59 protein-coding genes and 1 tRNA gene (2 of these 60 running past the window's edge) are annotated in these 55413 nt (G+C 72.4%); 35 read left to right on the top strand and 25 right to left on the bottom strand.

The window, feature by feature from the left end; all coding sequences use genetic code 11:
- The 3 genes in view from IEY98_RS21320 to xrtP are tightly spaced (at most 24 nt apart) and all read right to left on the bottom strand, a layout consistent with a single transcriptional unit that may run on beyond the window.
- Window positions 1-1517, bottom strand: partial view of an ATP-dependent DNA helicase gene (locus IEY98_RS21320; RefSeq protein WP_189212325.1) — the 5' portion only. 499 nt of this gene lie to the left of the window's left edge; 1517 of the gene's 2016 nt are visible here — the first part of the coding sequence; its start codon is at window positions 1515-1517; its stop codon lies beyond the left edge, outside the window.
- Window positions 1518-1541: 24 nt separating this feature from the next.
- Window positions 1542-2912, bottom strand: a complete 1371-nt coding sequence (locus IEY98_RS21315) for an XrtP-associated glycosyltransferase (RefSeq protein WP_505606718.1) — start codon at window positions 2910-2912, stop codon at window positions 1542-1544.
- On the bottom strand, window positions 2909-3439 hold the full coding sequence (xrtP, locus tag IEY98_RS21310) for an exosortase P (protein WP_229787138.1): 531 nt from the start codon (window positions 3437-3439) through the stop codon (window positions 2909-2911). Before xrtP ends, IEY98_RS21315 begins: the two co-directional genes overlap by 4 nt.
- Before the next feature lie 244 nt (window positions 3440-3683).
- Here xrtP and IEY98_RS21305 point away from each other — a divergent pair, with 244 nt between their 5' ends.
- From IEY98_RS21305 to wecB, 3 genes are read left to right on the top strand one after another with little or no spacing between them, the layout of a single operon-like run.
- Window positions 3684-4418: a choice-of-anchor protein CoaP gene (locus tag IEY98_RS21305; protein ID WP_189212323.1), complete on the top strand. Its 735-nt coding sequence runs from the start codon at window positions 3684-3686 to the stop codon at window positions 4416-4418.
- A gap of 10 nt (window positions 4419-4428) precedes the next feature.
- A complete protein-coding gene (locus IEY98_RS21300) occupies window positions 4429-4578 on the top strand; it encodes an LAXTG motif-containing small protein (RefSeq protein ID WP_189212322.1) in 150 nt (49 codons plus the stop codon).
- A gap of 25 nt (window positions 4579-4603) precedes the next feature.
- The gene (gene wecB, locus IEY98_RS21295; protein ID WP_189212321.1) at window positions 4604-5740 is read left to right on the top strand and encodes a non-hydrolyzing UDP-N-acetylglucosamine 2-epimerase; all 1137 of its coding nucleotides are present in this window, start codon (window positions 4604-4606) and stop codon (window positions 5738-5740) included.
- A gap of 18 nt (window positions 5741-5758) precedes the next feature.
- On the opposite strand, the gene IEY98_RS21290 is transcribed toward wecB, so the two are convergent.
- Window positions 5759-6109 (bottom strand): TfoX/Sxy family protein, encoded by a 351-nt coding sequence (locus tag IEY98_RS21290; protein WP_189212320.1) that lies wholly within the window; start codon window positions 6107-6109, stop codon window positions 5759-5761.
- 165 nt (window positions 6110-6274) lie between these two features.
- On the opposite strand from IEY98_RS21290, the gene IEY98_RS21285 reads away from it, so the two are divergent.
- Window positions 6275-6541 (top strand): hypothetical protein, encoded by a 267-nt coding sequence (locus tag IEY98_RS21285; protein ID WP_189212319.1) that lies wholly within the window; start codon window positions 6275-6277, stop codon window positions 6539-6541.
- 103 nt (window positions 6542-6644) lie between these two features.
- On the opposite strand, the gene IEY98_RS21280 is transcribed toward IEY98_RS21285, so the two are convergent.
- The 3 genes from IEY98_RS21280 to IEY98_RS21270 are packed head-to-tail and all read right to left on the bottom strand — an operon-like array spanning window position 6645 to window position 9403.
- Complete coding sequence (locus IEY98_RS21280) at window positions 6645-7490, bottom strand: NAD(P)-dependent oxidoreductase (protein WP_189212318.1); 846 nt, start codon at window positions 7488-7490, stop codon at window positions 6645-6647.
- A gap of 42 nt (window positions 7491-7532) precedes the next feature.
- Window positions 7533-8114, bottom strand: coding sequence for a nicotinamidase (locus IEY98_RS21275; protein WP_189212317.1), 582 nt, complete (start codon window positions 8112-8114; stop codon window positions 7533-7535).
- A complete protein-coding gene (locus IEY98_RS21270) occupies window positions 8114-9403 on the bottom strand; it encodes a nicotinate phosphoribosyltransferase (protein WP_189212316.1) in 1290 nt (429 codons plus the stop codon). The genes IEY98_RS21275 and IEY98_RS21270 overlap by 1 nt, the downstream gene beginning before the upstream one ends.
- 77 nt (window positions 9404-9480) lie before the next feature.
- Between IEY98_RS21270 and clpS the strand changes: the two genes are divergently transcribed.
- The 10 genes from clpS to IEY98_RS21220 all read left to right on the top strand — a co-directional run bounded on the left by clpS (window position 9481) and on the right by IEY98_RS21220 (window position 15253).
- Window positions 9481-9780, top strand: a complete 300-nt coding sequence (clpS, locus tag IEY98_RS21265; RefSeq protein ID WP_189212315.1) for an ATP-dependent Clp protease adapter ClpS — start codon at window positions 9481-9483, stop codon at window positions 9778-9780.
- Complete coding sequence (locus IEY98_RS21260) at window positions 9777-10334, top strand: DUF2017 domain-containing protein (RefSeq protein WP_189212314.1); 558 nt, start codon at window positions 9777-9779, stop codon at window positions 10332-10334. Before clpS ends, IEY98_RS21260 begins: the two co-directional genes overlap by 4 nt.
- On the top strand, window positions 10331-11269 hold the full coding sequence (locus IEY98_RS21255; protein WP_229787136.1) for a P1 family peptidase: 939 nt from the start codon (window positions 10331-10333) through the stop codon (window positions 11267-11269). The genes IEY98_RS21260 and IEY98_RS21255 overlap by 4 nt, the downstream gene beginning before the upstream one ends.
- A 45-nt stretch (window positions 11270-11314) precedes the next feature.
- Complete coding sequence (locus IEY98_RS21250; protein ID WP_189212313.1) at window positions 11315-11779, top strand: M67 family metallopeptidase; 465 nt, start codon at window positions 11315-11317, stop codon at window positions 11777-11779.
- Between the two features lie 66 nt (window positions 11780-11845).
- Entirely contained in the window at window positions 11846-12118 is a 273-nt protein-coding gene (locus tag IEY98_RS21245; RefSeq protein ID WP_189212312.1) for a MoaD/ThiS family protein, read from the top strand.
- Between the two features lie 6 nt (window positions 12119-12124).
- Entirely contained in the window at window positions 12125-13075 is a 951-nt protein-coding gene (locus IEY98_RS21240; RefSeq protein ID WP_189212311.1) for a PLP-dependent cysteine synthase family protein, read from the top strand.
- 94 nt (window positions 13076-13169) lie between these two features.
- Window positions 13170-14036 (top strand): helix-turn-helix domain-containing protein, encoded by an 867-nt coding sequence (locus IEY98_RS21235; protein ID WP_229787134.1) that lies wholly within the window; start codon window positions 13170-13172, stop codon window positions 14034-14036.
- Window positions 14005-14181, top strand: coding sequence for a DUF397 domain-containing protein (locus IEY98_RS21230; RefSeq protein WP_308425914.1), 177 nt, complete (start codon window positions 14005-14007; stop codon window positions 14179-14181). The genes IEY98_RS21235 and IEY98_RS21230 overlap by 32 nt, the downstream gene beginning before the upstream one ends.
- Window positions 14182-14232: 51 nt before the next feature.
- On the top strand, window positions 14233-14850 hold the full coding sequence (locus IEY98_RS21225; protein WP_189212309.1) for a nucleotidyltransferase domain-containing protein: 618 nt from the start codon (window positions 14233-14235) through the stop codon (window positions 14848-14850).
- Window positions 14851-14854: 4 nt separating this feature from the next.
- Window positions 14855-15253 (top strand): hypothetical protein, encoded by a 399-nt coding sequence (locus tag IEY98_RS21220; RefSeq protein WP_229787132.1) that lies wholly within the window; start codon window positions 14855-14857, stop codon window positions 15251-15253.
- Here IEY98_RS21220 and IEY98_RS21215 read toward each other — a convergent pair.
- Together IEY98_RS21215 and IEY98_RS21210 are read right to left on the bottom strand one after the other, a co-directional pair.
- Window positions 15238-15762, bottom strand: coding sequence for a VanZ family protein (locus IEY98_RS21215; RefSeq protein WP_189212308.1), 525 nt, complete (start codon window positions 15760-15762; stop codon window positions 15238-15240). The genes IEY98_RS21220 and IEY98_RS21215 overlap by 16 nt on opposite strands.
- Window positions 15763-15783: 21 nt before the next feature.
- Window positions 15784-16371: a TetR/AcrR family transcriptional regulator gene (locus IEY98_RS21210; RefSeq protein ID WP_189212307.1), complete on the bottom strand. Its 588-nt coding sequence runs from the start codon at window positions 16369-16371 to the stop codon at window positions 15784-15786.
- Between the two features lie 69 nt (window positions 16372-16440).
- On the opposite strand from IEY98_RS21210, the gene IEY98_RS21205 reads away from it, so the two are divergent.
- Entirely contained in the window at window positions 16441-17475 is a 1035-nt protein-coding gene (locus IEY98_RS21205; protein ID WP_189212306.1) for an aldo/keto reductase, read from the top strand.
- Here the strand turns inward: IEY98_RS21205 and IEY98_RS21200 are convergent.
- Window positions 17464-22521, bottom strand: a complete 5058-nt coding sequence (locus IEY98_RS21200; protein ID WP_189212305.1) for an NACHT domain-containing protein — start codon at window positions 22519-22521, stop codon at window positions 17464-17466. The two genes, IEY98_RS21205 and IEY98_RS21200, sit on opposite strands and share 12 nt — an antisense overlap.
- Window positions 22522-22617: 96 nt before the next feature.
- Here IEY98_RS21200 and IEY98_RS21195 point away from each other — a divergent pair, with 96 nt between their 5' ends.
- The 7 genes from IEY98_RS21195 to rdgB all read left to right on the top strand — a co-directional run bounded on the left by IEY98_RS21195 (window position 22618) and on the right by rdgB (window position 27929).
- Entirely contained in the window at window positions 22618-23073 is a 456-nt protein-coding gene (locus tag IEY98_RS21195) for an SRPBCC family protein (RefSeq protein ID WP_189212304.1), read from the top strand.
- 69 nt (window positions 23074-23142) lie between these two features.
- Window positions 23143-24285, top strand: coding sequence for a cellulose-binding domain-containing protein (locus tag IEY98_RS21190; RefSeq protein WP_229787130.1), 1143 nt, complete (start codon window positions 23143-23145; stop codon window positions 24283-24285).
- A gap of 19 nt (window positions 24286-24304) precedes the next feature.
- Window positions 24305-24916, top strand: a complete 612-nt coding sequence (locus IEY98_RS21185; protein WP_189212303.1) for a rhomboid family intramembrane serine protease — start codon at window positions 24305-24307, stop codon at window positions 24914-24916.
- Between the two features lie 2 nt (window positions 24917-24918).
- Window positions 24919-25710: a glutamate racemase gene (gene murI / locus IEY98_RS21180; RefSeq protein WP_189212302.1), complete on the top strand. Its 792-nt coding sequence runs from the start codon at window positions 24919-24921 to the stop codon at window positions 25708-25710.
- A gap of 47 nt (window positions 25711-25757) precedes the next feature.
- On the top strand, window positions 25758-26528 hold the full coding sequence (locus IEY98_RS21175; RefSeq protein WP_189212301.1) for an MBL fold metallo-hydrolase: 771 nt from the start codon (window positions 25758-25760) through the stop codon (window positions 26526-26528).
- Window positions 26529-26571: 43 nt separating this feature from the next.
- Window positions 26572-27330, top strand: a complete 759-nt coding sequence (gene rph / locus IEY98_RS21170; protein WP_189212300.1) for a ribonuclease PH — start codon at window positions 26572-26574, stop codon at window positions 27328-27330.
- A complete protein-coding gene (gene rdgB, locus IEY98_RS21165) occupies window positions 27330-27929 on the top strand; it encodes an RdgB/HAM1 family non-canonical purine NTP pyrophosphatase (RefSeq protein ID WP_189212299.1) in 600 nt (199 codons plus the stop codon). The genes rph and rdgB overlap by 1 nt, the downstream gene beginning before the upstream one ends.
- Before the next feature lie 426 nt (window positions 27930-28355).
- Here rdgB and IEY98_RS21160 read toward each other — a convergent pair whose 3' ends face one another.
- The 5 genes from IEY98_RS21160 to IEY98_RS21140 form a co-directional block, all read right to left on the bottom strand.
- Window positions 28356-29183 carry a hypothetical protein gene (locus IEY98_RS21160; RefSeq protein WP_189212298.1) on the bottom strand — a complete coding sequence of 276 codons (828 nt, stop codon included), beginning with the start codon at window positions 29181-29183 and terminating at the stop codon, window positions 28356-28358.
- Between the two features lie 30 nt (window positions 29184-29213).
- The gene (locus IEY98_RS21155) at window positions 29214-30029 is read right to left on the bottom strand and encodes a hypothetical protein (RefSeq protein WP_189212297.1); all 816 of its coding nucleotides are present in this window, start codon (window positions 30027-30029) and stop codon (window positions 29214-29216) included.
- A gap of 80 nt (window positions 30030-30109) precedes the next feature.
- Window positions 30110-30577, bottom strand: a complete 468-nt coding sequence (gene bcp, locus IEY98_RS21150; RefSeq protein WP_189212296.1) for a thioredoxin-dependent thiol peroxidase — start codon at window positions 30575-30577, stop codon at window positions 30110-30112.
- Between the two features lie 21 nt (window positions 30578-30598).
- Window positions 30599-31123, bottom strand: a complete 525-nt coding sequence (locus IEY98_RS21145) for a hypothetical protein (RefSeq protein WP_189212295.1) — start codon at window positions 31121-31123, stop codon at window positions 30599-30601.
- A 147-nt stretch (window positions 31124-31270) separates the two neighbouring features.
- Window positions 31271-31453, bottom strand: a complete 183-nt coding sequence (locus IEY98_RS21140) for a hypothetical protein (RefSeq protein ID WP_189212294.1) — start codon at window positions 31451-31453, stop codon at window positions 31271-31273.
- 127 nt (window positions 31454-31580) lie between these two features.
- Between IEY98_RS21140 and IEY98_RS21135 the strand changes: the two genes are divergently transcribed.
- Window positions 31581-32660: a serine hydrolase domain-containing protein gene (locus tag IEY98_RS21135; protein WP_189212293.1), complete on the top strand. Its 1080-nt coding sequence runs from the start codon at window positions 31581-31583 to the stop codon at window positions 32658-32660.
- A 94-nt stretch (window positions 32661-32754) separates the two neighbouring features.
- The gene (locus IEY98_RS21130; protein ID WP_189212292.1) at window positions 32755-33111 is read left to right on the top strand and encodes a hypothetical protein; all 357 of its coding nucleotides are present in this window, start codon (window positions 32755-32757) and stop codon (window positions 33109-33111) included.
- Here IEY98_RS21130 and IEY98_RS21125 read toward each other — a convergent pair.
- Window positions 33095-33652, bottom strand: a complete 558-nt coding sequence (locus IEY98_RS21125; protein ID WP_189212291.1) for a TetR/AcrR family transcriptional regulator — start codon at window positions 33650-33652, stop codon at window positions 33095-33097. The genes IEY98_RS21130 and IEY98_RS21125 overlap by 17 nt on opposite strands.
- A 71-nt stretch (window positions 33653-33723) precedes the next feature.
- Here IEY98_RS21125 and IEY98_RS21120 point away from each other — a divergent pair, with 71 nt between their 5' ends.
- Both IEY98_RS21120 and IEY98_RS21115 read left to right on the top strand, forming a co-directional pair.
- Window positions 33724-34104, top strand: a complete 381-nt coding sequence (locus IEY98_RS21120; RefSeq protein ID WP_189212290.1) for a DUF6463 family protein — start codon at window positions 33724-33726, stop codon at window positions 34102-34104.
- On the top strand, window positions 34101-34502 hold the full coding sequence (locus IEY98_RS21115) for a hypothetical protein (RefSeq protein WP_189212289.1): 402 nt from the start codon (window positions 34101-34103) through the stop codon (window positions 34500-34502). Before IEY98_RS21120 ends, IEY98_RS21115 begins: the two co-directional genes overlap by 4 nt.
- Window positions 34503-35077: 575 nt before the next feature.
- Here the strand turns inward: IEY98_RS21115 and IEY98_RS21110 are convergent.
- Window positions 35078-35151 (bottom strand) — tRNA-Leu (locus IEY98_RS21110).
- Between the two features lie 108 nt (window positions 35152-35259).
- On the opposite strand from IEY98_RS21110, the gene IEY98_RS21105 reads away from it, so the two are divergent.
- Entirely contained in the window at window positions 35260-35481 is a 222-nt protein-coding gene (locus IEY98_RS21105) for a DUF3618 domain-containing protein (RefSeq protein WP_189212288.1), read from the top strand.
- On the opposite strand, the gene IEY98_RS21100 is transcribed toward IEY98_RS21105, so the two are convergent.
- Both IEY98_RS21100 and IEY98_RS21095 read right to left on the bottom strand, forming a co-directional pair.
- Entirely contained in the window at window positions 35478-35816 is a 339-nt protein-coding gene (locus tag IEY98_RS21100; protein WP_189212287.1) for a lipocalin/fatty acid-binding family protein, read from the bottom strand. The two genes, IEY98_RS21105 and IEY98_RS21100, sit on opposite strands and share 4 nt — an antisense overlap.
- A gap of 102 nt (window positions 35817-35918) precedes the next feature.
- Window positions 35919-36545, bottom strand: coding sequence for a TetR/AcrR family transcriptional regulator (locus tag IEY98_RS21095; RefSeq protein WP_308425913.1), 627 nt, complete (start codon window positions 36543-36545; stop codon window positions 35919-35921).
- 77 nt (window positions 36546-36622) lie between these two features.
- Here IEY98_RS21095 and IEY98_RS21090 point away from each other — a divergent pair, with 77 nt between their 5' ends.
- The 3 genes from IEY98_RS21090 (at window position 36623) to IEY98_RS21080 (ending at window position 40718) form a co-directional block, all read left to right on the top strand.
- Window positions 36623-38131, top strand: a complete 1509-nt coding sequence (locus tag IEY98_RS21090; RefSeq protein ID WP_189212286.1) for a flavin-containing monooxygenase — start codon at window positions 36623-36625, stop codon at window positions 38129-38131.
- A gap of 144 nt (window positions 38132-38275) precedes the next feature.
- Window positions 38276-39154, top strand: a complete 879-nt coding sequence (locus IEY98_RS21085) for an SDR family NAD(P)-dependent oxidoreductase (protein WP_189212285.1) — start codon at window positions 38276-38278, stop codon at window positions 39152-39154.
- A 325-nt stretch (window positions 39155-39479) separates the two neighbouring features.
- A complete protein-coding gene (locus tag IEY98_RS21080) occupies window positions 39480-40718 on the top strand; it encodes a GGDEF domain-containing protein (RefSeq protein ID WP_194510807.1) in 1239 nt (412 codons plus the stop codon).
- Between the two features lie 70 nt (window positions 40719-40788).
- On the opposite strand, the gene IEY98_RS21075 is transcribed toward IEY98_RS21080, so the two are convergent.
- Together IEY98_RS21075 and IEY98_RS21070 are read right to left on the bottom strand one after the other, a co-directional pair.
- The gene (locus IEY98_RS21075; protein WP_189212284.1) at window positions 40789-41310 is read right to left on the bottom strand and encodes a YdeI/OmpD-associated family protein; all 522 of its coding nucleotides are present in this window, start codon (window positions 41308-41310) and stop codon (window positions 40789-40791) included.
- A complete protein-coding gene (locus IEY98_RS21070) occupies window positions 41307-41699 on the bottom strand; it encodes a VOC family protein (protein WP_189212283.1) in 393 nt (130 codons plus the stop codon). Before IEY98_RS21070 ends, IEY98_RS21075 begins: the two co-directional genes overlap by 4 nt.
- A gap of 52 nt (window positions 41700-41751) precedes the next feature.
- Between IEY98_RS21070 and IEY98_RS21065 the strand changes: the two genes are divergently transcribed.
- The gene (locus tag IEY98_RS21065) at window positions 41752-42678 is read left to right on the top strand and encodes a helix-turn-helix transcriptional regulator (protein WP_189212282.1); all 927 of its coding nucleotides are present in this window, start codon (window positions 41752-41754) and stop codon (window positions 42676-42678) included.
- A 451-nt stretch (window positions 42679-43129) separates the two neighbouring features.
- Here the strand turns inward: IEY98_RS21065 and IEY98_RS21060 are convergent, their stop codons facing one another.
- A complete protein-coding gene (locus IEY98_RS21060) occupies window positions 43130-44572 on the bottom strand; it encodes a S1 family peptidase (protein WP_189212281.1) in 1443 nt (480 codons plus the stop codon).
- 110 nt (window positions 44573-44682) lie between these two features.
- A complete protein-coding gene (locus IEY98_RS21055) occupies window positions 44683-45669 on the bottom strand; it encodes a LysR family transcriptional regulator (protein WP_189212280.1) in 987 nt (328 codons plus the stop codon).
- A gap of 118 nt (window positions 45670-45787) precedes the next feature.
- On the opposite strand from IEY98_RS21055, the gene IEY98_RS21050 reads away from it, so the two are divergent.
- From IEY98_RS21050 to IEY98_RS21040, 3 genes are all read left to right on the top strand, one after another.
- A complete protein-coding gene (locus IEY98_RS21050; protein ID WP_189212279.1) occupies window positions 45788-45964 on the top strand; it encodes a hypothetical protein in 177 nt (58 codons plus the stop codon).
- A gap of 27 nt (window positions 45965-45991) precedes the next feature.
- Complete coding sequence (locus IEY98_RS21045; RefSeq protein WP_189212278.1) at window positions 45992-48118, top strand: hypothetical protein; 2127 nt, start codon at window positions 45992-45994, stop codon at window positions 48116-48118.
- Window positions 48119-48203: 85 nt separating this feature from the next.
- Window positions 48204-48671, top strand: coding sequence for a helix-turn-helix domain-containing protein (locus IEY98_RS21040; RefSeq protein ID WP_189212277.1), 468 nt, complete (start codon window positions 48204-48206; stop codon window positions 48669-48671).
- Here IEY98_RS21040 and IEY98_RS21035 read toward each other — a convergent pair.
- Together IEY98_RS21035 and IEY98_RS21030 are read right to left on the bottom strand one after the other, a co-directional pair.
- A complete protein-coding gene (locus IEY98_RS21035) occupies window positions 48646-49467 on the bottom strand; it encodes a class I SAM-dependent methyltransferase (RefSeq protein WP_189212276.1) in 822 nt (273 codons plus the stop codon). The two genes, IEY98_RS21040 and IEY98_RS21035, sit on opposite strands and share 26 nt — an antisense overlap.
- Before the next feature lie 377 nt (window positions 49468-49844).
- Window positions 49845-53318, bottom strand: a complete 3474-nt coding sequence (locus tag IEY98_RS21030) for a tetratricopeptide repeat protein (protein WP_189212275.1) — start codon at window positions 53316-53318, stop codon at window positions 49845-49847.
- Between the two features lie 239 nt (window positions 53319-53557).
- On the opposite strand from IEY98_RS21030, the gene IEY98_RS21025 reads away from it, so the two are divergent.
- Window positions 53558-55413, top strand: partial view of a phospholipase A2 family protein gene (locus tag IEY98_RS21025; protein WP_189212274.1) — the 5' portion only. It continues 295 nt past the right edge of the window; 1856 of the gene's 2151 nt are visible here — the first part of the coding sequence; its start codon is at window positions 53558-53560; its stop codon lies beyond the right edge, outside the window.

Here is a 55413-nt window from a genome sequence, read left to right as displayed (position 1 = left end):
GAGAACAGCCCGAGAGTGCGCCCGCCCGCGGCCTCGACCAGCTCGGCGAGCTCGTCCAGCACGGCGTCGGGCAGGCCGTCGCGGCCCGGCGGCGGCAGGTGCTTGGCCAGGTAGAGGATGCCGCTCTTGGCGTGGTCGAACGGCGAGCCGACGTCCAGCCCGCTCCACCGGATGTCGCTCTTGTCGTGTGGGGCCTCCTTGGCGGTGGCCGCGCCGTCCGCCTGCCTGCCCTGCCGCTGCTCCGGCGGCAGGCCCCACTGCCGGGCGAGCGCGTCGAAGCTGCCGCCGAGGGTCAGGGTCGCGCTGGTGAGCACGGTGGTGGTCTCGCCGAACAGCCGCTCGCGCAGCAACCCGGCCACGCTCAGCGGCGCGATCCGCATGACCGCGGGACGGTCGTTCTCCCGGCTCACCCACACCACGTCGCGGCGGTCGGGCTCCGGCGGGTCGAAGGACTCCAGGATCCGCTCGGCGGTGTCGTGCACCTCGTCGAGCACCGACAGCGCGAGCTTGCGCGCCGTGGCCGTCTCGACGTCGTCCTTCTTCTCCGGCCCGAGCGCGGTGACGCACGCGTGCGCGGCATCGCGGATCACGGCCACGGTGGTGCGGACCGGGTCGGGGATGGCGTCCATGCGGGCGGCCGGGACGTCCTCCAGCAGCATGCCCAGGCCCTCGCCCGCCTCGGCGAGCCGGTCGGCCAGCCCCTCCTCGACCAGGCGCCCGACGCGCCGGGCCGCGATGCCCACGCTCGCGGCGGACAGCTCGCCGGTGGCCACCGAGGTGACCCGGTCGACCAGCTCGTGGGCCTCGTCCACGACGACCACGTCGTGCTCGGGCAGCACCTGGTAGCCCTGCAGGGCGTCGATGGCCAGCAGGGCGTGGTTGGTGACGACGATGTCGGCCTTGCCCGCCTCGGCCCGCGCGCGCTCGGCGAAGCAGTCGGAGCCGATCGGGCACTTGGACACGCCCAGGCACTCGCGCGCCGACACCGACACCTGCCGCCAGCCCTGGTCGGACACGCCCGGGACCAGCTCGTCGCGGTCGCCGGTCTCGGTGTCGGATGCCCACTCGCGCAGCCGGGTGACCTCGCGGCCGAGCCGGGACACCGCGAACGGGTCGAACAGGCCCTGGTCCTCCGGCTCCTCGGGGGCGTCGAGCCGGTGCAGGCACAGGTAGTTGCGCCTGCCCTTGAGGATGGCGAACGTGGGCGTGCGCCTGAGGTCCTTGGCCAGCGCCTTGGCCAGCCTGGGCAGGTCGCGGTCGACGAGCTGGCGCTGCAGCGCGATCGTCGCCGTCGACACCACCACGGTGGTGCCCTTCTCGACCGCGTGCCGGATCGCGGGGACCAGGTAGGCCAGGGACTTGCCGGTGCCCGTCCCGGCCTGCACGGCCAGGTGGTCGCCGGTGCGGATGGCCCGGCCGACGGCCTCGGCCATCTCGACCTGGCCCGGCCGCTCCGCGCCGCCCACCGCTCCCACGGCGGTCTCCAACAGGGCGCGGACGGGAGGCAGGGCGGGCATGACCGTAGACCGTACCCGGCCCGGTCAGTGCTCCAGCGCGACGACCCGGCTCGGCTGTTCGGCGTTGCGGCGGGTCTTGGTCCACCGGTTGTCGCCGCGGACCAGTCGGGCGAAGGCGCGCCACGAGGTGATGTAGAAGGTGTAAATGTAAAGCGCATAGAGGAATCCGTAGCCGATCGCGTGCGGCAGGCTTACCGACGGTTCGCATTTGCGTCGGTAGATCGGTCCCCAGATCAGGAACGGGAGCAGGCCGAACGAGCCGTAGGTGGCGAACAGCACCCATGCGCCGCCGCTGAACCACTGCCAGACCTCGCCGGGGTTTTCCACAGCGCGGATTCCGAGCAGGATGAACGGGATCGGGTAGACGAGCGTGCCGAGCAGTTGCAGCCACGGCTGGGCGAGGTAATACAGCATTTCCGCGGCGCCGAGGGTGCTCAGGTGCGGGGAATCCCAGATGCGGCGCACATAGCGGCCGCATTGCATCGTGCCCTGGCCCCACCGCGTCCGCTGGGCCAGGAAGCGGCGCATGCTGTAGAGCGCTTCCTGGTCGACGTGGGTGTCGACGGTGAAGCCGGTCTTCCAGCCCGCAGTGAGCAGGTGCACGCCGAGTTCGAAGTCCTCCAGCAGCGCGCCGCGCCACGGCCCGGCGTGGTCGGCGATCGCGTCGAGCGCGGAGAGCCGGGTGAACTGGCCGTTGCCGCCCATGGAGATCGTCCCGGTGCGCCCTCGGGACAGCTGGATGGCCGCGATCGCGCTGCGGAACTCCAGGTCCTGCATGCGGACCAGGGCCGAGCCGAGCCGCCCGCGCAGCGGGCCGCCGTGGCGCTGCGGGACGCCTCGGTTGCTCATCCGCACGTCCACCTGCACCGCGCCGATCGCCGGGTCGCCGAAGAGGTGGTCGGCGGCGCAGACGTCGAGGCAGTCCGGCGCGGGGCGGCCGTCGGCGTCCACCACGACGACGATCGCGCGGTCGGTGTCGGCGTGCTTCCCCATCCACGCCTTGAGTTCGCGGTACGCGCTGTTGAGCGCGTGACCCTTGCCGGTCCGCGCGTGCGGGCGGAAGCGGCGCACCAGGTGCAGGTTCCGGTCGCCGCCGCGCTTGGGGCCGCGCAGGGCGCCGACGACGTCGGCGGTGGCGTCGTCGGAGTCGTCGTCGATGACCCAGACGTGCGCGTGCGGGAAGGTCTTGCGCAGGTACCGGACCGTGTCGCCGATGACGGACTCCTCGTCGCGGCACGGCACGAAGAAGTGCCACTCCAGCCGGGAGCCGTCACCGCTCGGCTGGCGCTTGTGCCGCAGGTACGGGACGACGATCAGGCAGACGTAGGTCACGAACGCCACGCTCATGGTCAGGGCGAGGGCCTGGGTGAAGCCCAGCAGCAGCGCGAGGTTCACGACCGCGCCCGCCGCGTCGACAGCCACACGAACAGCACCAGCGCCGCGGCGCCGCCGATGACGCTGACCATCGAGCCCAGCAGCGTGTGGCCCCAGTGGTAGCCGCGGTCGGTGCCCAGCCAGTCGATCAGGCCGACGAGCGTCAGGACGCGCAGCTGGTTGACCGCGATCACGGCGGCGGCCGCGACGGCGAGCGCGACGACGACGCGCCGGGTGATGGCGGGCCGCAGCGCGATCATCACCGCGCCGACGACCAGCAGCGGCAGCACCAGGAAGGCCGACGTGCACTCCGGGCTCATCCGCAGCCCGAAGGCGGTGTCCGAGCCCAGTCCGAAGTAGATGGTCTGACGGTGGGCGGCCAGATGCACGCCGTCACCGGATACCAGTCGCAGGATTCCGCTCGCCAGCACCATTTCCGCGGTGCGGTAGAACCGGTTGCCGATGACGAGCGCCGCAGCGAGCGCGCCGAGGACGACGACGGCGAGCCGGGCGTGCGGTGCGGGTCTTCGGGGGAGCGCCAGCGCCACGCGATCTCCTAGGTCGGGGGACCGCCTCATCATCGTTCCGGTGCGTGCGTCTGCCCATCGCTGGATCGGGTGATGATTCGCTCGATGGATCGATACTCGCGGTGAGAAATCGGGTGATCGGCCGGGGGTTCGATCCGGGCTGCCACACGATCGGGTTGTGGTGCGTGTCAACTCCCGAGTCTGCCTCGTTTACGCCGGTGTCCCTTCGCGACGTGAGCGTCGCAGGTCCCCGATGGAGGAATGGATGCACAACCGAATGGCGCGACGGGCCGGTCTGCTCGGCCTGGCCGTCGCCGCCGCGCTCATCGCAGGCGCCGCGCCCGCGGCCGCCGCCCCCGGCGACGGGTCGGCCTTCGCGCTCGACGCGGAGCTCACCCTGGCCGGGACCGGCGTCGTGCGCGTCGGACCGATCTCGCCCAGTCACACCGACGGCCCCAGACAGGCCTCGGTGGCGACCGCGGAGATCCCCGGCGTGCTCACCACCGGCCTGCTGACCAGCGCGGCCGAGCTGGACGAGGAGACCGGCGTCGTGCACGCCGAGGCGGCCACCGCCGACGTGGAACTCCTGCTGGCCAGGCTGGGCTCGATCGGGCTGGTCCAGGCGTTCTGCGACGCCACGCAATCCGGCGTGCAGGGGTCCACTGTGCTCGCCGACGTCCGGCTCGCCGGGGTCGAGGTCGCGGCCGAACCCGGCCCCAACACCGTGGTCGAGGTGGACCTCGGGCTGACCGACCTGGTCACGATCATCTTCAACGAGCAGATCCGCAACAAGGACGGCAGCCTCACGGTGAACGCCGTGCACGTCAAGGCCGACCTGCTGGTCGCCACCGGCGACATCGTCATCTCCCAGGCCCGCTGCGGCCCGGCCGCCCCGCCCATCCCGCTGGCCTCCGGCGCGGGCCTGTGGCTCGGCCTCGGGGTGGCCGCTGCGGCCGTCCCGTTCTGGATCGCGGTGCTGCGCAAGCGCCCGACCGACTGAGGGAGGTGCGGTGTACAAGGCTCCGACCGGAGGCGCGGTCGGCGGCGGCGCGGGCCTCGCGCTCACCGGCGCCGACATCGGCTGGTGGATCGCGCTGGGCATCGCCCTGCTGATCACCGGAATCCTGCTGCTGCACGCCCGGCGGCGCAGGCTCAGTTGACCGGTCCCAGTGGAAAGGCGCTGCGGTGCACCCGGAAGTCCTGATCATCGTCGGCACCCGCCCCGAGGCGGTCAAGGCGGCGCCCGTCGCCCTGGCCATGGCCGGGTCCGGCCTCGCCCCCGTGATCGTCCACACCGGACAGCACGGGCGCGTGGTCGACCAGGCGCTCGCGCCGTTCGGCCTCGTCCCCGACGAGCGCCTTCCGGTGCGCAGGCCGGGCGGCGGGCAGGCGGAGCTCATGTCCGCCCTGCTGCCCGCGCTGGACGCCGTGCTGGCCCGGCGCGGGCCCGCCGCCGTCGTCGTCCAAGGCGACACGACGACGACGCTGGCGGGCGCGCTCGCGGCGTTCTGGCGCGGGGTCCCGGTGGCGCACCTGGAGGCCGGGCTGCGCACCGGCGACCTCGCCGCGCCCTTCCCCGAGGAGGGCAACCGGCAGGCCGTCGCCCGACTGTGCGCGCTGCACCTCGCCCCGACCGCGGCCGCGGCCGGGGCGCTGCGGGCGGAGTCGGTCCCGGTGCCCGACATCGTGGTCACGGGCAACACGGTGGTGGACGCGGTCAGGCTGATCGCGTCCACCGACCGGCCCGCTGTCGACCCGTCCTTCGCGGCGCTGGAGCCGGAGCTGGACGCGGGCGCGCGTCTGGTCCTGGTGACCGTCCACCGCCGCGAGTCGTGGGGCGCGCCGCTGGACGGAGTGTTGTCCGCCGTCCGGGCGCTGGTGGAACGCCATGAGGACGTGCGGGTGCTGCTGCCCGCGCACCCGAACCCGGCCGTGCGCGCCCAGGTGCGGGCCGCGCTGGGCGACACGCCCCGCGCCGTCGTCACCGAGCCGCTGGGCTACCCCGACCTGGTCAGGGCCCTGCGGCGAGCCGCCCTGGTGATCACCGACTCCGGCGGCATCCAGGAGGAGGCCCCGACCTTCGGCGTGCCGGTCCTGGTGGCCCGCGACGTCACCGAGCGGCTGGAGGCCCTCGGCGCGGGCTGCGCCCGCCTGGTCGGCACCGACCGCGCCCGGGTGCTGGAGGCCGCCGACCAGACCCTGGCCGCGAACCTCCGCATCCCCACCGGCGCCAACCCCTTCGGCGACGGGCACGCCGCCGAACGGGTGGTGGCCGCGTTACGGCGGCTCGTCGCGGCCCCGGTGCTGGTCAACGCTTCTTGATCGGGGCCCCGGTGCTGGTCAGCGCCTCCTGACCGCGGCCTTCCCCGCCTTGGCCGGAAGCGATCGCGCGCAGCCGACCCCGCGGCCGACCCACTCCGCCAGCCGATCACCGAGACCCGCGCCGTCGACGTGCAGCCAGCCGACCATCTCCCGCCCGCCCATCACCATCACCTCGACGTGCTCACCGAGGAGCCCGCCGGTCTCGTCGCGCGGAACGCGGACGAGCAACCCGCCCTGCCCACTGGCGGCCACCGCCATGTTCCCGTTGACCAGGAACGCCAACCCCCCGAACATCGGCTGCTCGGTGATGCCGTCCACGCCCGCGAGCAGTTCCCGCACCCGCTCGGCCAACACCCGGTCGTACGCCATGGCGGGAGTATGAACCCACCCGCCGACAATCGCGGTGCCCACAAGGTCCAGAGGGTCTGCGCCCGTGACCTGCTGGTCAACAGCCCGGTGATGCTGTTCCGGCGGCCGCGGGGTGGTGGACGAGACGGTCGCCTGGTTTAGCGCCCCGTGGGTACTGCCTACGCCATGGTCGACCACGGCTGGGCGCCGGGCACGGCGGGTCTGGCCGTGGTCCTCACCCATTACGACGCATTCGCCGCGTCCTGGCCCGATCTGGCGTGGGCCATGCTTGATCTCATGGCGGAGCATTCGCGAGTCGCCGCGCTGATGGGGCGGCGGCTGCTGTGTCTGGTCCACAGCAGCGATCCGGACCTCAGCTTCGAGCCGGTCGGGGCGGCGCCGGTGCTGTGGAATCCCGCCGAGTGGCTCGACGCCGTGCGGCGGGAGGGGTAGCTGGGGGCAGGCTCCGGCACGCAGCACGGACCGCCCATGGCAGTGCCGACAGGGAACGCCTGCCGCTCGGTGACCCCGGGCTCGTCCCGTGCGACCCATGGCCTCACCCGTCGACAGTCGCGGTGAGCCCTTCGCCGCCACGGCCGCCCGCGATCAGGGACTCGACGCGGTCGGCCACCGCGTGCAGGCCGCCGTCGCCCAGTGGGCCTGTCCTGCGCAGGTCGATCAGGTGTCGGATGACCGTCAGGTGTTCGGTGAGGTCGGCGGGGCCTGCCGGGTACTCGCCGCAGGTCAGTTCCGTAGCGGTCGCGGTAGCTCCGGTGACGACGTGGCCGATCTGGGGTGCTGCCGTCTCGGCGAACGCGGCGACGTCGATGCCCGCCCGGCGCACCCCGTCGAGCGCGCGCAGCAGGCCGAGTTGGGCGTCGTACCAGACGCCGAAGAGCGCCAGGTCCCACACCGCCGCGGCGTCGGCCCGCTCGCCGACGAACCGCGGCGTGCCCAGCAGGGCCAGAGTGGACGCGTGCCGCTCGAACACCGCCCGCGGTCCGCTGTAGAGGAACGTGGCGGCGTCGGTCCCGATCGCCTCGGGCGGGGTCTGCACGCCCGCGTCGAGGTACGACCCACCAGCGGCGGTGACGGTCCGCTCGGCCGCCCGCGCGTCCTCCGCCGTGCCGGTGGTCAGCGCGACGACGGTGCGCCCGGTGAGGTCGGGCAGCCGGGCCAGGCAGTCGCGCACCGCCGCGTGGTCCTTGAGGGTCAGCAACACCAGGTCGCCGCCCTCGACGGCCTCCGCGAGCGACCCGGCGACCCGCGCGCCGGTCCCGACCGCCCGCTCCGGCGTCCGGTTCCACACCACGACCTCGCGGCCGCTGCCCGCCAGCCGCCGCGCGACCGCCGTGCCGATGGCCCCGGTCCCGATCACCGCGACGCGTGTCCCACTCGTCATGCGGCGATCCTGCGACCTCCAGCGCGCTGGAGGTCAAGGAGCTCAGCCCGCAGGCGCCAGCTTCGGCACGCCCACCAGGGTCACGCCCGCCTCGGTCATGCGGTTCAGCGCGGACTCGACGGTCGGCGCGGCCACGCCCGCGGTCATGTCCAGCAGCACGCGCGTGGTGAAGCCCGCCTCGGCGGCGTCGACGGCCGTCGCCCGGACGCAGTGGTCGGTGGCGATGCCCACGACGTCCACCCGGCCCACGCCCCGCTCCCGGAGCCAGTCCGCCAGCGGGGTGCCGTCGGCGGTGCCCTCGAAGCCGGAGTACGCCGCGGCATAGTCGCCCTTGCGGAACACCTCGTGGATGCGGGAGGTGTCCAGGTTCGCGTGGAACTCGCTGCCGGTGGTCTCGGCGACGCAGTGCCGCGGCCACGAGTGGACGTAGTCCGGGGTCTCGCTGAAGTGGTCGCCCGGGTCGATGTGGTGGTCGCGGGTGGCGACGACGAAGTCGTAGTCGGTCTCGGCGATGTAGTCGCTGATCGCCGCCGCGACCTCGGACCCGCCCGCGACGGCGAGCGAGCCGCCCTCGCAGAAGTCGTTCTGGACGTCCACGACGATCAGCGCCGTCTTGTCGTGCATCACTGCTCCCCGGTGAGGTGGACGGTCGGGATGGCGGGCTCGCCCGCGGAGAGCTTCAGGCCCTCCCACGGCAGGCTCACCAGGCCGGTGCGGACCCGTTGCCTGCCATCCTCCAGCGTGGGCAGTCCGGGCGCAGGCTGTCCACCACGCAAAAGGGGGATCTGCAGGTACCGGTCGTGCTCGTCGGCGTCGGGCGCGGGGCCCGACGCCAGGAACACGACCTCCTCCAGCGCGGTCCCCGTGGCCTTGTGCCGCCGCAGCGCCACCTTGCGCCCGCCCAGCGACTCCTTCGACGAGCTGCGCTTGGCCACCGGCCGCCCGTCGACCTCCACCAGCTTGTAGACCATCCCGGCCGTCGGCGCGCCCGAGCCGGTGACCAGCGACGTCCCGACCCCGTAGGCGTCCACCGGCTCGGCGCGCAGGGCGGCGATCGCGTACTCGTCGAGGTCGCCGGAGACCACGATCCGCGTCCGCGTCGCCCCCAGCCGGTCCAGCTGCTCGCGGGCCTGCCTGGCCAGCACGCCCACGTCGCCGGAGTCGATGCGCACCGCGCCCAGCCCGGTGCCCGCGACCTCGATGGCGGTGTCGATGCCCCGGGTGATGTCGTAGGTGTCGACCAGCAGCGTGGTGTCCGTCCCCAGCGCGTCCACCTGCGCGGCGAACGCGTCGCGCTCGCTGTCGTGGAGCAGGGTGAACGCGTGCGCGCACGTCCCCGCGGTCGGGATGCCGTAGGCCCGGCCCGCCGCCAGGTTCGACGTCGTGGCGAACCCGGCGAGGTAGGCGGCCCTGGCCGAGGCCACGGCCGCCAGCTCGTGCGTGCGCCGCCCGCCCATCTCGATGATCGGCCGCCCGTTGGCCGCGCTCACCATGCGCGCCGCCGCCGAGACGATGGCGCTGTCGTGGTTCAGGATCGACAGCACGACGGTCTCCAGCAGCACCGCGTCGGCGAACGTCCCGGTGACCGTCATGATCGGCGAGCCGGGGAAGTACAGCTCGCCCTCGGCGTAGCCGTCGACGTCGCCGCCGAAGCGGTAGTCGGCCAGCCAGGCCAGCGCCTCGTCGCCGACGACCCCGGTGTCGCGCAGGTGCGCCAGCTCGGCCTCGCCGAAGCGGAAGTCGGCGATCGCGTCCACGACCCGCCCGGTCCCGCCCACGACCCCGTAGCGCCGACCGTTGGGCAGCCGCCGGGCGAAGACCTCGAACACGCACTGCCGCGCCGCGGTGCCGTCGCGCAGCGCCGCGGCGAGCATCGTCAGCTCGTAGTGGTCGGTCAGCAGAGCCGTGGTCATGGTCGAAGCCTACGGGTACGCCATTCGAGGGAAGATCCCTCGGACCGAGTCAAAGCGGGCATGCCACCATTAGGGGTATGACCGCGCCCGTCGACATGGAGCAGACGCAGAGCAGTCCCGTCGGTTCCGAGGTGGTGTCCGAGGACAGACCGTGGCAGACGGTCGTCTGGAACGACCCGGTCAACCTCATGTCGTACGTGACCTACGTCTTCCAGAAGCTGTTCGGCTACAGCCGGGACAAGGCGACCAAGCTCATGCTCGACGTGCACCACGAGGGCAAGGCCGTGGTGTCGTCGGGGACCAAGGAGAAGGTCGAGGGCGACGTGGCCCGCCTCCACGCCGCCGGTCTCTGGGCGACGATGGAACACGCCTCGTGAAGCAGTGGACGCGCAAGGGCAAGCTGGTGGTGGCCGTCATCGACCGCCAGGAGGCGGCCGTGCTGCGCGGGCTGGTGTCGCAGATCGACGACATGCTCAAGGCCCGCCAGGAGGACTCCCCGCAGGACGAGCTGGCCGAGCTGACCGGCATCCGCACCGGCCCGACGACCTCCCCGGACGACCCGATCCTGTCCCGGCTGCTGCCGGACTTCCACAAGCTCGACCCCGACAACCCGACCCGCGAGGACATCGACTCCGCGGCCGCGCTGCGCTCGCTGCACGAACCCGAGCTGCTCGACCGCAAGATCGGCGTCGCCGCGGTCGTGATGGACACCTGCCCGATGTACGGCGGCGAGGTGCGGCTCAGCGACGAGCAGGCCGACGCCTGGCTGGCCGCGCTCAACGACGTCCGCATCGCCCTCGGCACGGCCCTCGAGGTCAGCGAGGACACCCCGGACGAGCTGCCCGACGACGACCCCCGCGCGCCCAACATGGCCGTCTACCACTGGCTGACCTGGGTGCAGGAGTCGCTGGTCCAGGCCCTGTCGGCGTGATCGGCGGCGTCCGGGTGGGCCACCACCACCGCATCGGCGACGGCTGGGCCACCGGGACGACGGTCGTGCTGTTCCCCGAGGGGACCGTCGGCGGGGTCGACCAGCGCGGCGGCGCGCCCGGCACCCGGGAGACCGACCTGCTGGCCCCGGAGAACCTGGTCGAGCGCGTCGACGCGGTCTGCCTGTCGGGCGGCAGCGCATACGGCCTGGCCGCCGCCGACGGCGTCATGCGGTGGCTGGGGGAGCGCGGCCAGGGCTTCCGGGTGGGCGCCGAGCCGCACGAGGTGGTGCCGATCGTGCCCGCCGCGGTGCTGTTCGACCTGCCCCGCTCGGACTGGGGCAACCGCCCGGACGCCGCGTTCGGCTACCTGGCCTGCGAGGCGGCCGCGGAGGGCCCGGTCGAGCAGGGCTCGGTGGGCGCCGGGGCGGGGGCGCGCACGGGCTCGCTGAAGGGCGGCGTCGGCACGGCGTCGGTCCGGGTGGGTGAGATCACAGTGGCCGCGCTGCTGGCCGTCAATGCCCGGGGCGAGGCCGCCGACCCCATGACCGGGGAGCTGTACGCGGCGTCGGTCGCGCCCGGGGAGTTCCCGGAGGCGCCCGGCAGGCCGGGGGCGCTGTCCGCGCCCGCCGCGTCGGACCTGAACACGGTCATCGGCGTCATCGCCACCGACGCGGCCCTGACCAAGGCGCAGTGCCGCAGGCTGGCCATCTCCGGGCACGACGGCCTGGCCCGCGCCCTGCGCCCGGCGCACTCGCTGTTCGACGGCGACACCCTCTTCGCCGCCGCCACGGGCGTGCGCCCGGCGCCCGACGCGGCGGGCTTCGACGGGCTCTGCGCGGCGGCGGCCGACGCGGTGGCCCGCGCGGTCGGCCACGGCGTCCTGGCCGCGTCCACCGTGGGTGACCTGCGCGCATACCGCGACGCGTGGCCCTGACGTGCCCTCTCCCACGGACTGGGAGCACCCCATCCGCGCAGTAGGATGGGCGTCGTGCTGCAGATCCGCCGAGACCTCGTGGACGCGATGGTGGCCCACGCCCGCCGCGACCACCCGGACGAGGCATGCGGCGTGATCGCCGGTCCGGAGGGCTCCGACCGCCCCGAGCGGTTCATCCCGATGCTCAACGCCGCGCGTTCGCCCACGTTCTACGAGTTCGACTCGACCGATCTGCTGCGCCTCTACCGCGACATGGACTCCCGTGACGAGGTGCCGGTGGTCATCTACCACTCGCACACCGCCACCGAGGCCTACCCGTCGCGCACGGACATCTCCTACGCCTCCGAACCCGACGCGCACTACGTGCTGGTCTCCACCCGCGACCCCGAGGTCCACGAGCTGCGGTCGTACCGCATCGTCGACGGCGTCGTCACCGAGGAGCCCGTCGAGGTCGTCGAGTCCTACCGGTTCGCCCACACCGGTCCTGACGACGTGCCCGAGCGCGGCTAGGAATACCCGCCGTTCCGCGGGCGTTTTTCCTTATCGAATCAGCGTTATCCAACCGGAGGTTCCCCCATGGCCGTGACCGTCTCGATCCCGACCATCCTGCGCACCCACACCGGCGGCGAGAAGACCGTCTCCGCGGCGGGCGCCACCCTGGCCGAGGTGATCGACAACCTGGAGGCCAACCACGGCGGCCTCAAGGCCAGGCTGGTCAAGGACGGCACCCTGCACCGCTTCGTGAACGTCTACGTCAACGACGAGGACGTGCGCTTCGCCGGTGGCCTGGAGGCCAAGGTGGCCGACGGCGACAACGTGACCATCCTCCCGGCCGTCGCGGGCGGCTGATTCCCCATGGCCAGGTACGACTCACTGCTGCACGCGCTCGGCGACACGCCGCTGGTCGGCCTGCCCCGGCTGGCGCCCGCCGAGGGCGTGCGGCTGTGGGCCAAGCTGGAGGACCGCAACCCGACGGGGTCGATCAAGGACCGTCCGGCGCTGGCCATGATCGAGGCCGCCGAGCGCGACGGTCGGCTGGCGCCCGGCTGCACGATCCTGGAGCCGACCTCGGGCAACACCGGCATCGCCCTGGCGATGGCCGCGAAGCTCAAGGGCTACGGGCTGGTCTGCGTGATGCCGGAGAACACCTCCGAGGAGCGCAAGCAACTGCTCCAGGCCTACGGCGCGCGGATCGTGTACTCGCCCGCGGCCGGTGGCTCGAACGAGGCGGTCCGCCGCGCGAAGGCGCTGGCCGAGGAGCACCCGGACTGGGTGATGCTGTACCAGTACGGCAACCCGGACAACGCGATGGCGCACTACCGGTCCACCGGCCCGGAGATCCTGCGCGACCTGCCGTCGGTGACGCACTTCGTGGCGGGCCTGGGGACCACGGGGACGCTGGTGGGCGTGGGCCGGTACCTGCGCGAGCACAAGCCGGACGTGCAGATCATCGCCGCCGAGCCCCGTTACGGCGAGCTGGTCTACGGCCTGCGCAACCTGGACGAGGGCTTCGTGCCGGAGCTGTACGACCCGGATGTGCTGACCGGCCGCTATTCGGTGGGCTCGTACGACGCATTGCGGCGGACGCGGCAACTGCTGGAGGTGGAGGGCATCTTCGCGGGCATCTCCACCGGCGCCATCCTGCACGCGGCGCTGGCGGTGGCCGAGAAGGTCGCCGGGACGGGCGAGTCGGCCGACGTGGTGTTCATCGTCGCGGACGCGGGCTGGAAGTACCTGTCGACCGGGGCGTACTCGGGCTCGCTGGACGAGGCCTCGGAACGGCTCGACGGCCACCTCTGGGCGTAACCGCATTAGCCCGTTGCCGGTAGGAAACGCTTCTTGTCGGTGATTCTCTTTGTTTGAGCGGGAAGCCGCCGAGCGCGTTGGCTAGCGTGGATGAGTGCCGAAATCCCCCAAGACCTTCGCGCTCGGCAGCGCCCTGCGCGCTGCCCGGCAGAACAATGACATCACCCTGCGGGACTTCGCGGGGCAGATGGGCGTCGACCCGGCGATGCTGTCCCGCTGGGAGACCGGCTACCGCACACCGAGGCCGGACCAGGTAGCCCGCATCCTGGCAACCCTGGGCGTCGTCGGCGAGCAGTACCAGGACATCATGACCCTCGTCCAGGCCAGTCCGGCCGACCAGTGGATCGCCACGACCCTCCCGGAACGCCGACAGCAACTAGCCGCTTTCGTCGAATACGAGCAGAACGCGGCCACCCTTCTCGAACTTTTGCCCACAATGATCCCCGGTCTCCTGCAAACCACGGAATACGCGCGGGCGATGATGGTGCGCGCAGGACTCTCCGCGGCGGAGGTCGAGGCCCGAGTAGCGCTCCGGAACCGCCGCAAGGAGGTGATCCTCCGGCCGATTCCGGCCCACTACACGGCCCTGATCGGCCAAGCCGCGCTGTACCAGCGGATCGGCGGAGCCAAGGTCCTCCACAACCAGCTCCGCTACCTGCTCACGCTGGGCAGGCGCGCCAACATCGAGCTGCGGATCCTGCCCTTCGACGCCGATTGGTACCCCGGGTTGGACGGCTCCTTCCACGTGATCTCCGGTGTTAACCTGATCAAGAGCGTGTTCATCGAGACCGGACGCTCCATGGTCTGGCTGCACAGGCCGGAAGACGTGAACGCCTACCGGCAGGCGGCGGAAGCCAGCCTCCGAGCTGCCCTGAGCATGGACGACTCGCTGCGTCTGGTCGCCGCTCTGGTGCAGCGAACGGAGGCCCGTGGTGACCGATTGGCGCAAGTCGACCCATAGCGTGAACGGCGCAAGCTGCGTCGAACTGTCCAACACCCTCGACGCCATCCGCGACTCGAAGAACCCTGAGGGGCCGGTGCTTCGCTCGGACGTCAGAGCGTTGATCCGGGCTGTGAGGCGACCGCGCTTCCGTGCGCCGCGCTAGCGCGGCAACTATAGTGGGTGTTCGCACACTATAGTTGGCATTGGAGGTCTCGTGGAGCTGGGACGACCGCTGGCGACCGTGACCCCCACTCTCGACGGGGATGTGCTCTTCCTGCTGGCCAGGACCGAAACCGCCCTCACCGTCGGTCAGTTGCGCCGAGTGCTTCCCCAGCGCTCCGCGGAAGGGCTGCGCAAGGTGCTCCGGCGGCTCACCGATCAGGGAACCGTGCTGACAGAGCAGGTAGGCAACGTCTACAGCTACCGGCTCAACCGCGACCACCTCGCCGCCGAGCCCGTTCTCGCGCTTGCCCACATCCAGCAGACCTTCCTGGAGCGCCTGTCGAACCGCCTCGCCAGTTGGCCGACTCCGCCGGTGTACGCCGCCGTGTTCGGCTCAGCCGCTCGCGGCTCGATGACCCCTGACAGCGACATCGATCTGCTTCTGGTGCTGCCGGAAGACGGCGCGCCCTGGGAGGAGCGAGTCGGCGCTCTGGAGGACGAGGTGACCCGGTGGACCGGCAATGACGCCCGCGCGCTGACGTTCACCGTCGCCGACGTCGTCAGCCGCGGGGCTGACGAACCGGTCCTGCGGGACGTCCTCGACCACGGCCTGACCGTGGCTGGAAATTCGGCCTGGCTCGTTAAGCACGTACAAGGAAGGACAGGTTGACCGCGTGCGCACTACCCCGTGCGACGCCCGTATGCGGCAAGGCCGACGGCGCAAGGCAGAACAGTTCTACGCTGCGGCCAGTCTGATCGCCGATCTAGCCGATCAGCACGACGACATCGCAGACGCGTACGTGACACTGTGCGTCCACGCGGGCATCGCAGCGGCTGATGTCCTCTGCTGCGCTGCCTTGGGCGAACACGCCCAAGGCGAGAGCCACAATGACGCGGTCAGCCTGCTGTCCAAGGTCGACCGTGAGGCGAGCAGGCACCTCGGCGCCCTCCTGCGGCTGAAGACGAAGTCGGGATACGGCCACACTCCGGCCACCCCGGACGAGTTCAAACGCGCGGGGCGCGCTGCCGAGTCGTTGATCGACAAGGCTCGTCGGACTCAAACCTCCATGTGACGAGCCGGGGCGCGGTCGCGCCACCACGCCCACGTCACCGCCGCGCCCAGTGTTGCGCCCGTGAAGTTGAGCAGTGCGTCGTCGAACGCGACGACGCGGCCCACCGGTAGCAACCACTGCCCCAGCTCTATCCCCACCGCCACGCACGCGCTTGACAGGGCTACTCGCTTCATCGAGCGCAACCACCGCCATCGCAGTGGGGCGATCATCCCCAGCGGCATCAGCAGGAACAGGTTGCCCACCAAGCGCCAGACCGTGATCTCGTCGTAGGCGCCGAACAGGTCCGCGCCCGGGATCAGGCTCACCGACGTGCGCTCGCCGCCGCCCACCGGGACGAACACCAGGTATGCCACCGGTAGCGCGGCCATCATCACCAGCACGTCCGCCACGATGAGCCGCCACGCTCCCCGGCGTCTCCGCAGTGCCGCCAGCGCGCACGCGAGCACGATCACCACCGGCAACGCGAACAATGTCAGCGGCAGCACGTCGCCGAACAGCCGCCACAGCATCTCCATGTGATCCCCCCGAGATCAATCCTGGCAGACGAACACCCCCGCCCGCGCGGCCACTGCCGCGGCAGTGGCGGCCTGGTCGGCGACCGACGGATCGATGCGCCCCGTCGTCAGCAAGTGGTAGTACAGCGGCGCCGACACCGCCCGGATCACCGCCTGCGCGTCGGTGCCCTCGGGCGCCTCGCCCCGCTCGATCGCCCGCTCGACGCAGGGGGCCCACTCGGCGACCCGGGTGGCGTAGAAGCCGTGCAAGGCCTCCGCTGCCTGCACGTCGCACGTCGCCGCCGCGATGATCGACGTGAACAGCCTGCCCTGCCGGGGGTCGGTCAGCGTGCGCAGCACGAGGTCGGCGTTCGCCCGCAGGTCGCCGAGCAGACTTCCCGTGTCGCTGCGGGGTGACGACTCCTCCGCCATGTCGATCAGCAGATCGGCCACCAACGCGGTCACGCTGCCCCAGCGCCGGTAGACGGTCGTCTTGCCCACATCGGCACGACGGGCGATGTCGGCGAGGTCGAGGTGGGCAAAGCCCTGTTCGGCCAGCGCGTCGCCCGTCGCCCGGAGGACCTGTGCGCGGACGCGTGCGGTCCGACCGCCTGGGCGCGTCATAACGGGACTCCAGTTCCTTTAAGTGTGCTACCTTAACGGCACCACAGTACCGTTAACTGGGGAGGAATCATGGAGCATCGTCGATTGGGCGCGTCCGGCCTGCTGGTCCCCGCGCTGAGCCTCGGCGCGGGCACGTTCGGCGGGCGCGGCCCCCTGTTCGGCGCGTGGGGCGACACCGGGGTCGACGAGGCGCGCAACCTCGTGGACCTGTGCTTGGACGCGGGCGTCACCATGTTCGACACCGCCGACGTCTACTCCGACGGCGCGTCCGAGGAGGTCCTCGGCGCTGCGGTCAAGGGCCGTCGCGACCGCGTCCTGTTGTCCACCAAGGCAACCCTCCCCACCGGCGACGGCCCGGCCGACGCGGGCTCGTCCCGCTCGCGCCTGATCAAGGCCACCGAAGCCGCCCTGCGCCGCCTGGACACCGACTACCTCGACCTCTTCCAACTCCATGCCTTCGACGCGGGCACCCCCGTCGAGGAAGTCCTCGACACCCTCCACGACCTCGTCCGCGCGGGCAAAATCCGCTACCTGGGCGTGTCCAACTTCGCAGGCTGGCAGCTCATGAAGTCGTTGTCCCTGGCCGAGAAGCACCACCACCCGCGTTATGTCGCCCACCAGGTCTACTACTCCCTGATCGGCCGCGACTACGAGTGGGAACTGATGCCGCTCGGCCACGACCAGGGCGTCGGAGCGCTGGTCTGGAGCCCCCTCGGCTGGGGCCGCCTCACCGGCAGGGTCCGCCGCGACCAGCCCCTCCCCGCCACCAGCCGCCTCCACGACACCGCCGACTTCGGCCCACCGGTCGACGACGCCCTCCTGTACGACGTGGTCGACGCCCTGACCGAGATCGCGGCGGAGACCGGCAAGACGATCCCGCAGATCGCCATCAACTGGCTCCTGACCCGTCCCACGGTGTCCTCGGTCATCATCGGCGCCCGCACCGAGGCCCAACTCCGCGACAACCTCGGCGCCGTCGGCTGGCAGCTGACGCCGGACCAGCTTGCCCACCTGGACAAAGCCAGCGCGCGGACCGCGCCCTACCCGTACTTCCCTTACCAGCGCCAGGAAGGCTTCGCCCGACTCAACCCGTCACTGATTTAGCTCAACCAGCAACGCCCGCGCCTCGTCCCGCCCCACCGCACTCCACCGCGCGAGCGCCCGAGCAGCCTTGACCCGGATGTGGCGCGGGACAGCGCTGTCCCGCGCCACATCCCGGGCGACGACGGCCGCCTGCTCCCGGTAGTCGCGGTGCGCGTCCACCATCGCCGTGGCCGCCCGCAATCGAACACCGGGCGGCAGGGCCGCGTCACGAGCCATGTCCTGCAAGGCAATCGCGCCTTCGTAGGGCTCGAACAACGCGACGCACGCGAGCACCTGGACGCGCAGCAGCGGGTTGTCGGTCCTGATCCGGCGAAGCCAGCGCACCAGACCGCCCCGCAGGTCCGGCCGATGCCGGGCGAGCGACCGCGCCGCCTTCACCCGCGTCCCCATCGGCACGTCCTCGTCGTCGATGAGCGCGCGAAGCGCCGCCGCTCCCCATTCCCTGCCCCGCTCACCGAAGCGCATCAGATCGTCGGCGGCCCACCAGCGCAGGGCGGGCAGGCCCGCGCGATCGGTGGCGACGGCGTCCAACACCCGCGCGCCAACCGCCCGGTCCGGCCCCGAGTGATCGGCGAGCACCTTCGCGGCGGCCACCCGCGTGGCCGCTCGGGGCCGGTCGAGCAACTTCCGCACGGGTGCGAGCCCGTCCCGGGCCCGCAGCGCGTAGCGGATGCCGACCAGGTCCCGGTCCGAGAGGCGCGGGTTCGCACACAGCTCCCGCAGACTGTCCGTGACCTCGTCGGCGGGGATCGGGGAGATCTCCAACAGCTGGCGCACCGCCGTAATGCGAGGACGCCACGCGGGCTCGGTGACGATCTGGTGGAGTTCGGTCAGCACGCCTTGCCGGTAGCCCCGCCCGAGCCCGGCCCGAGCGATTCGCGCACGCGGGCCCGTCAGCACGGCCGCAGCGTCCTCAGCGAAGCGAGGCGACAGCTCGGAGAGCAGCGTGGCGGCCTCGACCCGCTCGGACGGCAACGTTTCCGGCGCGACCAACGCCTCCCGCAGCACCTGTTCGGCTTCCACCGCCAGCCTGCGGTTCCGCCACTCACTCACCCCAGCCACCCGCGACCGCAGCGGAGCGGTGGAATCGGCCAGCAACGCGCGGTGAGCCTCGAACTCCTCGATCCCGCTGAGCGAACGGGCCAGCAGACTCCGGTTCTCCGCCGGGACGGTGGGATCGCGCAACAGCGCCACCTTCATCTGCGTCAGATCGACGCGATCGAAGGCGTGGAGGACGCTCAGCCAGCGCAGGGCGCGTTGTCGTTCGGCTCCGGTGTGCGCCGGGTCCTGGATCAAGCGGCGCAGGATGGCGACCGCGGTGTCACGGGACTCGGGGGCGAGCCGTCCCACCCGGGACGCGGCCTCCGCCCGGTCCGCGATGGCCTGGCGTTCATCCGTCATCACGGCCCACACATGGTCCATGCCGCCGGAATCGAGGGTCACCAGGCGGATGATCGCCTCGATCCGCCAGGTGAACCACAGGAACTCGTCGTCGGCCTGGTCGGTCAGCTCGCTGATCGCCTCGCGGCACTGGTCGGGACAAGCCTCCGCCACGATCGTCGCGCAGACCTCGCGAGCGCGACGAGGAAGGTCGGTGTCCGCAATGAGCGCACGGATGACCGGCAACGTTCCCGCGTCGAGGCGGACGCGCTCCCGCACCCGTTCTTCCCACCAGTAGTCGGAAAGGTGGGCGCTGACCGCGAGATCCAGCTCCGGCACCAACTGGGCTTGGTCATCGTTCGACAGGATGTCGAGTTCCGCCAGCGCGGCGGCCAGCAGGTGCATCTCGCGCTCTGTCACCTCCGGGCGCCGCGCGACTTGGAGCAGGGCGTCGGCCAGCTTCCCCCGCGCCGCTGGTCCCAGACCGTCGGACGTGCTCGACAGGAGCGTCAGATTCCGGATCGGAAAGACCAGGAAAACCAGGAGTTCGTACATACCGTCGACTGCCGCCTGATGGAACCTCGGTCCTCGGTGGACGAGCCGTTGAAAGGCGTTGAACCTGGCGTTGGTACAGCGATTCAAGCTGTCTAGATCACGCAAGGCGGCTTTGGCCATGGCGCCGCTGTCGTAACGGTGGTAGGTGTGATCCTGGCCGGAGGACTCCCAAGAATCCACCTCGTGCGGCCCCAACAGCGCGAGCAGTTCGGCGGACGCTCTGCCACGGAGTTCCGGTCTCAGCTCCCGCAGCCTCTGCCATGCGGTCCACCGGTTTCCTGGGGAGCGCCCGGATTCGGCGATCTCCAGCAGGTGCTGGGACACCTCGGCGTGGAACTCGGGCCCGAGATCGGCCAACGCGCTCGCCGCCGACAAACGGTCGCTTGTCCGGGCCGACCGATCGGCGAGCAACCGGGTCAGCAGGTCGACGGACTGCTGCCCGCGTGGCCCGCCGAGAGCGGCGAGCGATCCCCACGCCGATGGGGTGGCCAACTGGAACTGCTGGTCGTCCAACAGTTGGTCGATCAGGTCGTTGACCTCGGCTTGGTGTTCCGGGCTCAACTCAGCGATGATCGAGATCACCCAGTAGAGATCCGAGAACACGTGCACGCTCTTGGCCGAGGCCGTGATCCTGAGCAACTCCAACGCCTGCGCATGGAGTCCGAGGGCGGCTAGGGATCGCGCGCATCGGTAGCGGTCGACCGGGCGTGGGTCGAACTCCCGGGACAACGCCAGAAGACGGTCAATGGCAGCGGATCGTGGGCCGGGGCCCAGTTCGGCGAGGGCATCGCAGGCGGCGATCCGAGCCCAGTAGTCCACTCGCCGGTTGTCGGCTAGTTCGGTGAGGGCGTTGACGGCTTCCTCGGTATGGAGTGGTCCGAGGGATGCCAGGGCGACGGCCGCTTCGCGGATGCCTGCCTGCATGGTGGTGCGCGTGGTCAGGACGCGGCGGAACACCGCGATCGCTCGCTCCTGGTGCTCCACGCCGATCTCGATCAGGCCCGTGGCGGCCTCGACGCACCAGTCGTCGGGGGACCAGGGGTCGTCGATGATTGTCTCGAGGGCGGCGACGGCGTGGGCGCGGCCGTTCGGACTTAGTCCGGACAGGACGACGGCGGCTGGCCTGCTCGTGGCGGCGGTCGCCCTCGGATCGTCGAGGACTGACAGCAACCCGCGCTCGGCGACCTCCTGCTCGTCGCCGCCGCATTCCGACAGTGCCTCTGCGGCGGCGAGCCGGTCGGCGACCGCGATCGTGGTGTCCGTTGTCACCGAACGCAGTAGGGACAACGCTTCCGCGGCTTCGGCGCGCAACCGGGTCGCCAGTGCTGCCGCCGCCTCCACCCGGGACCGCCACGGCGCGGCGTCGTCGCGCATCAGGGCGAGCAGCCAGGCCGCCAGGCCGGGGTGGTGGGCGGCGCGGCTTGCCTCGGCGAGGATGTCGCCTGCCTGGTGCTGGGTCGTCATCGCCCAGTCGCGCACGGTCGCCAGGAACGCGGTCATCGCCTCGGCGCTGGCGGGGATGTGCCAGGCCAGGAGCCGGGCGGCGAGCAGGTGCTCCTCCGCCCAGCCGCTGTGCAGCCACCCGACCAGCCGGTCCGCCTCGGTCGGGTGCAGGTGGGTGTGGTGCAGCAGGACCGCGCGGGCGTGGCGGCCGCGTTCCGGGACACGTGCGACGTGCAGGAGGCGGGCGAAGGCGGGGTGGTCGGCGTCGAAGTGGTCGGGCAGCAGCCGGGCTTCCGCGGTCGCGGCGAGGTGTTCGGCGAAGCTGTGGTGGAGGAAGCGCAGGTCGCCTGCTCGGCGGACGAGTGGGCCTGCGGCGGTCAGGTAGGTCGACAGCTCCTCGGTCCAGTCGGCGGGCAGGTCGGGGACGTGCTCGCGCACCCACTCCTGCGCGGCTGTCGTCAGCGAGGTGTCGGCCTCCAGCCGCACTCGGCCCAGGTGTTCCAGCAGCGGGTCGCAGAAGGGCTGGAACGCCGATCGGACGGTGTGGCCGGAGCGGAGGAACTTCAGGTAGCTCTCGTAGAGCTCGTACTGATTGTCTGGGAGAGGGCGGTTGTCGGTTCGCTCGAAGACGATCGCGGCGATGGTGGCCAGCAGGGGGACCCGGACCAGCTCGTCGAGGTGGGCGGCTCGGACCTGGCGGAGGAAGCGTGAGGCGGCGGGGTCGTCGGTGAACCAGTTGATCGCGAAGCGGCGCAGGGCCTCCTCGTCGAAGGGCTGCAACTCGTAGCGGGCGGCGCCGATGCGTTGGACGGGGGCGAGGGAGGCGCCCTCGATGGGGCGGGTGGTCAGGACCAGGCGGTACGGGGAGTCCGGGGTCGCCCAGCCTGCCAGGACGCGGACCAGGTGGTCTCGTTCGGTGGCGTCGGCGACCTCGTCCAGGCCGTCCACGAGCAGCAGCCATCGGCAGCCCACGACGCGGTCGCCCAGGGTGGCCGCGGTCGGGTGGCAGGCCAGGAGAGCGCCGTACTCGGCTCGGGCGCTCTCGGCCAGGGCCTCGGAGAACGGCAGGGTGAGTCGGGTGGCCAGCTCGCGGGCCGTCAGGCGCAGGGGCACGACCGGCTCGGTCAGCGGCTCCTCGTCGGACGACGCCAGCCAGCGCGCGGCGATGTCCGCTGCCAGCCGCAGGGACAGCGTCGACTTTCCCTGGCCGGGGCCGCCGGTGACGATGAGGTTGTCGTCATCGTCCAGCGCCTTGCGGACCGTGCGGGCCGGTGGGCGGACCGTGAGGCGGATGACGGGGGTCCTGGGTGACTCGGTGAGGTGGCCGCGGGCGTCGAGGATGGGCTCGGGGCGGTGCTGGTGGGTGGACTTCTCCTCCGAGCCGTGGCCGAGGTCCTGGCGGACGTAGACCGTGTCCAGGCTGGGCCGCCGCGCGCCGGGCAGGCGGTAGGGCATTTCTTGGGCCGCCGACACCTGCGCCTGCAGCAGGGACCGCACCTCGTCGGGCGGCGGCGGAAGCGCGCACCAGTCCTCGGGTGGGGTGTGCGCGACCGGAGCCGCGGGCTCGGCGTAGTGGAAGTGCACGTCGCCGTGGATGTCCCTGGCTTGGACGATGGGGCCGTGGATCGCGCCGTCGATGTGGTTGGCGACGGTGCGGTCGGGTTCCACCGGGCTCCCTCGTGGCGCTGTCGTTGCGGTGGGTGATCTTACTTCGCGCCGGGGCCGCGCGGGGTTGCCGAACGCGGCCGGAGGTAGGTTGCCGGGGTGATTGAACTGGCCCGCTCCGCCGAGGTGCCCGCGCCGCCCATGCAGGTCTGGGCCGTGGTGGCCGACGCGCGCCGTGCTCCCGACTGGTTCAGCTTCGCCGAGCGCACCGACGTGGTGTCGGGGTCGGGGAAGGGCGAGCGGCGGCGGCAGCACGGGCGCTGGGACGGCAAGCGGTCGGAGATCGACCAGGAGGTCGTCGAGTTCGTGCCCGGCGAGGTGATCGCCTGGAAGCACACCGCGGAGCGGGTCGACGGCAAGGACGCGCCGAAGTTCGCCGCGTCGGCGGTGTTCCGGGTCGAGTTGGCCGCGGCGGGGGACTCGACGCTGGTCACGCTGCGGCTGCTGCAGGAGCCCGTGTCGTTCCTGCACGGGCTGGCCATCCGGATGGGCGCGCGGTCGATCACCGCGCGGATGGAGGAGTCGCTGGCGCGCCTGCCGAGGGCGCTGGACTGACCGGTCCTTGACACCGAGGGCCGGACCGTGGTTCGTTGAACTGGGAGCGCTCCCAGGGAAGGGACTACGGTGTCTCAACGAGTTGTCCTGGCAGCGGCGCTGGCGGGGGCCGCCACGGTGCTGACCGGTGTCGTCGCCGTCACCGCCGCACCCGCCGCCGCTCCGGCCTGTTCCGTCGACTACCGGGTGAACCAGTGGCCCGGCGGGTTCACCGCGGAGGTCGCCGTCACCAACGCCACCGGCGCCGCGCTGTCGTCGTGGCGGCTGACGTGGACGTTCGACGGCGGCCAGCGGATCACCGGGAGCTGGAACACCGCGCTCACCCAGGCCGGGAACGCCGTCACCGCGGCGAACGCGGCGTACAACGGGTCCGTGGGCGTCGGCGGCACGGTGCGGTTCGGCATCCAGGGGACGTTCAGCGGGGCCAACCCCGCGCCGGTGGACTTCGCGCTCAACGGGCAGTCCTGTCAGGACAGCCCGCCCACGACCACGACGCCCACCACCCCGACAACAACAACAACGACCACGACGACCACCCCGCCCCCCGGCTGCCCCGCGGGCTCACTTTGCGAGGACTGGGAAGCGCAAAGCGGCACGCCCGGCGGCCGGTGGGCCGTCACCTACCCCAACTGCCAGGGCACCGGCACCGCTGCCATCGACCCGGCCGCTGGACGCGGCGGCGGCAAGGCGGTCCGGATCGACGGCGGTGGCGGATACTGCAACCACGTCTTCGTCGGCACCGCGCTCGACGGCATGACGCACGGCCGCTTCTACGTCCGCCACGACACCGCGCTCCCCGCGGCCCACGTCACCTTCATGGCGATGCGCGACGCCGTGGAGGGCAAGGACCTGCGGATGGGCGGCCAGAACGCGGCCATGCAGTGGAACCGCGAGTCCGACGACGCCACGCTGCCGGAGCAGAGCCCGAGCGGCGTCGCGCTCAGCCGCCCGCTGCCGGTCGACCGGTGGACGTGCGTCGAGTTCGCCGTCGAGGGCGGCGACATCCGGACCTGGGTCGACGGGACGCTGGTCACCGGCCTGGTCGCCGACGGGGTGCAGACCCACGACGTCGACGGCCAGTGGTTGCGCGGCAAGCCGTCGTGGCGGCCGAACCTGACCGACTTCCGGATCGGCTGGGAGAGCTACGGCGGCGACACCGACACCCTGGTCTTCGACGACATCGTGCTCGCGCCCACCCGCGTGGGCTGCTGAAACCCGTACGCTCGACCAGGTGACGACCACACCGGCCAAGCCCGACCCCGGTCGCGTCCTGCCGCCCAACCCCCGGCAGGCCGCGATCGTGGTCGGGTCGCTCACCCTCCTGCTCTGGCTGATCGAGCTCGTCGACGTCGCCCTGCCCGCCGACCTCGACCTGAACGGGATCATCCCGCGCGCGCTCGCCGGGCTCGACGGCATCATCTGGATGCCGTTCCTGCACGGCGGCTGGGGCCACCTGATCAGCAACACGCTCCCGTTCGCCGTGCTCGGGTTCCTGGTGATGGCGGGCGGGCTCGGCCAGTGGGCGGCCGTCACCGGCACCATCTGGTTCACCAGCGGCGTGGGCGTGTGGCTGACCGGGGCGGCGGGCTCGGTGCACGTCGGCGCGTCCGGGATCGTCTTCGGCTGGATGCTGTTCCTGCTGGTCCGAGGCGTCTTCGCGCGCAGCTTCCGGCAACTGCTCGTGGCCGTGGCGCTGCTGGCGTACTGGGGCACGATGCTGTTCGGCGTGCTGCCGGGCGACCCGCGCATCTCCTGGCAGGGGCACCTGTTCGGCGCGCTCGGCGGCGTGCTGGCCGCGTGGCTGGTGTCGGTCGCCAACCGGCAGGTGGCCGTACGCTCGTGATCGTGGACCCCAGCGCTCCGATCGGCGTGTTCGACTCCGGCGTCGGCGGCATGACCGTCGCCCGCGCCATCCTCGACCAGCTCCCGCACGAGCGCCTGCGCTACGTCGGCGACACCGCGAACGGCCCGTACGGCCCGCTGCCGATCGCCCGGGTGCGCGAGCTGGCCCTGGGCATCGCCGACGACCTCGTGGCCAGCGGCGTCAAGATGCTGGTGATCGCGTGCAACACCGCGTCGGCGGCGTGCCTGCGGGACGCCCGCGAGCGCTACGACATCCCTGTGGTCGAGGTCGTCGTGCCCGCCGTGCGGCGGGCGGTCGCGGCCACGCGCACCGGCCGGATCGGCGTGATCGGCACCGAGGGCACGATCCGCTCGCGCGCGTACGACGACGCCTTCGCCGCCGCGCCCGGCGTGACCCTCACCTCGGCCGCGTGCCCGCGCTTCGTCGACTTCGTCGAGCGCGGCGTGACCTCCGGGCGCCAGGTGCTCGGGCTCGCCCAGACCTACCTCGAACCGCTGCAACAGGCCGAAGTGGACACCGTGGTGCTCGGGTGCACGCACTACCCGCTGCTCAGCGGGTTGGTGCAGGTGGTCATGGGGCCGTCGGTGACGCTGGTGTCGAGCGCGGAGGAGTGCGCCAAGGACGTCTTCGGCGTGCTGACCGAACGCGACCTGCTGACCCCGTTCGACGGCGAGCCCGCGCACGAGTTCGTGGCCACCGGCGCGGCCGAGCCGTTCCACCGCCTGGCCCGCCGCTTCCTCGGCCCGGAACTGGCCAGCTTCGCCCTGGCGTGATCCTGCACACCGTCCGGAGCGGCGGCCCGGTGTGACAGTCTGACCCCGTGCTGCTCACCGTCCTCGGCTGCTCCGGCTCCCTGCCCGGCCCCGACGCCCCGGCGTCCGGCTACCTGGTGGAGGCCGAGGGCTTCCTGCTCGGCATCGAACTCGGCCCCGGCACCCTCGCCGAACTGCAGTCGCGCCGCGACCCGTTCCAGCTGGACGCGCTGGCGTTCTCGCACCTGCACGCCGACCACTGCTCGGACTTCGCGTCCCTGGCCGTGCTGCGCCGCTACCACCCGGCCCCGAGCCGCGACCCGCGCGCGTTCCGGCTTCCCGTGTTCGCGCCGTCCACCGCGCCGCGCCGCCTCGCCATGGCGTACGCGACCTCGGACGAGGAACTGGCCGAGACGGACCTGTCCGACGTCTTCGAGTTCCACGCCCTGCGGCCCGGCGTGGTCGAGATCGGGCCGTTCTCCGTCGCCGTCGCGCCTGCGGCGCACCCGTGCGAGTCGTACAGCCTGGCGATCACCCACGACGGGCGGACCCTGGCGTACACCGGGGACACGGGGCCGAACCCGGCGCTCTCCGCGCTCGTGGCCGGTGTGGACGTCCTGCTCACCGAGGCGTCCTGGACCCACGCCGACGACCGCCCCGCCGACCTGCACCTGTCGGGCACCCAGGCGGGTGAACTCGCGACGGCGGCGGGCATCGGCCGGGTCCTGGTGACCCACATCCCGCCGTGGACCGACGCGGACGCGGTGATGGCGGAGGTCCACGCCGCCTACGACGGGCCTGCGGAGCGGGTGGAGCAAGGCGTGACCTACACGATCTGAGCCGTCCGGTCGGGGCCCGCGGCCGATAGCTAGGCTGGCCCGCGTGGCTCGTAGCGATGGCAGGAAAGACGACCAGCTCCGCGACATCAAGCTGACCCGCGGCTACCAGGACTGGCCCGCGGGCTCGGTGCTGGTCGAGTTCGGGCGGACCCGGGTGCTCTGCGCGGCCAGCGTCAGCGAGGGGGTGCCGCGCTGGCGCAAGGGGTCGGGCCTGGGCTGGCTGACCGCCGAGTACGCGATGCTGCCCTCGGCCACCAACACCCGCGGCGACCGCGAGTCGGTCAAGGGGCGCATCGGTGGGCGCACGCACGAGATCAGCAGGCTGATCGGCCGGTCGCTGCGGGCGTGCATCGACCTGCAGGCCATCGGTGAGAACACCATCCAGCTCGACTGCGACGTCATCCAGGCCGACGGCGGGACCCGCACTGCGGCCATCACCGGGGCGTACGTCGCGCTGGCCGACGCGGTGACCTGGCTCAACGCGGCCAACCTGTTGAAGGACCCGCAGCCGCTGAGCTGCTCGGTCGCCGCGGTGAGCGTCGGCGTGGTCGGCGGGCGCGTGCGGCTGGACCTGCCGTACGAGGAGGACGTGCGCGCCGAGGTGGACATGAACGTCGTCGCCACGGACGCGGGCACGCTGATCGAGGTGCAGGGCACCGGCGAGGGCGCCACCTTCGCCCGCTCGACCCTGGACCGCATGCTCGACGTCGCGATGGAGGGCTGCGCCGAGATCACCCGGCTGCAGGCCGAGGCGCTGGCCCTGCCGTACCCGGGCGAGCTGCCGGAACCGAAGGGCAAGTGATGACCCGCGTCCTGCTGGCGTCCCGCAACGCCAAGAAGCTCGGCGAACTGCGCCGGATCGTGGCCGCGGCCGGTCTCGACGGCCTGGAGGTCGTCGGTCTCGACGACCTCCCACCGTTCCCCGACGCTCCGGAGACGGGCGCGACGTTCGAGGAGAACGCCCTTGCCAAGGCCCGCGACGCGGTCGCGGCCACCGGCCTGCCGTCGATCGCCGACGACTCCGGCATCGCGGTCGACGCCCTCAACGGCATGCCGGGCGTGCTGTCGGCGCGGTGGTCGGGCAAGCACGGGGATGATCAGGCGAACCTGGACCTGCTCCTGGGCCAGCTCTCGGATGTGCCGGATGAGCGCAGGGGAGCGGCTTTCGTGTGCACGATCGCCTTCGTGATCCCCGACGGCCCGGAGAAGGTGGTCCGCGGCGAATGGCACGGCACCCTGACCCGGGAGCCCCGCGGCGCCAACGGCTTCGGCTACGACCCCATCTTCGTCCCCGACGGCGACACCCGGACCTCGGCGGAACTGACCCCGGAGGAGAAGGACGCCCGCTCCCACCGCGGCCTCGCCCTCGCCCTCCTGGTCCCCCACCTGCGCGACCTCTGATCCACCACCATGTCCCCGGCCTCGGTCACCCGGTCCGACACCTCGTGATGCAGGCTCGCCCCGTTCGGCCCGGACCCCACGATCAGGAAGTCCCAGATGATCTGATCATATGATGCCATCATGTGAAATCGCGCATGATGGCATCATCTGGAGTTCTGGATGATGAGATCATCCGAATCGGCGGCGTAACCTCGCGGGTGCACCGCGAAGACCCGGTCGGCGCGCTGGCGACCGGGAAGGTCAGGCCCGCCCGTAGGGGTTGCCGAGCCCGGTGGGCCATCGTTCCGCCGGTCCTCGCCAGGTCAGCAGGGTGATTGCTCCAGATGAAGACGTCATCTGAAAGTCGCGGCGCGCGCTCGACTCGGATGATCAGATCATATGTTCAGATCATGAAGGCAAGTCAGATGATCTGATCATCTGAGTGTGTCAGGGCAGGTGGGGGGCGAGGGCGGTGGCGCCTGCGGTCGCGGCGGTTGTGGCGGTGTGGAACGACGTGCCCGGCGGGTGTGAGGTGAGTAGGACGACCACGTAGCGGTCGGCCACGATGCCTGTGGTGTGGGCCGTGGTCGCCTGGGCGGACGTACCCCACGCCTGCTTCACCGCCCACGGGCCGGGGAACGCGGACGGGATGCCGAAGTGCTGGTCGAACCCGTCCGCCGCCGTGCGCGGGGCGTTCAGGAGTGGGGTGAGGAGGGTGGGCATGTCGGTCAGCAGGTACCGGTACACCGTCACCAGGTCCTCCGCGCTGAGCAGGACGTTGCCCCACCGGCCCCAGATGTCCGGTGGGCCGACCCCCGCGATCCCCAGCGACGCGGCCACCCGTCCCGGCAGGGCGTCGCCGCCCAGTTCGCCCCACAGCAGGCTGGCGACGCGGTCGTCGCTGTCCCGCAGCATCCGCGTGACGCGAGCCGGGGCCGTTCCCGCCCGGGTGGCCGCGATGCCCACCAGCAGCTTCACCAGCGACGCCGACTGGTACCGGGTCGACGGCTCGACCGCGACCATCCTGCTCTCCGTCGCGCTGTCCCACACCAGCAGCCCGACATCGGCCCCCGGCGACACCGCGCGCACCGCCGAGACGACCCCGGCCGCGGTGTCGGCGGGCAGCGCGGCCGCCTCGGGCGCGGCCTGTGGCGGCGCCGCCGGGGCCCCGACGGACGTCTGCGCCGAGCACGTCTCCGGGAGTGCCGCCGTGGTCACCGTCAGCACCAAGACCGCGACCACCGTGGCGGCCAACGCGGTCCGCAATCCCGACATGCCCACATCATGCGCCCGCGACGCTGAGAATCAGGTGAGAATCCCGTTCAGCACCCGCGCCCCCGCGGTCACCGAGTCCGCCGCGGTGCGCAGGCGGATGGGGCGGGGGTGCTCGGTCAGCAGGATCACCGCGTAGCGGCCGTTCACCAGGCCCGTCGAGTGCAGGGACAGGTCGTCGGGACTGTCGGACCAGCCCTGTTTCACCGCCCACCGCGCGGAGATCCCGTCGGGGATGCCGAAGTGCTGGTCGAACCCGTCCGCCGCCAGGCGGGGCGCGGAGGCCAGGGCGTCCAGGACGAGGGAGCGGTCGGCGGCGGGCAGGGTGAGCACGTGGTCGTAGATCCGCACGAGGTCGCTGGGCGTCATCATCACGTCACCCCAACGGTTCGGCAGCGCGGGTGGGCGGGTTCCGGTGAGGCGCAACCGCTGCGCCGACGCCGTGATCATGGCCGAGCCGCCCAGCCGCACCCACAAGGCGTTGGCCACCTGGTCGTCGGAGTGGCTCAGCATTCTCCAGACGGACGCGCGGTCAACCGTGCCGCCGCGCAACGCCTCCAGGGCCATGAGCAGTTTGGACAGTGACGCCGACCGGAACGGCCGGTCGGCGTTGGCCGAGACGAGGGCGGTGTGCTCCCGCAGATCCACGACCAGCACGCCCACCTCGGTGTCCGGTCTGGACTCCCGGCGCACGGCCGCGGTCACCTCGGCGGCCACGTCCAGGTCGGCCTCAGGCGTGGCCGACGCCTGCGTCAGCGGCAGGGCGATCGGAACCGGCGGCGCGGCAAGGGGAATCGGCTGGGCGCACGCGGAAAGCAGCAGCAGGGCAAGCAGTGCGAGACAGCGCATGCCCTGAACACGCCGCCGTCCCAGCGGAATGTTGCCCGGCTACCCGGGCAACTTTTCCGCGCCGTGCCCCGTAGCGGGGGTCAGACCCCGAGGTCGCGGCGCAGCTTCGCCACGTGCCCGGTGGCCTTCACGTTGTACTGCGCCAGCGAGATCACACCCTCGGGATCGACGACGAACGTCGACCGGATGACGCCCGTCACCGTCTTGCCGTACATCTGCTTCTCGCCGAACGCGCCCCACTGCTTCATCACGGTGCGCTCGCTGTCGGACAGCATCGGGAACGTCAGCGACTCCGCCGCGACCCACTTGGCCAGCTTCGCCTGGCTGTCGGGGGAGATGCCGAGCACGGCGTACCCGGCCGAGGCCAGCTCGCCCAGGTTGTCGCGGAAGTCGCAGGCCTGCTTCGCGCAGCCGGGGGTTGCCGCGGCCGGGTAGAAGTAGACGATCACCGATCGGCCGCGGAAGTCGGACAGCGACACCGGCCTGCCGGTGCTGTCGGGCAGGGTGAAGTCGGGGGCGGGGTCGCCCACGCTCAAGCGCTCAGTCATGGGGCAGACGCTATAGCCCGCTCACACCTCGCCGTCGAAGACGGTGACCGCGACGGCGGCCGCCGGGTCCGGCTTGGCCACCACGCGCACGTCCGCCTTCTCCGGCGGCACGGCGAAGGCCACCGAGAACCGCATGCTCTGCCCGGGCGCGATCTCCTCGGTGCCCACCAGGCCGCTGTAGCCCTGGGTGGAGTCGACGACCTGCTTGACCGCCTGCGAGTCCACGTGCGCGGTCAGCGCCAGCAGGGTCGGGCGGTACGGGGTGTCGCCGTCGTTGCGGACCGTCATCTCGAACCCGACCGCGCGCGCCGCCGCCGGGGATGCCGACGAGGTGGGGACGAAGGACTTGGGGGCGGACACCGCGATCGACAGACCCCGCCCCAGCGCGGTCAGCGCGCCGCCCTGGGTCGTGGAGCCGGGCGGCTCGGCGCGTTCGACCGAGGGCGCCAGCTGCTCGGGGGGCGGCGTGCTCGATTGCGCCGCGCCGCACCCGGCGAGCGCTGCCAGGAGGGCGCAGGCGGCTGCGGCGCGCCTGGCGGTCTGCACGGTCCACTTCCTCGGTCGACGGGCGGGTACCCGTCCACGATGTCGGCTGGGGGTTCCGAACGCCCATCCCAGCGGCCGGTTGAGTCGGACCTGGAGCCAGGCTGTGGCCTGGCCGTGACCGGAGGGGCACCAACAGTGACGAGGGTCTCAGGCGGCCATGGCGAAGAACAGCACGATGACGCCCACCGCGGCCAGCCACAGCGCGATCAGCCAGCCGAAGTCCCGCCACGGCGAGATGGCCTGGTTGTCCTCGCCCGGCACGTACACCCCGCGCTCCTCGAACCGGTCCACCAGTCGGAGGAGCGCTTTCAGCGGCCTCGGCCTGCGCATGGGCCGATGGTCCCACGGCGCGGGTCGTACCCCGGGATGACGGGCCCGTCCGCCTCAAGATCGACGCGGGCGGACCCGGCCCAGGCCAGACTGGCCTCTGGCGGGACACCGACCCGAGGGGATGGACATGGGGATCAGAAGACTGGCCGTGCTCGGCACGGCCGTGGTCATGGGGCTCACCGCGACGGTGACCACGGCGTCGGCCGACACCGGCGGCGACGTCGACCCGGCGGTGGTGCAGGCGGCGCTGGACCGGATGGCCAAGGACGGCGTCCAGGGCGTGCAGGTGCGCATCGTCGACGACGGGGAGACCCTGGTGCTGCGCAGCGGGACGGCGCGGCTGAACAGCCGGCGGCCGGTGCCGCTCGACGGGCGGTTCCGGGTGGGCAGCGTGACCAAGACGTTCGTCTCGACGGTCGTGCTGCAGCTCGTCGACGAGGGCAAGGTGGGCCTGGACGAGCCGGTGACGCGCTACCTGCCGGGCCTGGTGGACGACCGGATCACCGTGCGGATGATGCTCCAGCACACCAGCGGCCTGTTCAACTACACGAACGCGCTGCTGCGGGACCCGGAGAGTTTCGTGCGCGAGCGGTTCCGCCACTACTCGGCCGAGCAGCTGCTGGAGATCGGCACCTCCCGGCCGCTGGACTTCGAGCCGGGGACGGACTGGTCGTACTCCAACACCAACTACATCCTGGCGGGCATGCTGATCGAGGAGGTCAGCGGGCAGTCGTGGGAGCGCGCGGTCGAGCGCCGGATCCTGCGGCCGCTGGGCCTGCGCGACACCCGCACCGGCGGCATCGTCCCGCAGGGCCCGCACGCCCACGGGTACATGACCGCATGGGGCAAGCCGGTCGACGTCACCGCGATGAACTCCTCGGTCGCGGGCGCGGCGGGCGCGATGATCTCCACCACGGCCGACCTCGACCGCTTCCTGGACGCGCTGCTGTCCGGTGAGCTGCTGCCCGCGTCCCTGCTGGCGCAGATGCGGACCACGGTCGACGACTACGGCCTCGGCCTGGGCCGCAGCGAGCTGCCCTGCGGCACGGTGGCCTGGGGCCACGACGGCGGCATCCCCGGGTACGTGACGGTCACCATGAGCACGGCCGACACGAGCACCCGCATGATCATGTCGGTGACCTCCGCGCCGACGCCCGGCGCGGCGGACGGGCTCACCGACGTCCTCGCCGAGGTGTTCTGCTCGTAATCGTCGACACGGAAGGGGGCTCACCTGCCGGGTGGGCCCCCTTTCGCGATATTCGGTTGAGGCGGGGACCGGGGGTGGGCGACCGTGATCGGCCATGAGCCACGGCCACGAGGTCATCCGCGACTCCGACAACGCCCTGCTCGGCTACGTCCGGCAGGCAGGCGAGGACACCTGGTCCCCGCGCACCGTGTTCGGCCATCCGCTGGGCCCGGACGCCGACTTCCACGAGGCGTGGGAGACCGTCGAGCGGCGCGGACTGGCGTGCCTGGCCGACCGCTGGTGGTTCCGCGACGCCGACGGCGAGTGGTACGCGTGCGTCATCCAGGAGGCGACCGCGGACCGCGTGCGGGTGAGCATCGTCGACCTCGGCCATTCGGAGGTGTACGGGTCGCGCACGATCGAGAAGCCGACCGAGGCGACGCTGCGGTCCGAGGTCAGCGGTCCGGGCTGAGGAGGAGTGCTGCGGCGCGGGCCTTGACCTGGTCGCGGGTGTGGGCGGGGTGGTCGGCGGCGAGGAAGTGGCTGCCGATCGCCATGCAGAACGCGAGCAGGCTGCGGGCCTCCACCTCCTCCGGGTCGGCGCAGAAGGCGCTGATCGCGTCGCGGAGGAGCCCCATGCGCCGGTTGTCCACCCGGCGCAGGCGTTCGGCGACCTGGTGGTCGCGGCGCGCCCAGTCGCGGACGGCGAGGTCGATGGGGAGCAGGCGGTCGCCGGAGAAGGTGAGCCGCCCGGCGAGGCGGACCCGGTCCATCGGGTCGTCGCTCTCCCGCTCGACGCGGGCGATGACGTCGTCGACGCTCTCGCGCTCCCAGGTGTCCAGCATCTCGGTCAGCAGCTCGCCGCGGTCGGCGAAGTAGCCGTAGAACCCGCCCTTGGTCACCCCGAGCGCTTTGGCCAGCGCCTCCACGCGCACGGCGTCCACCCCGCCAGCGGCCAGCGCCCGCAACCCCGCCTCGACCCACTTCTCCCGCGGCGTCCGCAGCGCTCCCATGTGCCCTCCGGTGTTGTACGGGTGCGTATATGCTCGGGTTATACGTAACCGTATAACAGGGGAGTTCCGCGATGGTGAAGTGGGCCGGTGGGCTGATCGCGCTGTGCGGACTGGGGCACTCGGTGGGCGCCTTGGTGCAGACGGCCCCACACCACGCCGCGAGCTGGCTCGACTGGGCACTGTGGGCCACCCCGAACACCGACCCCGTCGCGATGACCCCCACCACGGGCGCGTTCTGGTACACGTTCTACAGCTTCGGCCTGCCGCTCCTCCTGGTCGGCGCGATCGTCCTGTGGATGGGCGTCCGGGGCATCACACCCCCGGGGTTCATCGCGTGGGGCCTCGCGGCGTGGACGACCGTCGGCGCAGTCCTCTCCGGCCCCTCACCCCTGCTACTGCTCCTGATCGCGGCCGTCCTGCTCCTGGTCCGGCGGCCTAGGGTGAGCCGGTGACGGTTGACGAACTCGACTGGGGCGGCCAGCGCGGCGGCGACCCGACGGCCGCCGAACTGGCCTTCATGACGGCGTTGGCCGCGCTGGTGCCGGGCCTTGACTACTGGCTGCACGCCGACGACGACGGCACGCCCTGGCTCCTGGTCTCCCTGGACATCGTCGAGGGCGACTCCATCCGGGACACCCTGCGCCTGGACTTCGACGAGCGCGGCATACGCGGCGGATGGAGCCCGGCCTGCCTCAACTGGGACGACGGGATGCGGGCCGAGGACGCCCTGATCGAGATGTCCGCCCCCGACTCCCTGGTCCACCCGGCGGGGGAGTCCTCGATCGATGACCTCGCCCGCCGGGCCGCTGAGTGGTTCGTGGCGCCGAAGCGGGGGCGGTTCGCCTCGTGAGGCGGGTCGGAGAGCGTCATCCAGCCCGTCGGTGCCTGCCACGGCGGCCCACGGTCTCGGCCTCCGCAGTGCAGGGGTCCAGTCCCAGTAGTTGAAGAGGGCTTCGCCCAAGGTGGCCGGGCGCCAGTACCGAACGTCGTACTCCGTCACGTGGGGCCAATCGGCGTGCCGAAACGGCGCGTCGAGTTCAGCCTTGGAGAACACCCGCATCGCTGGCTCTTCGCGGAGGGCGGACACCAGTTCAGGCAGGTCGATGAAGACGAGCGGTCCTAGCCACGGCCGTGAACGTGATCGCCCGGGCTCGGCGACCGCGACGAGTGGCTGGCGGCGGTCGCCGACCACGGCGACCGACCTGTCACCGAAGGTGATCACGCCCTGGTGGAAGCTGGGCGTGACATCGTCGGTCAGTCGGAACTCCTGCATCGAGCCCCCGGTGCTGCGGGCGACCCGATAGCAGACGGCCTTGAATCGCCGAACGTCGAGCACGGCGCACCCTAGCGCTCCACGACGGGAGCGCCTCACGGTGAGGAGCGGGCCACGCCCGAGTCGGTCGGGTTCTCACGCTGGCGGAGTTGTGGGGCCGGAGAGACTCGAACTCTCACTGGCACGGACCTAAACCGTGTGCCTCTGCCAATTGGGCTACGGCCCCGAGTGGTAGCCCGGACAGCCTACTTGCCTGGCCCATGCGGAAGAGACGGCACCGGGTGATCTACCGTGTGTCCATCCGGGGTCACCGGTACCCCGGCGAGGAGGAAACGTGGCCCGCGATCCCGAGACCATCCAGCGCGAGATCGAGCAGGCGCGCGACGCGCTCGCGGTCACCCTTGACCGGCTGGGCGAGAAGGCCAGCCCGAAGCGGCTGGTGGACAACGCCAAGGCCAGCGCCCGGTCCACGCTCGACGACCCCAAGGTCCGTTACGCGCTCATCGGGGTCGGTGTGGTGGTCGGGCTGCTGGTGGTCCGCGGGCTGTTCCGCTAGGAGCCGGTCGCGGCCTCCCGAACGGGCGCGGCGGCGCGCGGGCGTGGGGCGGGGTCGGCGGGCTTCGGGCCCGCCGCGGGCTCCGGATCGGCATCCGGCCTGCCCAGCCGCGCGGCCAGGTAGGCCGAGGTGAACTGGTAGGCGTCGCCCTCCAGCGTGTGGACCACGGTCCGGACGTCGTCGCCGGGGACCAGTTCCTCGACCAGCTGGTCGGCCGCGTCCCGCGCGGCGATGAGGCCGGGGGCGGTGGCGGTCCGGGACTCGCCCGCCGCGGTGACCTCGACGGTCCAATCGTCGCCGTCGGGGGTGTAGTTGGCCAGGATGGGCTCGAACATCGCGCACCTCGAATCTCGCGTCCTAAGACGCACTTAACCCAATCGGCTACAAGCGCGCCCGCTGAACTGCGCAACTTCCTCGCCCGGAATCGGTTCCGGGCCTCACTCAGCCGGGTGAGCGCGCTCGATCAGGCCACGCAAACCGTGCCAAAGGGACGTCATCAGGTAGTCGGCGGCCTCCTCGGCGCCCACCTCGTCCTGTGCGACGTACCACAGCGACAGCCGCTCGCACGCGCCCACGACCACCTGCGCGGCGGCCTCCAGCATCGTCTGCGGCGCGTCGGGCACGAACGCGCGGAACAGCGCCACGTCGATCGCGGCCTGCTCCTGCCGCCCGGCCTCGATCTCGGCGGCGGCGACCGGACCGGCGGCCGCGGTGTCGCCGCTGAGCATGAGCGACCAGGCCCTGCGGTGGGAGTCGGCGAAGGCGAAGAAGGCCCCGACGCCGCGGCGCAGCGCCTCCTCGGGCGTGGTCGCGCCGACCACCGCCGCGGTCGTGGCCTGCGCCAGCTCCTCGCGCGCTGCCCGGATGCAGGCGACGAGCAGGCCCTCCTTGGAGCCGAAGTACTCGTAGATCATCGGCTTGGACACCCCGCACCGCTCGGCGATCTCGTCGACCGAGGTCGCCAGGTAGCCGCGCTCGCTGAAGATCTCCTCGGCGACCGCCATCATCTGCCGCTCGCGCTCGGCGCGCGGCATGCGCTTGCGGGGCTGGTCGGTGGTGGTCACGAGATTGACTCTACCCGAAGTAACCTACTTCCAGTAAGCTGGACCGCGAGTAACAGTCAGCGAGGGAGGATCGGCGCATGGGCAAGGTCATCCACACCGGTGTGGTGGTCGTCGGGACCGGGTTCTCCGGCATGGGCATGGCGATCCAGCTCCGCCGCGAGGGCCGCGACGACTTCGTCGTGCTGGAGAAGGCTGCCGACTTCGGCGGCACCTGGCGGGACAACACCTACCCCGGCTGCGCCTGCGACATCCAGTCGCACATGTACTCCTTCTCCTTCGAGCAGAAGTCCGACTGGTCGCGCTCCTTCGCCCCGCAGCCGGAGATCTGGGCGTACATGCGCGAGGTCGCCGACAAGTGGGGCCTGCGCCGCCACACCCGCTTCCACTGCGAGGTCGCGGGCGCCCGGTGGGACGCCGACGAGGCGCGCTGGCACGTGGCCACCAAGACCGGCGACACCTACGTCGCCCAGTACGTCGTCGCGGGCGTCGGCGCACTGCACATCCCGTCGGTGCCCGAGCTGCCCGGGATCGAGAACTTCCAGGGCAAGGCGTTCCACTCCGCCGACTGGGACCACGACCACGACCTGACCGGCAGGCGCGTCGCCGTCATCGGCACCGGGGCCAGCGCGATCCAGTTCGTCCCGCGGATCGCCAAGCAGGTCGAGCACCTGACGCTGTTCCAGCGGACCGCTCCCTGGGTCATGCCCAAGCCCGACCACGCCATGCCCGCGTGGACGCAGAAGGCGTTCGCCAGCATCCCCGGCACGCAGCGCGCGTACCGGGCGTTCCTGTACTGGCTCAACGAGGTCCGCGCCGTCGGCTTCAACGGCAACCTCGGCCTGCTCAAGGCCGCCTCCAAGCTCGCGGCCTGGAACATCAAGCGCTCGGTGAAGGACCCGGAGATGGTCCGCAAGCTCACCCCGGACTACGTGCTGGGCTGCAAGCGCGTGCTCATCTCCAACGACTACTACCCGACGTTCAACCGCCCCAACGTCGACCTCGACACCTCCGGCGTCGCCGAGGTGCGGGCCAACTCGATCGTGACCAAGGACGGCCGCGAGATCGAGGTCGACACGATCATCTACGGCACCGGCTTCCACGTCACCGACGCCTTCGACTACCTCGACATCACCGGCCGCGACGGGCGGGACCTGGCCAAGACCTGGCGCGAGCACGGGATCAACACCTACAAGGGGATCACCGTCAACGGCTTCCCCAACCTGTTCTTCCTGCTCGGCCCGAACACCGGCCTCGGCCACAACTCGGTGGTCTTCATGATCGAGTCCCAGATCCGCTACGTGGCCGACGCGATGCGCCTGGTCGAGCGGCACGGCGGCGACTCCATCGAGGTCCGCCGCGGCGCGCAGGAGCGGTTCAACGCCGAGATCCAGCGCAAGCTCGCCGACGGCGTGTGGACGCAGGGCGGCTGCACCAGCTGGTACCTGGACTCCCAGGGCGTCAACCGGACCATCTGGCCCGGCTTCACCTGGCGTTACTGGCTGCAGACCCGGCGCGTGGACCCGTCGGCGTACGAGGTCGTCGCCCGGCGGCGGGACACGGTGGGGGCGGGCAGTTCAGCCCGGTAGTTCAGCCCAGCCGAACCGATTCACCGGCTTCACCGCCGGATTCGCCCGTTCGCCGTCTGGACAGGCCACGACCCCTTCCCGCCCCGGACACTGGCTCGCAGCCGGTGGATTTCAGTCGGGGCCGGTTGGTTGGGGAGGAGTCACATGGACAGCACGATGGACGGCAAGGCGATCGTGGTCACCGGCGCCGGTCGCGGCCTGGGCGCGGCGTTCGCCGAGTACCTGGCCGCCTCCGGCGCGGGGGTCGTGGTCAACGACGTCGACGCCGACGTGGTCGCCGAGGTGGCGGGCCGGATCCGGACCGCGGGCGGCGCGGCGGTGCCGTGCGTGGCCTCGGTCGCCGACCCGGAGGAGGCCGAGCGCATCGTCGACACCGCGGTGCGCGAGTTCGGCGTCCTGCACGGGCTGGTGAACAACGCGGGCCTGAACTACACGGCCAAGCCGTGGGACGACGACCCGGCGCGGGCGCGGGAACTCGTCGAGGTCAACGTGCTCGGCGTGATCAACGTCGGGCTGGCCGCGGTCCGGCGGATGCGCGAGACCGGTGGCGGCTCGATCGTCAACGTCTCGTCCGGGGCGCTGATGGGCCAGCGCGGGCTGGGCGTGTACGCGGCGAGCAAGGGCGCGGTGGCGTCGCTGACCTGGTCGTGGGCGCTGGACCTCGAGGACGAGGGCATCCGCGTCAACGCGCTGTGCCCCAAGGCGTACACCAGGATGGTGTGGGACTCGCCGCGGCGCGCTGAGCTGTCGAAGCCGACCGAGACGCCGGACCGCATCGCGCCGCTGGTGCGGTTCCTGCTCTCCGACCGCGCGGCCGGGATCACCGGCCAGGTGGTGCGCTGCACCGGCACGCAGTTGCACCTGGTGGGCCACCCGTACTTCAAGGCGCCCGTGCTGCAGCGCGACGAATGGGATCTCGCCTCGGTCGAGCGGGCCTTCGCCGAGGTGCTCGGCGGCGCGCTGGAGCCCTACGGGCTGGAGCGCCGTCAGCCGCCGCCCCTGCGCGAGTGGGTACCCGCGTGAGTCCGCCCACCTTGCCGTAGGCGATCATGCACGCGAGCATCGTCTGAACGGCGCGTGCCGAGAGGGCTACGCTCCGCACGGGCGACGCGGTCGCCGGACGCGGCGCGGTCTCACCGGAGCGGAACCCGGTCACGGCTCCCGCGTCCTATCACGCGACCAGGGAGGTGGGATGGGGAACGGGACCGAAGTGGGTCTCACCAGTCGCGGCTCATCGGAGTCTCCTTCCTCACCGGTTGCTCAGGACACGTCTGGACAGGACAACGACCCGACCTCCGTCGGGGTCACCAGTCGCGGCTCATCGGGCTCACCTCCAGCCGGATCCAGTGTGGCCGACCCGCGTAAGCCCAGCTTGACGGACCTGCCGCCGTCGGCACGCGCGTACGTGCTCGCTTTCGAGGCGATCACCGTGGCGACGGCGGCGTGGGCGATGCTCACCGACGCCCCGCCGGTCACGCTGGACTGGTACCGCTTCGCCGTGCTGGTCGCGGCGGGCGCCGCGCACCGCTGGCTGTCGCGGCGCACCGAGGAGACCCGCCGCGACCAGGCGGCGGGCGGACCGCACATGGACACCAGCGTCGTGTGGATCCTGCCGGGCATGGTCCTGCTGCCCGCGTGGATGGCGGTGGCCGCGCTGATCCTGTTGCGCGTGCAGCTGTACCCGGTGGCCCGCCGCCCGCTCTACCGGTACACCTTCGGCACGGCGGGGATCCTGCTGGCCGCGCTGGCGTCCATGGCGGTGATGCGACTGGCGGGCGTGTCCGTGGACAACGCGATCGGCGTCGGCGACGGGCTGTTCCTCGCGGGCGCTGGGGTGGCGTACTTCCTGGTGAACGCCTTCGCCATCGCGGGGGTGATCGCGCTGTCGAGCGCGCACGCGACGTGGGAGGCGATCGCGGGCAGCAGGCGCGACAACCTGGGCGGCGCGGTGATGGTGTGCCTGGCCGTCATCGCGGCCCTGGCCACCGCGCACGCGTGGCTGGCCCCGCTGATCCTCGTTCCCCTGCTGGCCGCCCTGGACTGGGGCGCGCTGCAGATCGAGACTGCCCGGGGCGACGCCCGGACCGACCACAAGACCCAGCTGCTCAACAGCCTCGGCTGGCACGAGGAGGCGGGCCGCGAGGTCGACCGGGCCCGCAGGCTCTCCGGCCCGCTCGCCGTCGCGGTGATCGACCTCGACCACTTCAAGCAGGTCAACGACACCTGGGGCCACCCGGCCGGGGACGCTGTGCTGCGCGCGGTCGGCGCGGTCCTGCGCGAGACGACCCGCCACGGCGACCTGGTGGGCCGCTTCGGCGGCGAGGAGTTCGTGCTCCTGCTCCCCGACACCGACGCCGCCGCCGCCATGTCCGTCGCCGAACGCGTGCGGCGCGGCATCGCCGACCTGCACGTCCCGGCGACCGACAAGCGCGGCAGACCGGTCACCATCGGCGGCCGCACGACCTCCATCGGGATCGCCGCGGGGTCAGGGCCGGCGACGGATTTGGACGCGTTGTTGAGGGCGGCGGACGCGGCGTTGTACGAGGCGAAGCAGCAGGGGCGCGACCGTATTCGGGTGGCCGGTTAGTCCTCGCGGCTCTGGAAGTCGTGCGGGTCCGGGCGCACCTGCCCTCTGCGTCTGCGGCCCGCCGTGGCGGTTATCGGGTTGCGGTCGATCGGGACCTCGGGTGGTTGGCGCGGATGTTCTCCTCGGCCAGGTCGACCGTCTGAATCAGTCTGCGCCTGCGGGTCTCGGGGCGTTTGGCGGTGGCGATCCATTCCAGGATCAGGCGCTTGGACGACGGGGGGAAGCGGTCGAAGTTGGCGCGGGCGGTGGTGTTGCGGTCGAGGAGTGCGCGCAGGTCGTCGGGGACGATCTCGCCGACCTCCCACATGCCGGTCGCCTTGGCCGTGTCGATGAGGGCCTGGCCGCGCGGGGTCATCAGGCCCGCGGCGGTCATGCGCTCGGCGCGGTCGCGATTGAGCCTGCTCCAGCCGCTGTCGGGGTTGCGGGGGGTGAAGCGGAGCCGGGAGCCCGCGGCCTGGCTGTCGATCCAGCCGAAGCACAGGGCGTGCTCGACGGCCACCGCGTACGGGAGGCCGGGGTGGATGTCCAGCCACACCTCGGTTTCCGACTCGCCGTGCTCGGCCAGCCAGGTGCGCCATTCGGTGACGTTCACGCGCCCAGCACCTCCAGGTAGTGCTTGTTGAACATGACGCCGAGGACGTTCCCGAACGGGTCCGTCACCGACGCGGTGACGAAACCGGGGCCGTGCTCGGTCGGGGGCAGGTGCTGGGTGGCGCCCAGCGACAGCAGCCGCTCGAAGGCGGCGTGGACGTCGTCGACGGCCCAGTAGATCATCGCCCCGCCCGGCGGCGGGGAGGCGAACCGGCGCGAGAGGATGCCGAGTTCGTGCTGGTAGTCGCCGATGCGGAACTCGATGTAGGCGGGCGAGCCGTCCACGTCGCGGGAGAAGTACGGCTCGACGCCGAGCACGGTGGCGTACCAGTCGGCGGCGGCGCTGACGTCGTCGGCGAAGTAGTTGACGGTGGTGAGTCCTCGAAGCATGGGACCAGCATCGCGCCTAAAGTGCTCACCAACTGAGCACTTTGGAGAACCCATGCGCGCCGACCGTCTCGTCGCCGCCCTGCTGCTCATGCAGGCCCGCGGCCGCGTCACCGCCGCCGAGCTGGCCGAGGAGCTGGAGGTGTCCGTCGCCACGGCCCGGCGTGATCTGGAGGCGTTGTCGGCGGCGGGCGTCCCGGTGTACCCGCAGCCGGGTCGGGGCGGCGGCTGGTCGCTGGTCGGCGGGGCGCGCACGGACCTCACGGGGCTGTCGGCGACCGAGGCGCAGGCGCTGTTCCTGCTCGTCGGCCCGGCCGCCGCGGTCTCTCCGGAGGCGAAGGCCGCCCTGCGCAAGCTGGTCCGGGCCCTGCCCACCCCGTTCCGCGCCGACGCCGAGGCCGCCGCCACCGCGACCATGATCGACCCGACCCGCTGGGGAGACCGGCCGAGGGGCCGCCCGGAGCTGGTCGACCTGCTCCAGGCGGCCGTGGTCCGCCGCAGGAAGGTCCACCTGACCTACGTCAACCGGGCTCGCGAGGAGACGGTCCGCCTGGTGGACCCGTGGGGGTTGGTGGACAAGGACGAGGTCTGGTACCTCATCGCGGGCACACCGCGCGGCAGACGCACATTCCGCTTGGACCGCGTCGTCGCCGCCGAGCCCACCGACGAGCCCGCGGACCGCCCTGCCGACTTCGACCTGACGGAGGCGTGGGACCAGGTGGTGGGCGAGGTGGAGGACCGCCGCTCCCGAACCTGGGCGACCCTGCGGATCGAGGCCCGGTACATCCCCATCCTCCGCGACCACTTCGGACGCCACTGCCACGTCGACGGCGACCTCGTCCGGGTCGGCGCCCCAACCCCACTCGACATCGCCCGCCAGTTGGCGGGGTGGGGCGGGCTGGTGGAGGTGGTGGACCCACCGTCGGTCCAGACGGAACTGGCGAGGATCGGTGGGGAGTTGGTGGCCCGGTATCGGACGTGAGGGCGCCCGGCTGGTGTGCGAGGGCTGGTGTTGAACCGCTGTCGGTTCGGGTGGGAGTCGGCTCGGCGCTGAGCGTGGGCGGCTGACTGAGCGCGGGGCGGTGGCACCGATGGGGGTGTTAGGCCGCTGTCGATCCGGATGGGACTTGGCGCGGTGCTGAGCGTGGGTTGGCTAGTTGTTGCGGGGTGGTGTGCGCTGGTGGCTGTGTTCCGGCGCTGTTGGTCCGGGTGGGAGTTGGTTTGGCGAGGGGCGTGCTTGGAGGGCTGGTGGGGGTTGGGCCACTGTCGGTCCGGGCAGGACTGGGTTTGGTGCCAGGAGTGCGTTCGCTGGTCGGTGTGCGGGGCGCTGAACCCAGCGGCTCCCACCCGCTCCTCACGGTGCGGACAGTCGCTGGCGGTGTGATCGAGCGAGCGAGGGCGCCCGCGTGGGGTGCGGGCGCCCTCGTCTCACCTCACGGGCGGCCTGCGGCCAGGGAGTAGCTGCCGGAGCCGCTGTACGCGTGGACGATCCAGCGGTAGTAGCCCGCTGTTCCGGTGTACGTGACCCGTTCCGATGCCGCCGGAGTGGTGCCGCTCGCGACCGTCTGCCAGGTCGAGCCGTTCCACTTCTGCAGGTACAGGTCGAAGTCGGTGCCGGAGGGGCCGGTCAGGCAGCCGAGGTGGCCGCCGGAGGCCGACGAGTAGTAGTAGCTGCCGTTGGGCTGGGCCTGCTGGCCGCCGCTGGACAGGGAGCCGGTGTAGGTGGCGCTCGCGCCGTCGCAGTCCGCCGGGTCGGGCGGGTTCCCGCCGCCGCCGGAGGTGAGGAGGGTGCGGCCGTAGGTCTGCAGGATCTCGTTCACCGGCTGGAAGTACGTCGTCCCGCCGGTGCGGCAGTTGCCGGAGCCGCCGGAGGTGACGCCCTGGGCCTGGTTGCCCGAGATCGCCGAGCCGCCGGAGTCGCCGGGCTCGGCGCACACCGTCGTGCGGATCAGCCCGTACACCGATCCCTCGGGGTAGTTGACGGTCGAGTTGCGGGCCTGGATGGTGCCGCAGTGCCACCCCGTGGTCGAGCCGGAGCGGCAGATCGACGAGCCGACCGGGGCGTCCTGGGAGCCCGCGACGGCCACGCGGCCGCCGTTGTAGTTGTTGACCGCGGCGATCATCGTGTTGCCCGAGGACACCGCCACGTAGGCCATGTCGTCGCCCGGGAAGCTGGACCCGGAGAACGTGCCGCTGGGCTGGCTGGTCGTCGCTCCCCGCCGTCCACAGTGGCCCGCGGTGATGAAGCCGCCGTTGACCGAGAAGCCGATCGAGCAGCGGGTCCCGCTGCCGATGTAGTACGCGTTGCCGCCGACCACGTCGATCAGCGGGCGCGGGGCCTCCGTGGACGCCTGGACGCGCACGGCCTGCATCGGGACGCCGCTGGCCTTGGCGAACCGGTGGGCGTCGGCCAGCGCGTTCGGGCGGACGGAGACGACGATGGAGTTGGTGGTGACGTCGACGTGCCAGCCGATCACCGACGCCGGGACGGCGGCGCGGTTGGCGTCGAGCCTGGCCTTCAGCCTGTCCAGCGTGGCCTCGCTGCGGGTGACCATCCGGACCTCGGCGCCTGCGGCGCGTGCCGTCCGCGCCGATGCCGGGTCGGTGGCGCCGACGACGAGGGAGCCGGTGGCGGCGTCGTACCAGCTGCCGCCGAAGCGGTGGCCGAGACGCTTGCGGATCGTGCGGTCGGCCCGCGAGGCGGTGGCCTCGTCGGCGAGCCGGACGGTGGCCTCGGCCGAGGTGAGGCCGAGGTCGCGCTGGAGCGCGGTGTGCATGGTGTCGACAGGGGCTGCGGATACGGTGGGCGCTAAGGCCACGAACGTGCCCGCCGCCATGATGGCGGCGCCGAGCACGGCTGTGACTTTCCTGGCCATGCCGTTTCTCCTCTGAACGCAGGGCGAGTGCAAACGGATGGCTGCCACCCGGGTAGGCAGGTGCAGGAGACGGTAATCGGGAGAAATCGGTCAGTGGTAATAGCACTTGGTCATAGCGCCGCGCGGTCTCCCTCGACCCCGTACATGGGGTAGCGCTCCAGGAACCGGGAGTACCTCGGCCTGCGCGCGATCACGTCCTGGTATGCCGCGCCCGCGAGTTTGACCAGCTGGTCGGCGAAGGACGCGGTGGCGCTGTCGGGGTGCCAGCCGACCAGGTTGCGCCAGCGCAGCGGATTGCCCGCGATCGGCACGGGCACGACGCCGGGCATCTCCCGGAACATCGGCTGGCACAGCACGACGGCGTCCCCGGCCTCGACCATGTCGATGCAGGTCACCACGTCGGTCTCGTACAGGGTCCTCGGCGTGAAGCCCGCCCGCGCGCAGGCCGCGGCGAAGCATTCGGCGAAGCAGCCGTCGCCGGGCGTGGCGCCCCACTGCTCGCCCGCGAGCGCGGACAGCTCGACCTCGGCCTTGCCCGCCTCCGGGTGGTCGGTGGACAGCAGCACGAACACCGGGTCGGTGGCCAGGGTCCGCCAGATCAGCCCCGGCTGGGCGGGCGGCGGGGCGTCGCCGCACACGCCGACCAGGGCGTAGTCGACGCGGCCGTCGGCGAGCATGCCCGCCAGCTCCTCCGACGACCATGACACGTGCGTGGTCACCTCCAGCTCCGGGTGCACGGCGTTGAGCTGGTGCACCAGCCCGCCGAGCACCGGGCCGGTGGCCGAGCCCAGCCGCAGCCGGGCCGGGGTGTCGCCGGGCAGCGCGGCGTTGTTGGCGAAGCGGGCGGCCTCCTCGCGCAGGCCGGACACCGCGGGCAGCAGCAGCTTGGCCCTGGCCAGCACCAGCTCGCCCAGCGGGGTGGGCCGCGCGCCGCGACGGTCGCGTTCGAACAGCGGGCCGCCGAGCGCGCGCTCGATCCGGTGGAGCTGGGCGGTCAGCGCGGGTTGGGCGAGCCCCAGCGTCGACGCGGCCTTGGTGATGCTGCCTGCCTCGGCCACGGCGCAGATGATTTTGAAGTGGCGCAGCTCCAACTCCATGGTGCAACGCTAAGCCGGTTCCTCCAGCACGCCAAGTCCCCGCGCCGCCCGTGATCAGGTTGAGGCTTCGCGCGGCTAATGACTGTTGCTGAGCGAAAATGGTGATTATTGTGCACCTTTGAACAAGGAGGTGGCGGTGTACTACGCCCTGCGGTTCCAGGTGCTGCCCGGTCCGGACGTCGCAGGCACGGCGGCGCGGGTGGCGGAGTTCTGCGGTGACCACGGGATCGGCGAGGTCGTGCTGATCACCGGCGGCGAGGAGGTCTGGACCGCGCAGGCCGACGAGGACGTCTGATTCGACACCGTCGCCACCGCGGCCCCGGTGCTGCGCGCCGCCGGACTCGAGGTCAGCCTCAACCCCTGGGTGACCGTCGGGCACGCCGACCGCGGGCGGGTGTCGCGGCTCGGGTTCGCGCCGATGGTCTCCCCGTACGGCGAGGTGGCGACGGCGCAGGCGTCGTTCGCGTGCCCGCGTTGGCGGGCGTGGCTGGCCACGCACTACGGCCGGTTCGCCGGGCTCGGCCTGCGCGTCCTCTGGCTGGAGGACGACTTCCGCTACCACAACCACGCGCCGCTGACCTGGGGCGGCGGCTTCGAGCCGGAGATGCTGGCGCGGTTCGCCGACCTGGCCGGGGAGCCGGTGACGCGGGCGGAGCTGGTGGCCGCGATCACCGGCCCGCCGCACCCGTGGCGGGCGCTGCTGGCGCGCACGTGGTTCGAGGCCCAGCTGGAGGCCGTCGAGGCGGTCCGTGCGGCGGTCGCGGGGCGGGCCGCTCTCGGGCTGATGAGCTCGACGCTCGGGGTGGCGTCGGTGGAGGGGCGGGAGTGGCGGCGGCTGCTCGCGGCGCTGGGGCCGGGGGCGGTCCACCGTCCGCACTATGCGCCGTACACCGACGCGGTCGGCAGTGAGTTGGCGTGGTCGGTGGCGATGTTGGAGTTGCAGCGTCCGCTGCGGCCCGCGGGGGTGGAGGTCGCGCCGGAGGTGGAGAACTACCCGTTCACGTCGTGGGCGAAGTCGGACACGCAGACGTGGTCGGAGATGGTGGCGTGCGCGCTGTCCGGGGCGGACGGGCTGCTGCTGGACGTCGTCCCGTTCACCGCGGGCTCGCCTGACCGCTTCCCCGCCGTCGGCGCGATGCTGAGCGCTTCGCGGCCAGCGCTGGACTTCGCGTCGTCCACTGTGGATTCGCTGGGCGTCGGGATCCCGTGGTACGACGACACGGCGCTGCACGTCCACGGCACGGGCGACCTGGACTCCCTCACCGTCGACCCGACCCGCGCGGCCAGGTATCTGCTGGGCTACGGCGTCCCGATCCGGGCGGGTTACGCGCCGCTCACCGCCGTCTTCGGCCAACTCGCCCGGGCGATCCCCGACGCCGACCTGCCCCGCCTCCTCGCGGGCGGCCTCCTCCTCGACGGTGTGGCCGCGTCGATCCTGACCGAGCGGGGCGCGGATCTCGGGGTCGTGGTGCACGAGATCGCGGACCGGGAGTCGGCGCTGTACGCGGTCGAGGATGGCGAGTCGGTGAACCAACAGCCCGCGCTGGCCCGCCTGACCGTTGGCGCTGGCGGTCGGGCGTTGACCACAATCCGCACACCGGACGGGTCGTACTGGGGCGATGGGATGGTGGTGACGACCACCGGCCATGGCGGCCGGGCGATCGTCCTGGCCGCGACGTCCCCCGAGGACCTGCCGCGCTCCGACGAACGCCAGGCCCGCCTGCACGCCGCGATCGCCGCGTTGGCCCCGGACATCCCGTTGGTGACCGGCGGTCCGCACCTGATCCCGCACGCAGCCTTGGTCAACGGCCGCCTCCGCGTCGCCGTCGCCAACGGCTCGGCTGATCCGGTGCACGCCCGGGTGAGTGTGGGGGTGGGTGGTGTTCCGGCGGGTGCCGGGGTCGGCAGCGCTGTGGCCGGTTCGGGCGAGCCGGTTGGCAGTATCGGGGGCGACGGCTCGGCGGACTCGATGTGTGCACCGGCGTGCGCTGCTCCGGCGGATGGCTCGGTCGGGCCTGCGGGTGGCCTGATTGCTGACGATTCGGCAGGTTCGGTGGGTGGCCGGGTTGCCCGCGGGTCGGGGGTTGGTGGGGTTGCCGGTGGTTCGCCCGGTTCGGTGAGTCCCTGGGGTGGTGGCGGGTCGGCGGGTTCGGTTGCCGGTGGTTCGGCGGGTTCTGGGGGTGCCTGGGGTAGTGGCGGGTCGGCCGGGTCGGTCGCCGATGGCTCGGCCGGTTTGGTGGGCGTCTGGGGTGTTGGTGGGTCGGCAGCTGTTTCGGTTGCCGATGGATCCGCCGGTTCCGCGGCTACCCCCGAAAGTGACGGGTCGGCGGGGGCGGAGGGCGGTGGGGTTGGTGCGCCTGTGCGTGCGACCTTGCTCGTCCCCCTGGCTGAGCCGGCCCCAGCCGTTGGGCCGATTCCGCACCGGGGGTGGGTTGTGTGGGAATGGTGATCACTCGTTTGGACTAATTTCGGCGGGTTCGCGTAATGGCGGGCGTCTTCGTCCCTTTCGTTCATGTCCGGCGGAAGGAGCAGGCGTGCGCATCGAGGCGGCCGTCTACCAGCGGGTCCTTGGGGACGAGTTGCGCAAGGCGCGCAAACAGCGGGGGTGGACGCGGAAGGAGTTGACCAGCAGGCTGCAGACCGGCATCTCCCTGCAGACGCTGGCCACCTACGAGCTCGGCACCCGCCAGTGCACCATCGTGCGGTTCGTGGAGTTGTGTCTGGCGCTGGAGGAGATGCCGCACGAGCTCATGTCGCGGGTGCACGACCGGGTGTTCGCGGGCACGACCATGGGCCGGGTCCGGGTCGACCTGCGGCGGGTTGTCCGGGATGACCGGCCCGAGTTGTCGCCGCTGCGGCGGTGGGCCGCGGGCAGGCTGGCCTGCCACGTCGGGCCGGAGCCGCCGATCGTGCAGCTCGACCCCGCCGCGCTCGAACGGTTGGCGGAGTTGTGCCGGGTGGAGACCGTCGAGCTGGTCAGGAAGCTCGGCGACGTGCGGTGATCAGCCAGGCGGCGGAGCCGTACCGGACGCCGTTCTCGGTGCGGTGGGCCTCGACGCTCTCCCGCAGGGCGGCGAACGCGCGGGCCTTGGCGTCGTCGTCGAGGCCGTCGGCGATGTCGCCGTAGTGGTCGGCGATGAAGTCGTACGCGTCGGCGTCGCCGAAGTCCATCGGTTCGCTGAGGGCCGTCATCTCCACATCGACGAACCCGGCCGCGCCCAGGATGTGGCGGACGCGCTCGGGCCTGCTGAGCGCGAAGGGGCTGGGCGCGTCGTCCGGCGGCGCGGGCAGGTCGCGCCCGCCCGCCAGCGCGGCCCGGAAGGCGGTGAGGAACTCGTTGCGCTCCAACGGCTGCCAGGTGATCAGCGCGAGCCTGCCGCCGTCCGTGAGCGCGGACGCGATGTTGGCGAACGCCGCGACCGGGTCACCGAAGAACATCGTCCCGTGCCTGCTGATCGCGACGTCGAAGCGCCGCTCGGGGAACGGGTGGATCTGGGCGTCGGCGCGGACGAACTCGACGTTGTCGCCGCCAGCGCGGCGGGCCATGGCCAGCATCGGCTCGGACAGGTCGACGCCGAGCGCGCTCGCGCCGCGACGGGCGGCCTCCCTGGTCGTCTGCCCGCCGCCGCAGCCGATGTCGAGCACGTGCTCGGTCGGCGTGATCGCGGCCGCGGCCATCAGGTGGTCGAGGTAGCGCGCGACGCACCGCTCGAACCGGGCGAGGTTGTCGGCCCAGAACGCACCCCTCGGGCCGTTCCAGGCTTCCAGCTGCGCGGTGTTGCCCTGATCGACGTTCATCGTTCTCCCCCAAGCCAGGTGGACCAGTCGAGGGCGTCGGCCAGCAGGCCGTCGCCCGCGCGCTGCGCCGCCACGAGCCGGGCAGGCGGTCCGCGACGCGCAGCCGGTCCCCCCGCCCCGCGTTGAGGACCAGCACCCGCACGTCGAGGTCGGCCAGCGCCTCGACATCCTCCACAACCGCCGCGGACAAGTCGAGCCGAATAAGCGCGGGCAGCGCGGCGAGGTCCGCCGCCAGCACGGGAAGCCCGGAGACGGTGAGCTCCCGCACCAGAACGCGCCGGAGGAGCTGATGCCCCGGCGCGCCCTCGCCGCGCGCGGGGGCCACCAACTCGGCGATGAGCGCGTCCCGCTCCTCGGTCACACCGCCGGGGTCCGCCTCACACGTCCCGGGCGAAGGCCGCCAGGAGGGCCCGCACGTGCGCCTCCTCCGGCACCGACAGCTCGGCGAAGATCTTCAGCGCGGCCCGCCAGTCGTCCACCGCGCCGGGGATGTCGCCGGACACCTGCCGCACCAGGGCGCGCACGTGGCGGGCCCGGCCGCGGGCAAGGCGCTGGCCCGCGCGCTCGGACACGGTCAGGCTCTGCTCGGCGAAGTCGGCCGCCGTGCTCGTCTCGCCCGCGTCCAGGAAGGCGTGCGCCAGCTCGGTCAGGGCGCGGCCCTCCAGCAGCCGCATCCCGGTGTCGCGCATCAGCGCCAGCGCCGCCATCCCGTGCCGGATCGCCGACTCCAGGTCGCCGGTGCGGCGGGCCAGCGCGCACAGGCCGGTCAGCACGGACGCCTCGCCGTAGCCGAAGCGGATCTCCCTGGCCAGCTCCAGCGCGGCCTGGTAGTGCTCGGCAGCGGCCGACCACTCGCCCGTCCGCTGCTGAATGGTCGCCAGCACGTCCAAAGCGGACACCTCGTGCCTGCGCTCGCCCAACTGCCTGGCCAGCTCCAGCGCCCCGCGCACCCCGGCGGCGCTCTCGGTGAACTCCCCGGCGTCCAGGCCCGTCTCGGCGAGGCAGATCAGCATCGCGACCTCGCCGTGCCGGTAGCCGTACCGGCGGCACACCGCCAGCGCCCGCTCGTAGCACTCCGCGGCCCGCCGCAGGTCGCCCAGCGCCCAGTACGCCAGCCCGAGCCCCTGCGCCGCCGCCCCCTGCACCTGCCGGTGATCGATGCGCGTCGACAGCTCCAACGCCTCGGTGTGGCGCTCGATCGCCACCTCCGGCTTGCCCAGCGACAGCGCGACCGCGCCCGTGTAGTGCAGCGCGGCGGCCTCACCCCTGCGGTTGCCGATCGCCCGGTTGATCACCAGGGCTTCCTCGTAGAACGCCTCGGCCTGCGCGGGCTGGCCCAGCTGCGAGTACGCCCGCCCCAGGTTGTGCAGCGCCGTCGCCTCGACCACGCGGTTGCCCGTGCCGCGGCTCAGCTCCAGCGCCCAGCGGTGGTGCTCGACGGCCGCGCTGTAGTCCGACAGGTTGCAGTGCACCAGCCCCAGCAGGTCGTGCACCGACGCCTCGGCGTCGACGTCGCCCGCCGAGCGGGCAGCGCCCAGCGCCGCCGTCGCCGCCATGACCGCGTCCGATCCGCCGCCCCGGTTGACGAAATAGCCGCGCAGCGCCTCGGCGAAGCGCCACGAGTGCGCGGGCAGGCCCACCTCCGGCGCGGCGATGGTCGAGGCGACCAGGTTCGCGCGCTCCTCGTCCAGCCACGCCACCGCGGCCGCCTCCGCGCCGGGCGGGGCCGCCGCGGGCGCGCCGATCTGCCACAGCACCGCGCTGTGCGCGCGGATCGAGTCGATGTAGTGGTCGAACAGCCTGCCCAGGGCGTTGACCCGGTCGGCGGCGGTGTCCTCGTGCTCGGCGCGGTTGCGGGCGTACTCGCGCAGCAGGTCGTGGAAGGCGTAGCGGCCGGGGCCGGACTCGCGGATCAGGTTGCCCTGCACCAGCACCGTCAGCAGCCGGGTCGTCGCGGCCGGGGCCATGCCCGCCAGCGCGGTCGTGGCTGCCAGGTCGACGTCGGCGCCGGGCACCAGGCCCAGCAGCCGGAACAGCCGCCGGGCCGAGGGCAGCAGCTTGTCGTAGGACAGGTCGAAGGCCGCGCGCACCGCCGCGGACTCGTCGCCCGCCACCGCCAGCCCGCTCAGCCGCCCACGCGCGCGCAGCTCCCGGGTGTGGTCGGCGACGCTGTCCCCGGGCCGCACTGCCAGGTTCGCGCCCGCGATCCGCAGCGCCAGCGGCAGGTGGCCGCAGGTGTCGGCCAGTTCGGCCGCGGCCCGCGCCTCCCGGCGCGCCCGGACCGAGCCCAGCAGCCCGCCGAGCAGGTCCACCGACTCCGCCGGGGCCAGCACGTCCAGGTGCACCGACTGCGCGCCGTCGCGGGCGGTCAGCCCGGTGAGCCGGTCGCGGCTGGTCACCACGACGAAGCAGCCCGCGGCGCCGGGCAGCAGCGGGCGCACCTGCTCGGCCGAGGCGGCGTTGTCCAGCAGCACCAGCACCCGCCTGCCCGCCAGCATCGTCCGGTACAGCCCGATGGCCTCGTCGACGTCGACCGGCACCCGCTCCGGCGGCACGCCGAGCGCGTGCAGGAACCGGACCAGCACCTCGTGGGTCGACGGCGGCCTGCGCGCGGCGTACCCGCGCAGGTCGACGCTGAGCTGGCCGTCGGGGAACCGGTCGCGCACCCGGTGCGCCCAGTGCACGGCCAGCGCCGTCTTGCCCACGCCCGCCGCCCCGGAGACCACGGCCACCACGGCGCTGGCCTGCCGGTCCGGGGAGGGCAGCAGCGCGTCGAGCCGGGACAGCGCGGCGGCCCGGCCGACGAACCCCGGCGGGTCCGGCGGGAGCTGCGCGGGCGTGCGCTGCGGGCCGGGCTCGGCGTCGGGGGCGCGCAGCACCCGCAGGTGCGCCGCCCGGATCTCCGCGCCGGGCTCCACGCCGAGCTCGTCGCCGAGGCGGGCGCGGATGTCGGCGAACACGCGCAGCGCGGCGGCCTGCTCCCCGGTGCCAGCCAGGGCCAGGATCAGCCGGGCGTGCAGGCCCTCGTGCAGCGGCTCCTCGTGGGCCAGCGGCTGCAGCCGCTCGACGGCGAGGGCGGGCCGCCCCAGCGCCATCGCCAGGTCGGCGTGGGCGAGGGCGGCCTGGCGCCTGCGCACGGTCAGCCCGACCGCGGTGGGATGGCCGCGCAGCCTGCTGCCCATGTCGACCAGCGCGGGCCCGCGCCAGCAGGCGAGCGCGCGGTCGTAGAGGTCGAGCGCGGCGCCGGGATCGGTGTGCGCGCGGGCCTCGGCGCGGGTCAGCAGGTCCTCGAACACCAGCGCGTCGACCTGCTCCACGCGCGCGCTCAGCTTGTACCCGCCGGGCACCGACGCGATGGCGTTGCGGTTGCGCCTGCTCACCCCGCCCAGCGCCCGCCGCAGCCGGGAGATGTAGGTGTGCACCAGGCCGAGGCAGGTGTCCGGCGGACGGTCGCCCCACAGCACATCGATGATCTCGTCGCGGCGGACCGGCTGGTTGGCCCGCACTGCCAGAAGGGCGAGCAGGGACCGCTGTTTGTGCGCGCCCACCTCGACCGGACGGCCGCCCTGTGTCACGCTGAACGCGCCGAGCACCCCCAGCGCCAGCCGGGCGGTGTGCGGCTGTGCGGCGTCGCCTCCGCGCCGGGTCAGCTCCTCCGGGGCCACCCCGACCGCGGCGGCCAGCCTGCGCACCGAGTCCGGACGGGGGTGTCCGACGGACCCGCGCTCGATGTAGCGCAGGGCCCGGACGCTGATGCCGGAGCGCTCGGCCAGCTCCTGCTGGGTCAGCCGGGCCCGCAGCCGGTGCGCGCGCAGGACCTCGCCGAACGACCCGGCGGCCTGCCCGCCCATGGCCTCACCCCTTCTTGCCGCCCGGCCTGCAGGAAAAGTTGCCGGTCAGATCATTCTAGGACATCGAATTCTGCCATCCGCGCAGGTAGCGGGCCCACCGCTAAACGTATGCACGTGCTGTAGCGGGTACAGGTCCGTTGCCAACCGAGCCCCGTAGCCTAGTCACGCGGGCGGCGTCCTGGGGGTGCGCCGCCCGCGTTCGCCCTCCTCCTGCCGGTCCATCCACTAACCTGCCGGTCGTGGGGGGAGCCACGGTGGAGATGGGGGCGTCCGGGCGGCGCGTGTCCCTGCGCCTGCGCATCGGCTGGCTGCTGTTGATCGTGCTGGCCGCGGGCGGTTACGCGGTCGTCGCCTCGCGCGGGCCGCGCCCGCCGGAGCGGGTGCCGCCGAACCGGGTCACCGTCGCCGTCGACGCGTTGCTGGACCCGCGTCCGGACACCGATCCCGCCCGCCTGCTGCCGCCGGACTTCGCCGCCGTCACCGGCGTCCGCCACGGCCTCATGCGCGCCCCGGACGGCACGATGCGCGCGGTCAACCTGGCGGGCGGCTGCTCGGCGCCGTGGGGCGACACCGCCACCCGCTGGGACTACTCGGTCGGCTGCATGGCCCACGACCTGGGCTACGACCTGCTGCGCTACGCCGCGGCGACCGGCCTGCCGGTCGACGGCGAGCGCAGGCGCGCCCTGGACGAGCGGCTCTCCCTCGACATGCACGCCCAGTGCCGGATCAACCCGCGCGACTCCGCCGGGCTCTGCCGGATGGTGGCCTCGCTGTTCTCCGTCGGCCTCGTCGTCAACTCCTGGCACCAGAACTGGGGTCCGCCCGCGGCCGAACCCGTCGGGGTGTGGGCCGTCGTGCTGGTGATGGTCGTCGTGCTGCTGGCCGCGCGGCTGCCCGCCTTCCGCAGGGCGCCCCGGCCGCTGCCCCGGCCGCCCCCCTCGGTCGACGACCCCGACCGGGCCGGGTACGTCTCGCTCGTCGGCGTGCTGGCCCTCGGGGCGGTCGTGCTGGCCGAGACCGCGCTGGCCTTCGCCCCGCTCGCCGCCGTGCCCGCCGCCGCGCTGTGGCCGCTGACCTGGGTGCTCCAGCTCGTCCCGCTGTTCTTCTTCGCCTGCGGCCACACCAGCCTGCTGGCCTGGCGCGCGGGCCGCGGCTATGGCGCCTACCTGGCCGGGCGCCTCTGCTGGCTGATCCGCCCCGTGCTCGCCCTGGTCACCGCCTGGCTGGCGGTGCCGCTGTCGTTGGAGCTGTTCGCCGCCCCGCCCGAGGTCGCCACCGCCTTCACCCGCCTCGTGGTCCAGCCGCTGTGGCTGCTCGGGCTGTCCCTGCTGGTCGTGGCCGTCGCGCCCGTGCTGAGCCTGCTGCACCGGGCCATGGGCGTCGGCGCGGCGGGGCTGTGGCTGGTCGTCATGCTCGCCCTGGAGATCGCCGGTCCGGGCACCTTCGCCGACTACGGCGCGGGGATCGCGCTGGCGCTGCTGTTCGCCCAGCTCGCGCACGCCTACGCGGCGGGCACGCTGCCGCGCGCCGCGCTGGGGGTGGCCGGGCCCGCCGCGGTCGGCGTGCTCGTGCTGTCGACGGCGCTGGGCTGGGTGGACCCGCTGCTGATCGCCGAACCCGCGGGCACGGCGAGCTTCGTGCCGTCCGCGGCCGGGGTGCTGCTGCTCGGCGTCGCCCAGGTCGCGGTGGTCGCGCTGCCGCGCAGGCCGCGGCCAGCGCCCGCCGTCGCCCAGGTCGTGGGGATCGTGCGGACCGCGCCGATGACCGTGTACCTGGCCTATCTGTGCCTCGCGCTGCTGGTGACGGGCCTGGTGACCGCGCTGAGCGCGCGGCCTGCCTTCCCCGCGGAGTGGCTGGCCAGGCCGTCGACGCTGCTCGCGCTCGGCCTGGTCGCGGTGCCGGGCCTGGTCGGGTTCCTGCTGTTCGAGTGGCGGACCGCGCCGGAGGACGGCTTCGCCGACGGGCTGTCCCGCTGGGACGGCGTCGCCGCCGTGCTCGGGGTTGCCTACGCCGCGCTGGGGGTACTCGGATTCGCCGCGGGACCGGGGACGGCGGTGCTGGGACTCCCGCTGGACCCCATGGCGGGGATCATCCA

This window comes from Actinokineospora fastidiosa (assembly GCF_014648415.1).
GTDB classification, from domain to species: Bacteria; Actinomycetota; Actinomycetes; order Mycobacteriales; family Pseudonocardiaceae; genus Actinokineospora; species Actinokineospora fastidiosa.
The sequence above is the reverse complement of the archived record's forward strand: the minus strand, read 5'-3'. Positions and strand labels throughout refer to the sequence as shown.

Excerpts from the sequence above, each read along its gene's own strand:
- IEY98_RS21130 (WP_189212292.1), top strand. The coding sequence starts at position 32,755 with ATGAGCCACGGCCACGAGGTCATCCGCGACTCCGACAACGCCCTGCTC.
- IEY98_RS21215 (WP_189212308.1), bottom strand. The coding sequence starts at position 15,762 with ATGCTGTGGCGGCTGTTCGGCGACGTGCTGCCGCTGACATTGTTCGCG.
- IEY98_RS21245 (WP_189212312.1), top strand. The coding sequence starts at position 11,846 with ATGGCCGTGACCGTCTCGATCCCGACCATCCTGCGCACCCACACCGGC.
- IEY98_RS21060 (WP_189212281.1), bottom strand. The coding sequence starts at position 44,572 with ATGGCCAGGAAAGTCACAGCCGTGCTCGGCGCCGCCATCATGGCGGCG.
- rdgB (WP_189212299.1), top strand. The coding sequence starts at position 27,330 with ATGACCCGCGTCCTGCTGGCGTCCCGCAACGCCAAGAAGCTCGGCGAA.
- IEY98_RS21135 (WP_189212293.1), top strand. The coding sequence starts at position 31,581 with ATGGGGATCAGAAGACTGGCCGTGCTCGGCACGGCCGTGGTCATGGGG.
- IEY98_RS21085 (WP_189212285.1), top strand. The coding sequence starts at position 38,276 with ATGGACAGCACGATGGACGGCAAGGCGATCGTGGTCACCGGCGCCGGT.
- IEY98_RS21030 (WP_189212275.1), bottom strand. The coding sequence starts at position 53,318 with ATGGGCGGGCAGGCCGCCGGGTCGTTCGGCGAGGTCCTGCGCGCGCAC.
- bcp (WP_189212296.1), bottom strand. The coding sequence starts at position 30,577 with ATGACTGAGCGCTTGAGCGTGGGCGACCCCGCCCCCGACTTCACCCTG.
- IEY98_RS21070 (WP_189212283.1), bottom strand. The coding sequence starts at position 41,699 with ATGCTTCGAGGACTCACCACCGTCAACTACTTCGCCGACGACGTCAGC.
- IEY98_RS21305 (WP_189212323.1), top strand. The coding sequence starts at position 3,684 with ATGCACAACCGAATGGCGCGACGGGCCGGTCTGCTCGGCCTGGCCGTC.
- IEY98_RS21270 (WP_189212316.1), bottom strand. The coding sequence starts at position 9,403 with ATGACCACGGCTCTGCTGACCGACCACTACGAGCTGACGATGCTCGCC.
- IEY98_RS21160 (WP_189212298.1), bottom strand. The coding sequence starts at position 29,183 with ATGTCGGGATTGCGGACCGCGTTGGCCGCCACGGTGGTCGCGGTCTTG.
- IEY98_RS21140 (WP_189212294.1), bottom strand. The coding sequence starts at position 31,453 with ATGCGCAGGCCGAGGCCGCTGAAAGCGCTCCTCCGACTGGTGGACCGG.
- IEY98_RS21290 (WP_189212320.1), bottom strand. The coding sequence starts at position 6,109 with ATGGCGTACGACCGGGTGTTGGCCGAGCGGGTGCGGGAACTGCTCGCG.
- clpS (WP_189212315.1), top strand. The coding sequence starts at position 9,481 with ATGACCGCGCCCGTCGACATGGAGCAGACGCAGAGCAGTCCCGTCGGT.
- IEY98_RS21155 (WP_189212297.1), bottom strand. The coding sequence starts at position 30,029 with ATGCGCTGTCTCGCACTGCTTGCCCTGCTGCTGCTTTCCGCGTGCGCC.
- IEY98_RS21280 (WP_189212318.1), bottom strand. The coding sequence starts at position 7,490 with ATGACGAGTGGGACACGCGTCGCGGTGATCGGGACCGGGGCCATCGGC.
- IEY98_RS21210 (WP_189212307.1), bottom strand. The coding sequence starts at position 16,371 with ATGACGCGCCCAGGCGGTCGGACCGCACGCGTCCGCGCACAGGTCCTC.
- IEY98_RS21055 (WP_189212280.1), bottom strand. The coding sequence starts at position 45,669 with ATGGAGTTGGAGCTGCGCCACTTCAAAATCATCTGCGCCGTGGCCGAG.
- IEY98_RS21035 (WP_189212276.1), bottom strand. The coding sequence starts at position 49,467 with ATGAACGTCGATCAGGGCAACACCGCGCAGCTGGAAGCCTGGAACGGC.
- IEY98_RS21125 (WP_189212291.1), bottom strand. The coding sequence starts at position 33,652 with ATGGGAGCGCTGCGGACGCCGCGGGAGAAGTGGGTCGAGGCGGGGTTG.
- IEY98_RS21065 (WP_189212282.1), top strand. The coding sequence starts at position 41,752 with ATGCGCGCCGACCGTCTCGTCGCCGCCCTGCTGCTCATGCAGGCCCGC.
- IEY98_RS21205 (WP_189212306.1), top strand. The coding sequence starts at position 16,441 with ATGGAGCATCGTCGATTGGGCGCGTCCGGCCTGCTGGTCCCCGCGCTG.
- IEY98_RS21285 (WP_189212319.1), top strand. The coding sequence starts at position 6,275 with ATGGTCGACCACGGCTGGGCGCCGGGCACGGCGGGTCTGGCCGTGGTC.
- IEY98_RS21250 (WP_189212313.1), top strand. The coding sequence starts at position 11,315 with ATGGGCGTCGTGCTGCAGATCCGCCGAGACCTCGTGGACGCGATGGTG.
- IEY98_RS21100 (WP_189212287.1), bottom strand. The coding sequence starts at position 35,816 with ATGTTCGAGCCCATCCTGGCCAACTACACCCCCGACGGCGACGATTGG.
- IEY98_RS21275 (WP_189212317.1), bottom strand. The coding sequence starts at position 8,114 with ATGCACGACAAGACGGCGCTGATCGTCGTGGACGTCCAGAACGACTTC.
- IEY98_RS21090 (WP_189212286.1), top strand. The coding sequence starts at position 36,623 with ATGGGCAAGGTCATCCACACCGGTGTGGTGGTCGTCGGGACCGGGTTC.
- IEY98_RS21240 (WP_189212311.1), top strand. The coding sequence starts at position 12,125 with ATGGCCAGGTACGACTCACTGCTGCACGCGCTCGGCGACACGCCGCTG.
- IEY98_RS21120 (WP_189212290.1), top strand. The coding sequence starts at position 33,724 with ATGGTGAAGTGGGCCGGTGGGCTGATCGCGCTGTGCGGACTGGGGCAC.